Origin of the sequence: Dorea sp. OM07-5, assembly GCF_003481355.1 — a bacterium.
GTDB classification, from domain to species: Bacteria; Bacillota; Clostridia; order Lachnospirales; family Lachnospiraceae; genus Dorea_D; species Dorea_D hominis.
The window spans coordinates 1-57,671 of the sequence record NZ_QUKZ01000002.1 but is presented as its reverse complement, the minus strand read 5'-3'; the positions used below and the strand labels follow the sequence as shown (position 1 = coordinate 57,671).

General features: G+C 41.3%; 54 protein-coding genes (1 of these 54 running past the window's edge). 5 read left to right on the top strand and 49 right to left on the bottom strand.

The window, feature by feature from the left end; all coding sequences use genetic code 11:
* The 15 genes from DXC04_RS02070 to mgtE form a co-directional block, all read right to left on the bottom strand.
* On the bottom strand, window positions 1-1,224 hold the 5' portion of the coding sequence (locus DXC04_RS02070) for a 2-isopropylmalate synthase (RefSeq protein ID WP_117537219.1). 168 nt of this gene lie to the left of the window's left edge; the window shows 1,224 of its 1,392 coding nt (coding positions 1-1,224); it begins with the start codon at window positions 1,222-1,224; the stop codon falls past the left edge of the window.
* Window positions 1,225-1,487: 263 nt separating this feature from the next.
* Complete coding sequence (gene ilvA / locus DXC04_RS02065; protein WP_021861104.1) at window positions 1,488-2,708, bottom strand: threonine ammonia-lyase; 1,221 nt, start codon at window positions 2,706-2,708, stop codon at window positions 1,488-1,490.
* A gap of 13 nt (window positions 2,709-2,721) precedes the next feature.
* Entirely contained in the window at window positions 2,722-3,663 is a 942-nt protein-coding gene (ftsY, locus tag DXC04_RS02060; protein ID WP_021861105.1) for a signal recognition particle-docking protein FtsY, read from the bottom strand.
* A 23-nt stretch (window positions 3,664-3,686) separates the two neighbouring features.
* The gene (gene smc, locus DXC04_RS02055; protein WP_118659732.1) at window positions 3,687-7,244 is read right to left on the bottom strand and encodes a chromosome segregation protein SMC; all 3,558 of its coding nucleotides are present in this window, start codon (window positions 7,242-7,244) and stop codon (window positions 3,687-3,689) included.
* Between the two features lie 7 nt (window positions 7,245-7,251).
* Window positions 7,252-7,947: a ribonuclease III gene (gene rnc, locus DXC04_RS02050; RefSeq protein ID WP_118659730.1), complete on the bottom strand. Its 696-nt coding sequence runs from the start codon at window positions 7,945-7,947 to the stop codon at window positions 7,252-7,254.
* 59 nt (window positions 7,948-8,006) lie between these two features.
* The gene (gene acpP / locus DXC04_RS02045; protein ID WP_021861108.1) at window positions 8,007-8,240 is read right to left on the bottom strand and encodes an acyl carrier protein; all 234 of its coding nucleotides are present in this window, start codon (window positions 8,238-8,240) and stop codon (window positions 8,007-8,009) included.
* Between the two features lie 41 nt (window positions 8,241-8,281).
* Complete coding sequence (gene plsX / locus DXC04_RS02040) at window positions 8,282-9,289, bottom strand: phosphate acyltransferase PlsX (protein ID WP_021861109.1); 1,008 nt, start codon at window positions 9,287-9,289, stop codon at window positions 8,282-8,284.
* A 142-nt stretch (window positions 9,290-9,431) separates the two neighbouring features.
* On the bottom strand, window positions 9,432-9,611 hold the full coding sequence (gene rpmF, locus DXC04_RS02035; protein ID WP_005332600.1) for a 50S ribosomal protein L32: 180 nt from the start codon (window positions 9,609-9,611) through the stop codon (window positions 9,432-9,434).
* Between the two features lie 3 nt (window positions 9,612-9,614).
* Window positions 9,615-10,148: a YceD family protein gene (locus DXC04_RS02030; RefSeq protein ID WP_021861110.1), complete on the bottom strand. Its 534-nt coding sequence runs from the start codon at window positions 10,146-10,148 to the stop codon at window positions 9,615-9,617.
* Window positions 10,149-10,315: 167 nt separating this feature from the next.
* Window positions 10,316-10,525, bottom strand: coding sequence for an aldehyde dehydrogenase family protein (locus tag DXC04_RS02025; protein ID WP_118659728.1), 210 nt, complete (start codon window positions 10,523-10,525; stop codon window positions 10,316-10,318).
* A gap of 195 nt (window positions 10,526-10,720) precedes the next feature.
* Window positions 10,721-12,007, bottom strand: a complete 1,287-nt coding sequence (locus DXC04_RS02020) for a hypothetical protein (RefSeq protein ID WP_118659726.1) — start codon at window positions 12,005-12,007, stop codon at window positions 10,721-10,723.
* A gap of 125 nt (window positions 12,008-12,132) precedes the next feature.
* Entirely contained in the window at window positions 12,133-13,449 is a 1,317-nt protein-coding gene (locus tag DXC04_RS02015; RefSeq protein WP_118659724.1) for a hypothetical protein, read from the bottom strand.
* 262 nt (window positions 13,450-13,711) lie between these two features.
* Window positions 13,712-14,902, bottom strand: coding sequence for an acetate/propionate family kinase (locus DXC04_RS02010; RefSeq protein WP_021861113.1), 1,191 nt, complete (start codon window positions 14,900-14,902; stop codon window positions 13,712-13,714).
* Window positions 14,903-14,922: 20 nt separating this feature from the next.
* Window positions 14,923-15,924, bottom strand: a complete 1,002-nt coding sequence (gene pta, locus DXC04_RS02005) for a phosphate acetyltransferase (RefSeq protein ID WP_021861114.1) — start codon at window positions 15,922-15,924, stop codon at window positions 14,923-14,925.
* A gap of 144 nt (window positions 15,925-16,068) precedes the next feature.
* Window positions 16,069-17,430 carry a magnesium transporter gene (gene mgtE / locus DXC04_RS02000; RefSeq protein WP_021861115.1) on the bottom strand — a complete coding sequence of 454 codons (1,362 nt, stop codon included), beginning with the start codon at window positions 17,428-17,430 and terminating at the stop codon, window positions 16,069-16,071.
* A 125-nt stretch (window positions 17,431-17,555) separates the two neighbouring features.
* Here mgtE and DXC04_RS01995 point away from each other — a divergent pair, with 125 nt between their 5' ends.
* Window positions 17,556-18,848 carry a nucleotidyltransferase gene (locus DXC04_RS01995; RefSeq protein WP_118659722.1) on the top strand — a complete coding sequence of 431 codons (1,293 nt, stop codon included), beginning with the start codon at window positions 17,556-17,558 and terminating at the stop codon, window positions 18,846-18,848.
* Between the two features lie 96 nt (window positions 18,849-18,944).
* On the opposite strand, the gene DXC04_RS01990 is transcribed toward DXC04_RS01995, so the two are convergent.
* From DXC04_RS01990 to DXC04_RS01880, 23 genes are all read right to left on the bottom strand, one after another.
* Complete coding sequence (locus tag DXC04_RS01990; RefSeq protein WP_118659720.1) at window positions 18,945-19,421, bottom strand: DUF2752 domain-containing protein; 477 nt, start codon at window positions 19,419-19,421, stop codon at window positions 18,945-18,947.
* A gap of 49 nt (window positions 19,422-19,470) precedes the next feature.
* Complete coding sequence (locus DXC04_RS01985; protein WP_021861117.1) at window positions 19,471-20,262, bottom strand: RnfABCDGE type electron transport complex subunit B; 792 nt, start codon at window positions 20,260-20,262, stop codon at window positions 19,471-19,473.
* A 13-nt stretch (window positions 20,263-20,275) separates the two neighbouring features.
* On the bottom strand, window positions 20,276-20,851 hold the full coding sequence (gene rsxA, locus DXC04_RS01980; protein WP_021861118.1) for an electron transport complex subunit RsxA: 576 nt from the start codon (window positions 20,849-20,851) through the stop codon (window positions 20,276-20,278).
* A 13-nt stretch (window positions 20,852-20,864) separates the two neighbouring features.
* Window positions 20,865-21,584: an electron transport complex subunit RsxE gene (rsxE, locus tag DXC04_RS01975; protein WP_021861119.1), complete on the bottom strand. Its 720-nt coding sequence runs from the start codon at window positions 21,582-21,584 to the stop codon at window positions 20,865-20,867.
* A gap of 12 nt (window positions 21,585-21,596) precedes the next feature.
* Window positions 21,597-22,181, bottom strand: a complete 585-nt coding sequence (locus tag DXC04_RS01970) for an RnfABCDGE type electron transport complex subunit G (protein ID WP_021861120.1) — start codon at window positions 22,179-22,181, stop codon at window positions 21,597-21,599.
* Window positions 22,181-23,131: an RnfABCDGE type electron transport complex subunit D gene (locus tag DXC04_RS01965; RefSeq protein WP_021861121.1), complete on the bottom strand. Its 951-nt coding sequence runs from the start codon at window positions 23,129-23,131 to the stop codon at window positions 22,181-22,183. The genes DXC04_RS01970 and DXC04_RS01965 overlap by 1 nt, the downstream gene beginning before the upstream one ends.
* 26 nt (window positions 23,132-23,157) lie before the next feature.
* Window positions 23,158-24,480, bottom strand: coding sequence for an electron transport complex subunit RsxC (gene rsxC / locus DXC04_RS01960; RefSeq protein WP_118659718.1), 1,323 nt, complete (start codon window positions 24,478-24,480; stop codon window positions 23,158-23,160).
* A 208-nt stretch (window positions 24,481-24,688) separates the two neighbouring features.
* On the bottom strand, window positions 24,689-25,780 hold the full coding sequence (gene rpsA / locus DXC04_RS01955) for a 30S ribosomal protein S1 (RefSeq protein WP_021861123.1): 1,092 nt from the start codon (window positions 25,778-25,780) through the stop codon (window positions 24,689-24,691).
* Window positions 25,761-26,618: a 4-hydroxy-3-methylbut-2-enyl diphosphate reductase gene (gene ispH / locus DXC04_RS01950; RefSeq protein ID WP_118519323.1), complete on the bottom strand. Its 858-nt coding sequence runs from the start codon at window positions 26,616-26,618 to the stop codon at window positions 25,761-25,763. The genes rpsA and ispH overlap by 20 nt, the downstream gene beginning before the upstream one ends.
* A 9-nt stretch (window positions 26,619-26,627) precedes the next feature.
* On the bottom strand, window positions 26,628-27,284 hold the full coding sequence (gene cmk / locus DXC04_RS01945) for a (d)CMP kinase (protein WP_118659716.1): 657 nt from the start codon (window positions 27,282-27,284) through the stop codon (window positions 26,628-26,630).
* A gap of 132 nt (window positions 27,285-27,416) precedes the next feature.
* The gene (locus DXC04_RS01940; protein WP_118659714.1) at window positions 27,417-28,655 is read right to left on the bottom strand and encodes an NAD(P)/FAD-dependent oxidoreductase; all 1,239 of its coding nucleotides are present in this window, start codon (window positions 28,653-28,655) and stop codon (window positions 27,417-27,419) included.
* Window positions 28,648-29,586, bottom strand: a complete 939-nt coding sequence (locus DXC04_RS01935) for a MurR/RpiR family transcriptional regulator (RefSeq protein WP_118659712.1) — start codon at window positions 29,584-29,586, stop codon at window positions 28,648-28,650. The genes DXC04_RS01940 and DXC04_RS01935 overlap by 8 nt, the downstream gene beginning before the upstream one ends.
* 69 nt (window positions 29,587-29,655) lie before the next feature.
* A complete protein-coding gene (locus DXC04_RS01930; RefSeq protein ID WP_118659710.1) occupies window positions 29,656-30,411 on the bottom strand; it encodes an ABC transporter ATP-binding protein in 756 nt (251 codons plus the stop codon).
* A gap of 11 nt (window positions 30,412-30,422) precedes the next feature.
* The gene (locus tag DXC04_RS01925; protein ID WP_118287902.1) at window positions 30,423-31,187 is read right to left on the bottom strand and encodes an ABC transporter ATP-binding protein; all 765 of its coding nucleotides are present in this window, start codon (window positions 31,185-31,187) and stop codon (window positions 30,423-30,425) included.
* The gene (locus DXC04_RS01920) at window positions 31,180-33,828 is read right to left on the bottom strand and encodes an FtsX-like permease family protein (protein ID WP_118659708.1); all 2,649 of its coding nucleotides are present in this window, start codon (window positions 33,826-33,828) and stop codon (window positions 31,180-31,182) included. The genes DXC04_RS01925 and DXC04_RS01920 overlap by 8 nt, the downstream gene beginning before the upstream one ends.
* 30 nt (window positions 33,829-33,858) lie before the next feature.
* The gene (locus DXC04_RS01915) at window positions 33,859-35,025 is read right to left on the bottom strand and encodes a sensor histidine kinase (protein WP_117537235.1); all 1,167 of its coding nucleotides are present in this window, start codon (window positions 35,023-35,025) and stop codon (window positions 33,859-33,861) included.
* Window positions 35,025-35,747: a LytR/AlgR family response regulator transcription factor gene (locus DXC04_RS01910; protein ID WP_158549887.1), complete on the bottom strand. Its 723-nt coding sequence runs from the start codon at window positions 35,745-35,747 to the stop codon at window positions 35,025-35,027. Before DXC04_RS01910 ends, DXC04_RS01915 begins: the two co-directional genes overlap by 1 nt.
* Window positions 35,748-36,037: 290 nt before the next feature.
* The gene (locus DXC04_RS01905; RefSeq protein ID WP_021861133.1) at window positions 36,038-37,453 is read right to left on the bottom strand and encodes an oxaloacetate decarboxylase subunit alpha; all 1,416 of its coding nucleotides are present in this window, start codon (window positions 37,451-37,453) and stop codon (window positions 36,038-36,040) included.
* 56 nt (window positions 37,454-37,509) lie between these two features.
* Window positions 37,510-38,658, bottom strand: a complete 1,149-nt coding sequence (locus DXC04_RS01900; protein WP_117537237.1) for a sodium ion-translocating decarboxylase subunit beta — start codon at window positions 38,656-38,658, stop codon at window positions 37,510-37,512.
* A gap of 46 nt (window positions 38,659-38,704) precedes the next feature.
* Window positions 38,705-39,079, bottom strand: coding sequence for a biotin/lipoyl-containing protein (locus DXC04_RS01895; RefSeq protein ID WP_118659706.1), 375 nt, complete (start codon window positions 39,077-39,079; stop codon window positions 38,705-38,707).
* 21 nt (window positions 39,080-39,100) lie between these two features.
* On the bottom strand, window positions 39,101-39,886 hold the full coding sequence (locus tag DXC04_RS01890) for an OadG family transporter subunit (RefSeq protein ID WP_242992892.1): 786 nt from the start codon (window positions 39,884-39,886) through the stop codon (window positions 39,101-39,103).
* 14 nt (window positions 39,887-39,900) lie between these two features.
* Entirely contained in the window at window positions 39,901-41,340 is a 1,440-nt protein-coding gene (locus DXC04_RS01885) for an acyl-CoA carboxylase subunit beta (RefSeq protein WP_117537240.1), read from the bottom strand.
* Between the two features lie 300 nt (window positions 41,341-41,640).
* Window positions 41,641-42,282 (bottom strand): hypothetical protein, encoded by a 642-nt coding sequence (locus DXC04_RS01880; protein ID WP_199692515.1) that lies wholly within the window; start codon window positions 42,280-42,282, stop codon window positions 41,641-41,643.
* 304 nt (window positions 42,283-42,586) lie between these two features.
* Here DXC04_RS01880 and DXC04_RS01875 point away from each other — a divergent pair, with 304 nt between their 5' ends.
* On the top strand, window positions 42,587-43,942 hold the full coding sequence (locus DXC04_RS01875; RefSeq protein ID WP_117537242.1) for a peptide MFS transporter: 1,356 nt from the start codon (window positions 42,587-42,589) through the stop codon (window positions 43,940-43,942).
* Window positions 43,943-44,064: 122 nt separating this feature from the next.
* On the opposite strand, the gene DXC04_RS01870 is transcribed toward DXC04_RS01875, so the two are convergent.
* Complete coding sequence (locus DXC04_RS01870; RefSeq protein ID WP_117537243.1) at window positions 44,065-44,436, bottom strand: hypothetical protein; 372 nt, start codon at window positions 44,434-44,436, stop codon at window positions 44,065-44,067.
* Window positions 44,437-44,685: 249 nt separating this feature from the next.
* On the opposite strand from DXC04_RS01870, the gene DXC04_RS01865 reads away from it, so the two are divergent.
* Entirely contained in the window at window positions 44,686-46,473 is a 1,788-nt protein-coding gene (locus DXC04_RS01865) for an aminopeptidase P family N-terminal domain-containing protein (RefSeq protein ID WP_117537244.1), read from the top strand.
* A 134-nt stretch (window positions 46,474-46,607) separates the two neighbouring features.
* Here DXC04_RS01865 and DXC04_RS01860 read toward each other — a convergent pair whose 3' ends face one another.
* From DXC04_RS01860 to DXC04_RS01825, 7 genes are all read right to left on the bottom strand, one after another.
* On the bottom strand, window positions 46,608-46,820 hold the full coding sequence (locus DXC04_RS01860) for a hypothetical protein (protein WP_118659704.1): 213 nt from the start codon (window positions 46,818-46,820) through the stop codon (window positions 46,608-46,610).
* Window positions 46,817-47,338: an insulinase family protein gene (locus tag DXC04_RS01855; RefSeq protein WP_158580418.1), complete on the bottom strand. Its 522-nt coding sequence runs from the start codon at window positions 47,336-47,338 to the stop codon at window positions 46,817-46,819. The genes DXC04_RS01860 and DXC04_RS01855 overlap by 4 nt, the downstream gene beginning before the upstream one ends.
* A gap of 92 nt (window positions 47,339-47,430) precedes the next feature.
* Window positions 47,431-48,360, bottom strand: coding sequence for a hypothetical protein (locus DXC04_RS01850; RefSeq protein ID WP_118659700.1), 930 nt, complete (start codon window positions 48,358-48,360; stop codon window positions 47,431-47,433).
* Window positions 48,361-48,407: 47 nt separating this feature from the next.
* Window positions 48,408-48,716 carry a hypothetical protein gene (locus DXC04_RS01845; protein WP_158580416.1) on the bottom strand — a complete coding sequence of 103 codons (309 nt, stop codon included), beginning with the start codon at window positions 48,714-48,716 and terminating at the stop codon, window positions 48,408-48,410.
* A gap of 257 nt (window positions 48,717-48,973) precedes the next feature.
* The gene (locus DXC04_RS01835) at window positions 48,974-50,167 is read right to left on the bottom strand and encodes a site-specific integrase (protein ID WP_118036911.1); all 1,194 of its coding nucleotides are present in this window, start codon (window positions 50,165-50,167) and stop codon (window positions 48,974-48,976) included.
* 78 nt (window positions 50,168-50,245) lie between these two features.
* Window positions 50,246-50,452 carry an excisionase gene (locus DXC04_RS01830; protein WP_002341493.1) on the bottom strand — a complete coding sequence of 69 codons (207 nt, stop codon included), beginning with the start codon at window positions 50,450-50,452 and terminating at the stop codon, window positions 50,246-50,248.
* Window positions 50,445-51,587 carry an XRE family transcriptional regulator gene (locus tag DXC04_RS01825; protein WP_004610987.1) on the bottom strand — a complete coding sequence of 381 codons (1,143 nt, stop codon included), beginning with the start codon at window positions 51,585-51,587 and terminating at the stop codon, window positions 50,445-50,447. Before DXC04_RS01825 ends, DXC04_RS01830 begins: the two co-directional genes overlap by 8 nt.
* 526 nt (window positions 51,588-52,113) lie before the next feature.
* On the opposite strand from DXC04_RS01825, the gene DXC04_RS01820 reads away from it, so the two are divergent.
* Together DXC04_RS01820 and DXC04_RS01815 are read left to right on the top strand one after the other, a co-directional pair.
* Entirely contained in the window at window positions 52,114-52,734 is a 621-nt protein-coding gene (locus DXC04_RS01820; protein ID WP_009242236.1) for a helix-turn-helix domain-containing protein, read from the top strand.
* Between the two features lie 442 nt (window positions 52,735-53,176).
* On the top strand, window positions 53,177-55,288 hold the full coding sequence (locus DXC04_RS01815; RefSeq protein WP_117980959.1) for an immunoglobulin-like domain-containing protein: 2,112 nt from the start codon (window positions 53,177-53,179) through the stop codon (window positions 55,286-55,288).
* A gap of 706 nt (window positions 55,289-55,994) precedes the next feature.
* On the opposite strand, the gene DXC04_RS01810 is transcribed toward DXC04_RS01815, so the two are convergent.
* The 3 genes from DXC04_RS01810 to DXC04_RS01800 are packed head-to-tail and all read right to left on the bottom strand — an operon-like array spanning window position 55,995 to window position 57,543.
* Window positions 55,995-56,723, bottom strand: coding sequence for an ankyrin repeat domain-containing protein (locus tag DXC04_RS01810; RefSeq protein WP_279220481.1), 729 nt, complete (start codon window positions 56,721-56,723; stop codon window positions 55,995-55,997).
* 55 nt (window positions 56,724-56,778) lie between these two features.
* Window positions 56,779-57,003: a hypothetical protein gene (locus tag DXC04_RS01805; RefSeq protein ID WP_118659694.1), complete on the bottom strand. Its 225-nt coding sequence runs from the start codon at window positions 57,001-57,003 to the stop codon at window positions 56,779-56,781.
* A gap of 6 nt (window positions 57,004-57,009) precedes the next feature.
* Window positions 57,010-57,543, bottom strand: coding sequence for a hypothetical protein (locus tag DXC04_RS01800; protein WP_117537250.1), 534 nt, complete (start codon window positions 57,541-57,543; stop codon window positions 57,010-57,012).
* Window positions 57,544-57,671: the final 128 nt, after the last annotated feature.

The window sequence follows — 57,671 nt, the reverse complement described above, 5'->3', positions numbered from 1 at the left end:
GAAGTAAGTATTGATCCAGTGTGCGATTCCCGCAAGACCGGATGTATTTGAAATTGCAACAAGTGGCGGGCGATTCAGGAATTTATCTGTATCGAAAATATTATAAATCTCTTCATTTTTCAGCAGACCATCCGCATGGATTCCTGCACGGGTAACATTGAAATTCTTTCCGACAAACGGTGTCCTCGACGGGACTCTGTAGCCGATCTCTTTCTCGTAATACTCTGCAATCTCTGTGATCACTCTTGTGTCCATGCCATCCAGTGTTCCTCGAAGCTGTGCATATTCAAATACCATAGCTTCCAACGGTGTATTACCGGTACGTTCACCGATTCCAAACAGCGAACAGTTTACACTGCTTGCACCGTACAGCCATGCGGTTGTAGAATTGCTGACTGCTTTGTAGAAATCGTTATGTCCATGGAACTCGATCAGTTCGCTCGGAACTCCGGCATGTACACGAAGGCCATAGATAATACCCGGAATGGATCTTGGGATCACGGCACCCGGATAGTTGATACCATATCCCATCGTATCACAGACTCGGATCTTCACCGGAATCTTATATTCTTCCATCAGATGCATAAGTTCCAGACAGAACGGAATCACGAATCCGTAAATATCAGATCGTGTAATATCTTCCAGATGACATCTAGGTGAAATTCCTGTCTCCAGACATTCACGAACGACAGAAAGATAATGGTTCATTGCCTCTCTTCTTGTCATTTTCAGTTTATAAAAAATATGATAATCAGAACAGCTTACAAGAATACCGGTCTCTTTCATACCGATCTCTTTCACAAGTTCAAAGTCTTTCTTGCTTGCACGGATCCAACTTGTGATCTCCGGAAACTTATATCCTCGCTCCATACATTTATAAACGGCATCTCTGTCTTTTTTACTGTAGAGGAAAAATTCACACTGTCTGATCTTTCCATTCGGTCCGCCCAATCTGTGAAAATAATCATAAAGCGTTACGATCTGATCTGTCGTGTACGGAGTTCTGGACTGCTGTCCATCGCGGAAGGTTGTATCTGTGATCCAGATCTCATCCGGCATACTGTGCGGTACAATACGGTCATTGAATGCAATCTTCGGGATCTCATCATAGTGGAACAGATTCCGGAACACATTCGGTTTATCGACATCTACGAGCGGATACATATGCTCTTCCAGCTGCAACAGATTGCTGTGTTTATCAAGGTATACTTTTCTATCTTCCATTGCTGTCATCTCTCTTTCCGTAACAAATACTATTCTTTTTCAATCTTTATGTATGATTGTATACAATCATACATTGTATGTCAAGAAGAAATTAAAATTTTTATGAGGAAAATAGAAAAGCAATATGAATATCTTAGGTTCTCTCCTATTATACCCATACTGCTTTTATGTCTGTAGCATCTCTGTATTCAATTATTACTTCCACCAGATGACCTGGCAGAAAGTCATGTTTTGCTATATCATACTTTCAGCATTTCTTTTCATTAGTACAGTTTTGCACTGATCTCTCTCGGGCGAAGTCCTTCATCTTCCAGTGCCTGGAGAATCTCATTCTTATGCTCTGTTCCAAATGCTTCCATTGTGATACGAAGCTCCACAGCCGCATTACGGTTCGTGCTTACAAACTGGTTGTGTTCCAGTTTGATAACGTTACCTTTGGCATCCGCAATCGTCTTCGCAACACGCACTAGCTCACCGGCTTTATCCGGAAGGAGTACAGATACAGAGAAGATACGGTCTCTCTGGATCAGACCATGCTGTACAATAGATGACATCGTAATAACGTCCATATTACCACCGCTTAAGATTGCAACTGCTTTCTTACCTTTTAAGTTCATCTGTTTCAGCGCTGCAACTGTCAGAAGTCCGGAATTTTCGACAACCATCTTATGGTTCTCTACCATATCAAGGAAAGCGCCGATCAACTCATCGTCCTCTACGAGCAGAATCTCATCGATATTCTCTTTCGCATATGGGAAAATATTTTCTCCGACACGTTTTACAGCTGTACCATCAGCAATCGTATCTGCGCTGTCCAGTGTAACCGGCTCACCCGCATTAAATGCTGCAGTCATACTTGCTGCTGCTTTCGGCTCTACACCGATGACTTTGATCTTTGGGTTCAGCATCTTCGCAAGTGTTGATACACCTGTGATCAGTCCGCCACCACCGATCGGAGCAAGAATATAATCAACTGTAGGAAGTTCCTGTACAATCTCCATTGCGATACTTCCCTGTCCGGTTGCAACTTCCAGATCATCAAACGGATGTACAAATGTGTATCCTTTCTCTTCGGCAAGCTTCAGCGCATACGCACATGCATCGTCATAAACATCACCATGAAGGATAACTTCCGCTCCATAGCTCTTTGTACGGTTGACTTTGATAAGTGGTGTAACTGTCGGCATAACGATTGTTGCTTTACAGCCAAACTGCTGTGCTGCATAGGCAACACCCTGTGCATGGTTTCCGGCAGAAGCAGTGATGAGTCCACGTTCTCTCTCTTCTTCTGACATTCTGCTGATCTTATAATAAGATCCACGTACTTTGTAAGCGCCTGTATACTGCATATTTTCCGGTTTCAGATAAATCTTACCACCTGTCTCTTTGCTTAAATACTCGCTGTAAACCAGCTTGGTAGGCAGTGTGACTTTTTTCACGATCTCACTCGCCTGTTCAAAACTTTCCAGTGTTAAACTTTCCATCTTTGTTGCCCTCCTAATTCTCGTCTTCCTTCGCAAATAACGCATTTACAAATGCATCCGCATCAAATTTCTGCAAATCATCTATTGTTTCTCCGACACCGATGTACTTCACCGGTATACCAAGTTCTGCCTGGATTGCAACTGCAATACCACCCTTGGCTGTTCCATCCATCTTCGTCAGTACGATTCCGGTAATATCCGCAACATCATTAAAATCCTTTGCCTGCTGCAGTGCATTCTGTCCCGTTGTCGCATCCAGCACGACCAGCGTCTCTCTGTATGCTTCCGGAAATTCCCGGTCAATGATACGATTCATCTTTCTGAGCTCTTCCATCAGGTTCTTCTTGTTGTGCAGTCTTCCTGCCGTGTCGCATAAAAGTACGTCTGCATGTCTTGCCTTTGCGGCTGCAACTGCATCAAATACAACGGATGCCGGATCGGAACCTTCCTGACCGCCGATCAGCTCTGCCTGCGATCTGTTTGCCCATTCTTTTAACTGTTCACCGGCAGCAGCACGAAATGTGTCCGCAGCAGCCAGTACGACTTTCTTATTCTGGGCACGCAGTTTTCCTGCGAGCTTGCCGATTGTCGTTGTCTTTCCGACACCATTGACACCGATCATCATTACAACAGAAGTCTTGTCTTCAAATTCATAAGCAGTCTCACCAACATCCATCTGTTCTTTGATACTCTCAATAAGAATTTCTCTGCAGTCTGCCGGTTCTTTGATGTGACGCTCTTTTACCTTTTCTTTCAGGTCATCCAGAATATCATAGGTTGCCTGAACGCCCAGATCTCCCATGATCATAACTTCTTCCAGTTCTTCATAAAAATCATCATCAATATGTGTAAATCCGTGAAAAATGCTGTCCATTCCGGATACAATATTATCTCTTGTTTTCGTAAGCCCTGAAACGAGCCGACTGAAAAAGCCGCCCTTTTTCTCCTCTGCCATAACAGCCTCCTCTTATCATACTATTATTTTAATTCATTTTCCAGTAAATCTACCGAAACAAGGGTTGAAACACCTTTTTCCTGCATTGTGATTCCATATAATCTATCCGCAGCGATCATCGTTCCTCTACGATGTGTAATTACAATAAACTGTGTATTCTCTGTCAGCTTGTGTAAATATTTTGCAAAACGGTCTACGTTATTATCGTCCAGCGCCGCCTCGATCTCATCTAAGAGACAGAACGGTGAAGGCTTGAGATTCTGTATTGCAAACAACAGGGAAATCGCCGTCAATGCTTTCTCCCCTCCGGATAACTGCATCATATTTTGCAGTTTCTTTCCCGGTGGCTGTGCGATAATGCGGATTCCTGCTTCCAGAATATCTTCATCTTCCATAAGCTCAAGCGTTCCTTTACCACCACCGAACAGTTCTTTGAATACGGTGTCAAATTCCTTGCAGATCCGTTCAAACTGCTCCCTGAACTGCTTACGCATCGCTGTATCCAGCTCCGCAATGATCTGTTCCAGTGTCGCTTCCGCTTCCACAAGGTCATCGTGCTGGTTCTTTAAGAACGTATAGCGCTCGGAAACATTCTTGTAATCCTCGATTGCGTTTACGTTTACGGAACCTAACTGCCGGATTTCGCCTTTTAACTCCTGGATACACTTTTTCATTTTGGAGAGATCTGTAAGGTTCGCATTCCTTAATTCCTGTGCATGACCATATGTGATCTCATATTCATCCCACATATAATTAATCTGTTTTTCTGTGGATTCCTCGTAGCCTTCTTTCTGGCTTTCCAGGCGGAATACTTCCTTATCCAGATTAGACATATGTTTCGAAAGTTCTTCCCGTTTCTTTAAGAAACTTTTGTGTCTCTGGTTCAGTTCTTCACGCTCTTTCCTTGATTTCTCAATCTCCTGCCGGATCTCTGTAAATAAATCTCCGGAATTTGCAATCGTCTCTTTCAGCTCACGGATCTGTAATTCCTTATCTTCGATTTCTTTGGAATTACCGCCCTGGCTTGCTGTAAGTTCTTCCATTTCCTGTGTGAATTTATCAATTTCTTCCTGGATACGTGTAACATTTTCTGTAATAAATGTTATCTTCTGCTCCTGACTTGCATTAGCAAGATGCAGAGTCTCCACCTCTTTCTGACATAAAGTTTCTTCCTCTCGGATCTGATCTAATACAGTCTGATCCGCTTCAATTCTGGCATTTAACTCCTGCTCCATCTTCTCTGATGTATCCAGCTCTACCTGTATAGATTCCTGATTATCAGAAATATTTGACATCTCATGTTCCAGCTCTTCTGATTCTCTGTTAATATCTGAAATCATGTTCTCTGACGTATGGATCTTCGCCTCCGCCTGATCAAGGTTCATCTTCGCTGTATTCTGAACGACATATGCCTTCTGCAATTCTTCTTTTAACAGCTCTATCTTCTCATAATATCCGGTACGCTTCGTTCTCTTTTCATTCAGAGACTGCTCCAGATCATTCATCTGTGCTTTTAACTTCTGTACCGCTTTTTCCAATTCTTCAATCTCTCTCCTGCGGCTTAACAGATTACTCGTATTCTTAAATGCACCACCAGTCATAGAACCACCTGGATTGATCAGTTCTCCTTCTAACGTAACAATGCGGATTGACTGTTTGTATTTTCCCGCAATCTGGATACCATGATCAATGTGGTCAACAACAAGCGTACGTCCCAGAAGATTCGATGCAAGACCGTTGTATTTCGGATCGACTGTAACAAGTGCATTCGCAGGTCCGATCACTCCCGGCTCTTTCAGCGCTTCCGGTCTGCCGATTCCATTTCCCGGACGAATACTTGTAAGCGGAAGAAATGTTGCACGTCCAAACTTATTCTTCTTAAGGAACTGAATCATCCGCTTAGCAGTATCTTCATCACGGGTAACAATATTCTGGATACTTCCGCCAAGTGCAGTCTCAATCGCAATCTCATACTGCTTTTCTACTTTGATGAGATCTGCAACAACACCGAGAAGTCCCGGTTCCTGGTTCTTGTTGTCCATGACACGCCGAATGCTGTTTCCATATCCATCATAACGCTCTGTAATATTTTTCAGAGACTCCAGTCTGGACTGCTCCCGGTGATAAGAAGTCTGGCTGATACGGAACTGTTCCGACAGCCGGTTCATCTCTGCCTGAATACTTTTAATCTGTTCTTCATATGTATTCTGCTTCTCATTAAGTTCAATGATCTGTGCGGAAATATCTTCTAATTCCGCAGCATATTTTTCTTTCTCTTTCTGCTGTTTGTTTCCGGATGTCTGTTCCTCTAAAATCCGTTTTGTAAGCTCTGAACGACGCACCTGGATCTGTTCCCGCATCGTGTCATATTTCTGGATCTTTGCTTTCGTAGATGCACGGTTATTCAGCACATCCATGATATTGCTGTTACCGCGGTCAATCGCATCTGTCAGTTCTGCAATCTTACTCTGTACTTCAACAAGTGTCAGTTTCGCCTTATCTTCCTTGTCCCGGCTTTCCTTATGTTCCGCAAGAATTACCGTCTGTTCTTTCTTAAGTTCAGCAAGCTGGCTTTCACGTTCACTCAGTTCCATCTCAATGCTCTGTGCACGCTGGGCATAATGCTCATCGTTCATACGTGCACTGTGGATCTGTTCTTTTAAAAGTGCGATCTGGTTCTCCAGCTGCTGCTTAAGCATGGAAGTCTCATTCAACTGATTCTTGGAGTGTTCAATGGATTCATCAATCGTCTCCATCTGCTCTTCTACAGCTTCATATTCCTGCTTCATTCCATCATAATCTGCAGAAGCTTGCTCCAGCTCTTCTTTAGTAAGCTTAAGCTTGTCTTCCACCTGACCGGAAAGATCCTTAAGTCTCTCTGTCTCCAGAAGAAACATATTAATATCGTATGTCTTGAGCGCTTCTTTCTTCTTCAAATATTCTCTTGCCTTTTCCGATTGTCGTTCCAGTGGACCGATCTGTTTCTCCAACTCAGTAAGAATATCATTGACTCGCAGAAGGTTCTGACGCTCTTCTTCTAACTTCTTAACAGAAGTATTCTTCCGTCTCTTAAACTTAACGATACCTGCCGCTTCATCAAAAAGCTCTCTTCGCTCCTCCGGCTTTCCGCTTAAGATCTTATCAATCTGACCCTGTCCGATGATCGAATACCCTTCTTTACCTATTCCGGTATCATAAAAGAGTTCATTGACATCTTTCAGCCTGCATGTACTGCCGTTGATCAGATATTCACTTTCGCCGGAACGGTATAACTTTCTTGTTACCGTCACTTCCTCATAATCAATCGGAAGCTGATGATCAGAATTATCCAACGTAATCGCAACCGATGCATAACTTAAAGGCTTACGGTTCTCTGTCCCGGAGAAAATAACATCCTGCATCGTGCCTCCACGCAGTTGCTTGATTCGTTGTTCACCAAGTACCCACCGGACAGCATCTGCAACATTACTCTTACCGCTTCCGTTCGGTCCGACAATTCCGGTAATTCCGTTATGAAAGTCAAACTTTAATTTGTGCGCAAAAGATTTAAATCCATGCACTTCAATACTTTTTAAATACATACCTCACCTACTCAATGTTCTTTTTCCGAAGTGCCAGTATACTCTGGTAAGCAGCCTCCTGCTCCGCTGCTTTCTTTGTGCGCCCGGAGCCGACTCCATATCTGTCGTCACCGATCTGGACAGCCACTTCAAACACTTTATTATGATCCGGTCCTTTTTCTCCAAGCAGCTCATAGGACACAGGTTCCTTAAAGTTTGACTGTACAATCTCCTGCAGGATAGTCTTGCTATCATAAAAGAGCTTCTTATTTTCCAGATCTTTTAAAATAAATCTCTCAATAAACTCTTTTGCATTAGCAAAACCACCGTCCAAATAAATTGCACCGATCAGTGCCTCCATCGCATCTGATGTGACAGATTCTCTCTTTCTTCCGCCGGTTGCATCCTCACCTTTTCCGAGCAGCAGATATTTACCCAGCTCAATATCTCTTGCACAGAAAGCAAGCGCAGGTTCGCACACCATACTTGCGCGCGTCTTTGTAAGCTGCCCTTCCGGCATCGTCTTGTGCAGGGAAAATAAAAATTCACTGGAAATAAGCTCCAGCACCGCATCTCCTAAAAATTCCAGACGTTCATTGCACTCGTATTTTGGAAGATGCTTCTCATTTGCATAGGAACTGTGTACCATCGCTTTTTTCAGAAGTTTATCATCCTGAAAATGATAACCGATCCGATCCTGTAACTCTTTTAACATATTATCCATAAATTATCTACCTCATAAAACGAAAAAGCCCGCTGTGGGCTTTCTCGTCTTGTTCATGCCTAGTCATTTGTTGCGTTTTTTATCTGTTCTACAGCATCTCCGACTGTAACAATCTTCTCCGCATCTTCATTATCAATCTCGATATCAAAAGTTTCTTCGATTCCCATAATAATCTGGAAAATATCCAGTGAATCTGCTCCGAGATCATCTACAAATGTAGAATCCATGTGAATATCATTCTCATCAAGATTTAATACATCTGCGATAATTGCTTTCAATTTTTCAAATTCCATATCTGTTCATCCTTTCTGCTCTTCTATCTATCCAACGGAAATTACTCCGGCTGAATACTTTCTTTGATCTTCTCATTAATCTTCTGTTCTTTAAATGTAACACACTGTATAATCGTATTGCAGATTTCCTTCGCAGTAGAGCTGCCGTGTGTCTTGACAACGAGACCGTTGAGTCCCAGAAGTGGCGCTCCTCCGTACTCGGACGAGTCAAAACTCTTCAACGCCTTCTTCAGTGCCGGTTTTACAAGAAGCGCACCGATCTTGCTTCTTAAGCTTCCCATCATGCCTTTCTTAATCTCGGAAATAAGCACACTTCCGACACCTTCGAATAATTTAAGAATAATATTACCGGCAAATGCTTCACAGACAATGACATCAGCCTGTCCATGCGGAATCTCTCTTGCCTCCACACTTCCAATAAAATTGATATTCTTCTCTCCTTTTAATAATGGGAAAGTCTCTTTTACAAGCGCATTGCCTTTCTCTTCTTCTGCTCCGATATTCACGATGCCGACTTTCGGATTCTTAATACCGACAACATGCTCCATATAAATGGAACCCATCTTCGCAAACTGTACAAGATGAGACGGTCTTGCATCTACATTGGCTCCACAGTCAACCAGAAGGCTGACGCCCTTCTCCGTCGGGATCAGCGGTGCAAGAGGAGGTCTCTCCACGCCTTTGATCCTGCCAACGATTACCTGACCTCCAACTAGTACAGCCCCGGAACTTCCGGCAGAAACAAAGGCATCTGCCTGTCCTTCCTTCACGAGCTTCATACCGACCACAATAGAAGAATCCTTCTTACGACGGATCGCATTCACCGGCGGTTCTGCTGTCTCGATCACTTCCGTTGCATTTACAACCTCGATACGTGCTTTATCATACGTATACTGTGCAAGTTCTGCACGGATCACATCTTCTTTACCTACAAGGAGTACCTGCACGGCATCTGTTTTCTCAAGTGCCTGCACAGCTCCCTTGATCATTTCTTTTGGGGCATTGTCCCCGCCCATAGCATCCAGGGCTACTATTGTTCTATCTGTCATCTTAATTCCTCCCAGAACTACTAGAATAATTCTACTAGACATCATTATAAAAATCAATCATTTTATAATGATATAAAAAGATTGTGTCAAAAAAAATCAAGAGCGACAAACGCCGCTCTTGATTTTAACTTCATTCTCAAAATTAGTCCTGAGCAATGATTTCTTTTTTGTTGTACGAACCACAAGCTTTGCATACTCTGTGAGGCATCATTAATTCGCCGCATTTGCTGCATTTTACCAGGTTTGGTGCGCTCATTTTCCAGTTCGCTCTTCTTTTGTCTCTTCTTGCTTTTGAAGATTTATTCTTTGGACAAATTGACATAGGTTACACCTCCTTAAAATTCTTAAAAACATCGCGGATAACTGACATTCTCGGATCGAGGCCTGTATCTTCACAGCTGCAGGTACCCTCATTTAGGTTTTGACCACATACGCTGCAAATTCCTTTACAGTCTTCGCTACACAGAACTTTCATCGGCCATCCTACCAATATCTCATTATAGAGTAATTTTTCTACGTCAAGATGATATCCGTCAATATAATTATTTTCGTCTAATTGATCCGCTTCATCCGAAGCGACTTCTGCTTCTTTTGTCTCAACTTCTCTTGTAAAATCCAGTTTGAAATCAACCGGGACCTCTTCAAGACATCGATCACACGGAATTCCAATCGTCAGATTCGTCAGACCGGATACTCTCAGCTTCTGATCACCTGCATATTCAACCTGAATATGCAACTCATCTTTTGAAAGAACCGGATAAGTCTTTCCTCTGAGTCTGAATTCATCCATCGAAATCGAAACATTCTTATCCACAGATTTGTGCTGTTCAGACAAAACATTGGATAGGTCTAATAACATAATACTATCACCCCTATTCATACCTAAATTATTATATCATGGAAAATTGTTTTGTCAACTGGTATTTGAGATATTTTTCCTATGTTTGTCCACATTTTTTCAAAAACTGCTCTAAAACACTTAATCTGTCAAGTCTTCTGTTACAGATTTAAGGTTCAGGAAGTTTGTCAGATAATCTGCTGTTCCTGTCTTCGCATCTGTTCCGGACATATTAAATCCTCCAAACGGATGCTACAATACAACAGCTGCTGTAGATTTACGGCTGAACTTGCAACACCCTGGGCTGCCTTTTTAATATTTGCTGAAGAATCAACAATGATCGCATTCTTTCCACTCATCTCAGCAACAACACGTTTGATCCATTTTTCCGTCTCCATAAAAAAATATGTGCATACTGCCGAAGGATTTTTATTTATATGAAGGGAATGAAATTTCCTATCACGCAACAATAAAAAATAAGCGAACAGCCACAATATTCACGGTAGCTGTCCGCTTACTCTATGATTCTGTTTTGTTATCTCTGTATTTACAGCCTGCAATCTTATATTCTGTATGCGATGCACACTTACAATTTATTTCCATTTCAGAGAATACCATCCTGAAGATTTGGAATTACCACGGTATACTTTAATATAATAAGTTCCTTTTGACCATTTGCCTAATGACTGTAAAGTATAAGAAGAATTTGAATAAATCAATGATCGAGTTCCGATCGCTCTTCCTCCCTGATATACGGTAATCTTCATTGTATCATTGGTCTTTGCTTTCCATAAAATCTTCACACTCTTCTTGCTGGTCAGTTTGAATTTGTACCAGTCTGCCTGTGAGCTTCCCGCCTGCAGTGTTCCGCTTACAGTCTTGCCTTTCTTTATTGTTACAGCTTTTCCCTTGCTCTTGCCACTCTTTTCAGAAACTTTGTAATTCTTAACTTTAAAGAAATATCCACCATTGCTGTTATAGGATGACGCTACTTTAAAATAATATGTCTTTCCTTTTGTTACTCCATAAGAAGGATTGTATCCAACTGCTGTATAATCGGAATAAGCTTTTTTCTTGCTGTTACAAAGTGCAACCTTTACTGAATATTTGCTGTCTTTGCTGGCAAATGCAGAGACGTATCCCGTCTGTGTTGCTTTGAATTTAAAATAATTTGTCTGTGGCTCTTTTTGTCCAACCGCAATCTGCTTATTATGCAAAATCGTACGGTCTGCACCGTTATAGAAACCTGCTGCAGCCACAAATCCCCAAGCATCATAGACTCCATCTGAATAAGTGTTTGCATAAACATAGATTCCAAGATAATATTTTCCCGGTTTCGGGACTTTGAACATGCGGGAAGTTGTCTCTCCCAGCTCATCACAGAACTGATAAGAATCTACCGGCTTTGTTAAAGCGGAATCATAAAACAATCCGTAAGTAGCTGATTTCTGCTTTGCACTGTCTGATTTTGCCGAATAATTCATTGCGAAATCCAATGTACCTTTCGTTTTGAATGTTACAGCCTGACTGTACTGATAGTGATTGCCTACTGTTCCATTCCGGGCCGCAAGTATAATCTGACCTACTTTGTTGACACTCTCGTTTCCTGTATTCATCATGATAACCGGAATACTTCCATCTACAACTGTTGTTTTCGTTGCTTTCACAGTTGCGCTCTGTGCGCTTACCGGACTCACTTTTGCAGCCTTCACTGCCTTTACAATACTGCTCTGTGCTTCCAGACTCTGCGCCTCTGCCTTCACTGCATGTGTATTCTGTACTTTTGTCGATGTATCTGCCGCCTGTACTACACTTCCTGAAGAAACAGTAAGGATAGCCGCTAATACAAGTGACAATACTTTGCCTTTTCTCTTCATCATAGCCTCTTTCTCCTTTTCCTCTATTGTGATATAAAATCAGGGACAATCATCGTAATATCATCCTATTTAAAATGGTATTGACAAAAACTGCCCCTCTTTTTATTCATTATAATATAAATATCTGATTATTTCCATCTTAAAATATACCAACCGGAAGATTTTTCTGTATCAGTATATACTTTCAGATAATATGTATCTTTTGGCCATTTTCCAACGGACTTCAGCTTGTAGGAAGCATCTGCATAAGTCAACGTCTTTGTATCAATCTTTCTGCTTCCCTGATAAATAGCAAGTTTCATCTTTTCATTCGTTCTTGCTTTCCAGGAAAGTTCCACACTCCGTTTGGATGTAAGACGGATCTTATACCAGTCCGCTCTTTTCATTCCTGTTTCCATTGTTCCTTTGATTGTGGTATTTTTCTTAATCTCCACAGCATTGGATTTACTGCTTCCGCTTTTTTCTGAAATCTTACGGTTTTTTGCCACCAGCGTATAACCGCCATCTTCACTCGCCGGAGACCATACTTTAATATAGTAAGTTCTTCCCTTTGGTACACCATATGTGACACCATATTTTGCAATTGTACTCTCTGTAAGACGATTCTTCTTACTGTCATAAAGAACAATCTTATTCTTCGGATCACTTGCAATCACTGTGATATAACCGCTTTCTGTGGTTTTCATTTTAAAATAATTCGTCTGCGTTGTTTTGTGACCGACTGCAATCTTCTTATCACTGGTAATCGTACGATTATTGCCATTCCAGTAGATCGCTCCTGTCGTAAACTTCCAGGATTCGCTCTTATCTTTTGCATTGACCATTGTATAGATGCCGATATAATAGGTTCCTGCTTTCGGGATCTTTACAACGACTGTCTTGTGATCGCCTTTTTTCGTTACAACATCAACGCTTGACTTATCAATCGGATCTTCCAGGGATGCCTGCTTGAATACTCCGTAGACAACATTACGTCCCGCCGTCTTTGCTTCTGTACATTTAACAGAAAATGAAAAAGAACCCTTGCCCTGAAATTCAACTTTCTGTGAATAGAGGTATCTCTTTCCCATCGTGCCATCTGTAGTTCCGACAGAATTACCAAGCGCAACATTGCCCTGCTTGCCTTCTTCTGAACCTGTTACACCTTTGACTACCGGAATATAACTCATATTCTTCTTTGTTGTTGCTTTGGCTCTGACATTCTTGCCGGTAAGTGCTGCTTTTTGCTTTGCGGCGCCTGTCTGGATTGCAAGTTTCTTCTGGCTCTTCCCGGTATCCTTTGTCAACACGTCTGTTGTCAGCGCATTTCCTTTTTCTGCACGAACTGTCTGAAGTCTGACACCGGATGTATTTCCTGCCGCCTGTACATGACCTGCACTTGCCAGAGATGTAACACTGAGAATTGCTGTAAGTAAAACTGCTGCATACATGTTCCTTTTTTTCATTCTATATCTACCCCTTTTTATTTTATCTCCTATCTTAAGAACAAGCACATTATACTTGATATTTCTCTCAAATTCAATTCTCTTTTCGCTCATTCCCGGAATCTTAAGAAAAATATTAGAAATAATGTTCTGCCTCTTCGCGCGAGTGCACATCCTGCCGACGGCTTTATATCTGTCGAAAGCTTTATATATAAAGAAGGCTGCCGCTTCCGCGACAGCCTTCGATATACCTCTCAATTCTATGATCGTTCAACTATGCTGATTAAACTAATGCAACAGTCTCTCTTGCAATTGCAAGTTCCTCATTTGTAGGAATTACAAATACATCAACTTTAGAATCCGGAGTTGAGATTTTCACTTCTTCACCATGTGAATCATTTGCTTCTTTATCGATTGCAACTCCAAGGTATCCAAGGTATTCCATAACTTTCTCACGTACAAGACTTGCATTCTCACCAATTCCTGCTGTAAATGCAATTACATCCACACCATTCATGGCAGCTACATAACTTCCAACGTACTTAGCTACACGGTAGCAGAATACATCAACTGTTGTAGCAGCAATCTCATTTCCGCTCTCAGCAGCGCTTGTAAGATCACGGAAATCACTGGATAAGTTATTAGAAAGACCAAACACACCAGATTTTTTATTTAACATTGTCATAAGCCCTGCAATATCAAGGTCTTCTTTCTTAGCGATGAACTCTAAGATAGCCGGATCGATATCTCCGGAACGTGTTCCCATTACAAGACCCTCCAGTGGAGTCAGTCCCATAGATGTGTCTACGGATTCACCATTCTCTACAGCACAGATACTTGCACCGTTACCAAGATGACAAACGATTGTCTTCACTGCATCATATGGTTTTCCAACAAGTTCAGCAGCTCTCTTGGATACGAAACTGTGGCTTGTTCCGTGGAATCCATAACGTCTTACTTTGTATTTGTCATAATACTCATATGGCAGACCATACATATATGCCTTTGCTGGCATTGTCTGATGGAAAGCAGTATCAAATACAGCTACCATCGGCGTACCCGGCATTAATTCCTGGCATGCATTGATACCAATCAGGTTAGCTGGGTTGTGAAGAGGTGCAAGGTCATTACACTCTTCGATTGCTTTCATAACTTCATCTGTAATTACTACAGATTTGGCGAACTTCTCTCCGCCATGTACAACACGGTGTCCGACTGCCCCAATTTCCTTTAAGTCTTTTACGACACCTGTCTTGTCATCTGTCAGTGCGTCAATAACGAACTGAATAGCCTCTGTATGAGTCGGCATAGCTTTGTCAGATTTGACTTTCTCTCCGCCTGCCGGCTGATAAGTAAGGCTTCCATCAATTCCAATTCTCTCGCAAAGTCCTTTTGCAAGAACCTGCTCTGAATCAGAATTGATCAGCTGGAACTTCAATGAAGAACTTCCACAGTTGATTACTAATACGTTCATAATCTTTTTTCCTCTCTTTTTTATTCTTCAGCCATACACTGTACAGCTGTAATGGCAACAACACCTTCAATGTCTTTTGCGCTGCATCCTCTTGAAAGATCATTAACCGGCGCTGCAATTCCCTGTGTTAAAGGACCGTAAGCTTCTGCTTTACCAAGTCTCTGTGCAAGTTTGTATCCGATATTACCAGCATCCAGGTCTGGAAATACGAGTACATTTGCTTTACCTGCAACCGGGCTGCCCGGTGCTTTGGATGCTCCAACTTCCGGAACGATTGCTGCGTCAAGCTGGAACTCTCCATCTAATAATAAACCTTCTTTTGCATTTTCTTTTGCAATACGTGTAGCTTCTACAACTTTGTCTACGTCAGGATGTTTTGCACTTCCCTTAGTAGAGTGTGAAAGCATTGCAACGATTGGCTCTTTTCCTGTCAGCAGTTCGAAAGAATCTGCAGAAGAAAGTGCGATTGCTGCAAGTTTCTCTGGATCCGGATTCTGCTCCAGACCGGAATCTGCAAATACAAATGTTCCGTCAGCTCCCATATCGCAATCCGGTACTACGATTACGAAGAAAGCGGATACGAGTTTTGTACCTGGTTTTGTCTTCAGGATCTGAAGGCATGGTCTTAATGTATCTGCTGTAGAATGGCATGCTCCGGATACCATACCGTCAGCATCCTTCATCTTAACCATCATAACACCATAATATAAGTAATTTGTCAGAAGAAGCTCTCTTGCCTGTTCTTCTGTCATTCCTTTTTTCTGTCTTAATTCAACAAGTTTTGCAATGTATGCGTCTGTCTTTTCAGACGTTGCAGGATCTACAATAGTAGCTCCGCTGATATCAAAAGATCCTTTGTTCTTTGCGATCTCTTCTTCGCTTCCGATCAGGATCAGATTAGCTGTTCCTTCTTTTAATACAGCTTCTGCTGCTTCATAAGTTCTACTGTCTTCTGTTTCTGGAAGAACGATTGTCTTTTTGCTTGTTTTTGCTTTTGCTTTAATCTCATCTATGAATCCCATGATAAATAGACTCCTTTCCATATTTTCTCAGATAGGACTATTATAATACAAAGAGACCTTGCAAACAAGGTCTCTTATGTGTATTTTTTCATACATTCTGTCACTTTATCTCATTTTTTCTGTCTATATGCATATATCACGCACCTATAACTGAAATACTGCACTGACAATTGCAAAGTATACGCTGATCGTGCTGATATCTACCAGTGTTGAAATCAGAGGTGTTGCCATGATCGCCGGGTCCAGACCTACCCGCTTTGCGATAAGCGGAAGTGTACATCCAACAACTTTGGCGATCACAACGGTACAAGCCATTGTCAAACCGATCGTAAATGCCATCAGCGCATCGCCCTGCCCCATCAGCATAATTCGCAGTCCATTTACCACAGCAAGCACAATACTGATACATACTGCGATACGGATTTCTTTCCATATTACTTTCAGGAGATCCCGGAATTCAATCTCGCCGACTGCCAGTCCCCGGATCACCAGTGTTGAGCTCTGGGAACCGCAGTTTCCTCCGGTACCTGTCAACATCGGGACAAATCCTGCGAGCTGCGGCATAATGGCAAGCGCTGATTCATAACTGTTCATGATCATCTGTGTCACGGTTGCCGATAGCATCAGAAACAGAAGCCATGGGATTCGGCTCTTCACATGTTCCATAACCGTTGTCCCAAAATAAGATTCTTCATTCGGATTGACCCCCGCCATGATACTGATATCTTCCGTCGTCTCTTCCTGCAATACATCCATTGCGTCATCTACTGTTACGATACCGACCATACACATCTCATGGTCTACGATTGGAAGTGCGATCAGACCGTATTTGCGGATCGTCAGTGCAACTTCCTCCTGGTCATCTGTTGTATGTGCATAGAGCATGTTTGTCTCCATGATCTCTTCCACTGTCTTCGATTCACTGGTCGTCAGTAATTCTTTGACATCTACAAGACCGATAAGCTTACGCTTTTCCGTGACATAACAGGTATAAATTGTCTCCCGGTTCAAACCGACCTGACGAATCTTCAAAATAGATTCTGCAACCGTCATCTCTTTACGGAGTGCAATATACTCCACATTCATAATGCTGCCCGCACTGTCCTCCGGATATTGCAGGAGCTGATTGATCTGCACTCTTGTCTCTTCATCTGTCACCATCAGGAGACGGTCAACAACATTCGCCGGCATCTCCTCCAGCACATCGACCGTATCATCCAGATACATCTCTTCCATGACTTCTTCCAGCTCGGAATCAGTCAGTGCATTAATCAGAATCTCACGCATGTCACTGTTCATATAAGTAAACGTCTCAGCCGCTTCTTCTTTAGCAAGAAGCCGGAAGATCATAACAAGCTGCTTCTGGTCAAAATCCTCTAAAATCTCAGCGAGGTCAACAGGATACATATTACTTTCCAGTTGTTCTTTTAATTCTTTGTACTGCCGATTTTCCAACATCTCTTTAATCTCATCTTCTGTCAGTATATCTTCGATTTCCTGGCTCATATATATCCTCCTTTCTCTCCTGAAAACAATTGTAATAAACAAAATGTGAAAATAATGACTTTTTTGACCTAAAGTCCCTTTTTATAGTATAATCAATTTCAAATAGATATACAAGGAGATTTTTTATGAAAATTGTCGGACTGATTGCTGAATACAATCCCTTTCATAACGGGCATTTATACCATATAAGAAAAGCAAAAGAAATCACCGGAGCAGACGCTGTTCTTGTTATTATGAGTGGAAATTATGTACAGCGTGGAACACCCGCGATCATGCCAAAGCATCTGCGCGCCCAGGTAGCTCTGGAAAGTGGTGTTGCCGCCGTCTTTGAACTTCCGGTCTGCTACGCAACTGGAAGCGCCGAATATTTCGCCACAGGTGCTGTTTCTTTGCTTAACCATCTTGGCTGTGTAGATGCACTCTGTTTCGGAAGTGAATGTGGAGACTATGCACTACTGGAACGTATCGCCGGGATTCTTACAGAGGAACCGGAGGATTATACCTTCTATCTGAAAGAAGCACTGCGCAAGGGGCTTTCTTTTCCGCGCGCAAGGCAGCAGGCATTATCCTCCTATTTAAAAGATGAAAATGTGGATCAGGTACTGGATGAACCGAACAACATTCTCGGCATCGAATATATCAAAGCATTATATCAGACCGGAAGCCTGATCAAAGGCTATACAATCCAGCGTAAAGAGTCCGGTTATCATGATCGGGATCTGTCCGGAAATTACAGTTCTGCCTCTGCGATCCGCAGACTCCTTGCGCAGGCCGGAAGTTCGATTCATTTAAGAAGTGACAGCATCTACGACGAACCACCGCTCTCTGATGTACTGACAAGACTGGAAGACCAGGTACCTTCTGCTTGCATTGATCTTCTTCGGGATACACACCTGATTCGGTATCCGGTATATGCAAATGATTTTTCACTTCTTCTGAAATACCGGCTTATGAACGAAACTTCAGATTCTCTTATGAAATATCTTGATATCACAGAGGATCTTGCAAACCGGATCATGAATCACATTGATGACCTGATCTCTTACGAACAGTTTTGTGATCTTCTGAAATCAAGAGATCTTACCTATACAAGAATCAGCCGGTCACTGCTTCATATTCTTTTGCAGATTAAAACCGCAGATATGCTGGATTATCAGGCTCGTGGAAATTGTCAGTATGCGCGCCTTCTCGGTTTCCGAATGGATCAGTCTTCTGTCCTTACAATACTTAAGCAGACGTCTCGCATCCCATTGATTACGAAGCTAACACAGACAGACAGCTTATCAGAGACAGGGCTTTCCATGCTCCACACAGATATCCAGGCTGCTAATTTATATGAGAGTGTTTTAACTGATAAGTTTAAAATTCCATTCTTTAATGAATACAGACAGCAGATCATAAGAGTTGACACCGAATAATCCTGTTATTCAGAATGATTAACAGATTTGATACAGATCCATTCTGTTGACACAGGTTTCGGAATGATACCCAAATTAAAAATTTATTATATAAAATCATTGGACAAATAAATTTGCAAGGAAATTTTTGCAAGTATGCAGCAGATTCCCAGAGTAATAGCTCATCGGTGGTTCCCCCGGAAAATAACGCACCATGCGGTAAATATAAAAAATCACAAGTGCCACAAGTGCGATTCCTGCAAGTATCTTCATACTCTTTGGCTGCCTTAACTGAAGCCTGATATAACGGTTCCAGCAATAGTGAAATACAAGAATTGCAACCACATAGATAAATGGATGCATATGCCATGCTCCTTCAAAATCAAAATGCAATAGCCGGATACCGGCTCTTGTAAGTCCGCAGGACGGACATGGATATCCGGTAAGCATAATGAGCGGACAAATACTATAAATAAATTTTCTACCAAACACAAAATAGGCGATTATAACAATAATCGCCCATTTTGTTTGCTTTATATCTTTTATGAATTGTTCATATCCTTCGGATATTATCGTTTTGAAAGATCTTTTCATACGATTCTCCTGTATCCCAATTTCATAAATCTCTGAAAAAGACGTTCTTCTACAGAATGATCTTCTTCGGACATTTTGCTGCACATGCACCGCATCCGATACATTTTTCCGGATCAATGTGTGCAATGTTATTCTCAACCTTAACAGCGTCGAATTTACAGATCTTCTCACACATCTTACATCCGATACATCCAACGGAACATACAGACATAACATCTTTACCTTTGTCCTTAGAGCTGCACTGTACGAGGTGTTTCTGGTCATACGGTACAATCTCGATCAGGTGTTTCGGACAAGCTGCCACACATTTACCACATGCTTTACATGCTTCTTTGTCTACAACAGCAACTCCGTTTACAATATGGATGGCATCAAACGGACAGGCTTTCACACATGTTCCTTCTCCAAGACATCCATAATTACATCCTTTCGGTCCTCCCGCCTGCATCATGTTCATCATAACACAGTCGTTCAGTCCGTGATATTCATATTCCTGTTTTGCTTTGTCACAGGTTCCTGCACATTTTACAAATGCTACTTCGTGTACCTGTGCACCGGCTTCCTGTCCCATGATCGCACCAATCTTTGCTGCAACCGGAGCTCCACCGACCGGACATCCTCCAACTTCAGCTTCGCCTTTCACAATAGCAGCTGCAAGTCCGGAACATCCTGCATATCCACAACCACCACAGTTGTTTCCAGGCAATACTTCAAGGATTGCTTCTTCTCTCTCATCTACTTCTACTGCAAATTTCTTTCCTGCAATACCAAGGAACACACCAATGAATAATCCGGTGCCGCCTACGATTGCAGCAGCTAAAATAATACCTGTTATACTCATAGTCTGTTTCCTCCTATATTAATCCTGAGAATCCAAAGAACGCAATTGACATCAGTGCTGCTGTAAGCAGTACGATAGGAGTTCCCTGGAATGACTCAGATACATCATTGTATTCGATCTTTTCACGGATACCTGCCATGATCACAATTGCGATTGCAAATCCGACAGAAGTACCGATACCATTGATCACACCTTCCAGAATAGAATACTCATTCTGAACGTTTGTAAGTGCTACACCAAGTACTGCACAGTTTGTTGTGATCAGAGGAAGATACACACCAAGTGCATTATACAGAGACGGCATGCTCTTCTTCAGGAACATCTCTACAAACTGTACCAGTGCAGCGATTACGAGAATGAATACGATCGTCTGCAGGTAAGAAATATTCAATGGTAACAAAATAAACTTATAAATCAAACTTGTAAAGAATGATGCGATTGTAATAACGAAGATTACAGCTCCTCCCATACCGGAAGCAGTCTCAACCTTTTTGGATACTCCAAGGAATGGACAGATTCCCAGGAACTGGCTGAGTACAACGTTGTTGACAATCGCAGATCCAATTGCGATAAGTAATAATTCTTTCATCTATGTACTCCTCCTATTCTTCGTTTCCTGTAGGGAATACTTTTCCGCCGCATCCATTACATGATGCACAGCCTTCGCCGCATCCCTTAGCTTCTACAACTTCTTTACCCCTCTTGGCAGCATTGGCTTTGATCTTGTTCTGAAGAGCAACCAGTCCTGCAAGTACCAGGAATGCTCCCGGTGCAAGAATAAAGATTGTAACCGGTACATATCCGGCTTTTCCTGCTGCTTCGTCAGCGATCGGAATAATCTGTTTACCGAAGATCTGTCCTGCTCCGATCAGCTCACGTACAATACCAATACATGTAAGACCTACAGTAAATCCAAGTCCCATACCGATACCATCAAAGATTGACGGAAGAACCGGGTTCTTGGAAGCATAGCTTTCTGCACGTCCTAAGATAATACAGTTTACTACGATCAGTGGAATGTAAAGACCAAGTGCGTCATAAAGACTCGGTACAAAACCTTCCAGAAGAAACTGTACAATTGTTACGAATGATGCTACGACTACGATGAATGCCGGCATTCTGACTGAATCCGGGATGATCTTACGTAACATGGAAATCAGCATATTGGATAATACCAATACTACTGTTGTTGACAAACCCATACCAACACCATTGGTTGCGGATGTAGTTACGGCAAGTGTAGGACACATACCAAGCATCAGCACGAAGGTAGGATTCTCTTTAACTAAACCATTATATAGTCTTTCAGTACATCTGTTCATGTCTGCTACCTCCTAAAATGCATTCTGATAATAAGCCAGTGCTACGTTGACAGCTCCTGTAACTGCACGTGATGTAATTGTTGCACCACTGATTGCATCGATCTGTTCACCGTCTCCACCATCTTTTGATACAACGAATTTCTCAGCTTTCTTGCCCTTGTACTGATTGTAGAACTTCGGCTCTTTTGCTTTCATACCAAGACCGGCTGTCTCGCTGATCGATAAGATAGAAATTCCGTTTACTGTACCATCAGAAGTAATACCTACTGTAATCTGGATATCTCCACCATAACCTTCCTTGTCTGTGGTTGTGATTACATATCCTTTGTCGCCTGCTTTACAAACTTCATCGACAGTTGCTTTTGCACCGACTGATTTGATCGCTTTATCTGCAATCTTCGCATCTACGTCCTGTGCTTCAAAAGCATTCGCATCTACATCTGTAAATACCGCCTGCCATGCTTCTTTCTTAGCTTTTTCCTGCGCCTGTGCGATCGGGTTTTTGGTGATCTCATATACAAAGCCAAGACCTAATCCTGCGATTAATGTAATAATTGTAAGAATAAGTGCATTCTTAATAATTGGATTTTTCTTCATTATTTTTCTCCTCCTTTACCAAATGGTTTTGGAAGAGTAACTCTTTCAATCAGTGGGACTAAAAGGTTACTGATGATGATCGCATAAGATACCCCTTCTGCGGAACCACCGAACAGACGGAACAGTCCGGTCAGTACTCCAAGAAGGATACCATATACATACTGTCCTTTTTTCGTAATCGGAGATGTTACATAATCGGTTGCCATGAACCATGCTCCGAGCATCAGACCACCACCGCAAAGGTGTGCTGTGATGTACTGTGGATCAAAGAATCCTACATGTGCTTTTGTAAATGGTCCGAAAATTCCGACGAAAATAACAAAGGATACAATGTATGTTCCCGGAATACGCAAATCAATAATACCAAGCATAATAAGGAATACTGCTCCGATAATGATTGCGATCACAGATGTCTCACCGATTGTTCCCGGAATTGTTCCGATAAGCATCTTCATGGAATCAACAGAGCCACCGTCTTTTAAAGTAGCAAGCGGTGTCGGTCCGGATACTCCATCGTAAACAAACTTTGTCATCGGTCCTGCAAAAGAAATCAGCAGGAAACATCTTGCACCGAGCGCCGGGTTCATGAAGTTCTGTCCCAGTCCTCCGAATAACTGTTTTACAACGAGAATTGCAAATACACTACCAAGAGCGCCCATCCACCATGGTGCTGAAGCCGGCATGTTAAGGCCAAGCAACAGACCGGTAACAACTGCACTCCAGTCGTTGATGGTAATCTTCTTGTGCATCAGTTTCTCATATATGTACTCTGTAAGAACCGCTGATACGGTTGTGCTGATCAGTACGATCAGTGCTGGTATTCCAAAGTTATAAACTCCGAATGCCGAAGCCGGCAAAAGTGCAATAACAACCATAAGCATGATATTGCTGGAGGTAACTTTGTCACGAATATGTGGTGAAGATGACAGTTTATAATTGTTCTCACTCACGTTTGTTCACCTCTTCCTCTCTTCTCTTATTTTTTCTTCTTACGATTAGCAAGTGCAATTTTTCTCATAGAACCGATTGCCTGTTTCAACTGACGTTTTGCCGGACAGACGAAACTGCATGATCCACATTCCATACATTCCAGACCATTATGTTTTGTAAAGGTCTCTTCGTCATGATGCTCTGCATAATCTGCAAGTCGAGATGGAATCAGACGGCTTGGGCAGGCATCTACGCATCGTCCGCAGTTAATACATGCGGTTGGCTCGAATTTTGCTACTTCGTCTTTTGTAAATCCAAGAATGGATGATGATGTCTTTGTAACCGGAACATCTAGTGAAAACATTGCAAATCCCATCATCGGACCACCTGAAATCAATTTCTCCGGCTCTGTCTTGAATCCACCGGCAGCTTCTACCAGCTCAGCCTGGTTCATACCAAACGGAACACGGAAGTTACCTGGTTCATTCACTGCATCTCCGCTGACTGTTACGACACGTTCCATAGAAGGTTTTCCTTCTGCTACAGCCTGATAAATGCTTACAAGTGTTGCAACGTTGTCTACAACGCATCCTGCATCTGCCGGAAGCATAGCAGAGTTAATCGCACGACCTGTCGTCGCATAAATAAGCTGACGCTCACCACCCTGTGGGTATTTTGTCTTAAGCGCCAGAACTTCCAGACGTGGGTCACCTGCTGTGAGTTCTTTTAATTTTGCGATACAATCTGGTTTGTTATCCTCAACACCGAATATACCTTTCGCGTTATCGAAAAGTCTCAGAACGATCTTCATACCTTCTACCAGTTTCTCCGGTGTTTCGATCATTGTTCTGTAGTCTGCTGTGATATATGGTTCACATTCTGCACAGTTTGCAATAATGTAATCAATCTTGTCAGGTTCTTTTGGAGAAAGCTTAACTCTGGTCGGGAAACCTGCTCCTCCCATACCAACAACACCTGCGTTGCCAATTGCGTTAAGGATCTCTTCCTTTGTCATCTCATCAACTGGTTTTACCGCAGGATATTCTACTTCTTTATATTCACCATCATTTTCAATGACAATGCTGTTGACAGTACCTCCAGTCGGGTTCAAATGTGGAGCGATCGCCTTAACTGTTCCTGATACTGAAGCATAGATTGGTGCAGAAACAAATCCTCCGGCTTCTGCTATCATCTGTCCTTTTAAAACATGATCGCCAACTGCTACGATCGGATTGGCAGGCGCCCCGATGTGCTGGGAAACCGGATATACCAGATCTCCTGTGGGTTTAACATCAACGATTGCCTTGTCTTTTGCAAGACGCTTACCGTCATCCGGATGAATACCACCCTTAAAAGTTAACAATGCCATTCCCTTTTCCTTCCTTCCTTTTAATTTTCATATTAACTATACCCAAAAAGCACCAGACTTACCAGTGTGTCAAGTGATTTTTTTGTACATTTTAATGAACATCTTGTTCATTTTTTAACAGATGTTCAGACACACAAAAGATAGAGGTATGAAACCTCTATCTTTTCTCTTTCGCTTTTATATATACGCTTGAATTCTTACAGTACGATTACTCTTCAGAGCTTTCGTTCTGTGAAGCCTCTGACTCAGCCGGCTCTAAAGCTTTCATGCTCAGGCTGATCTTCTTGTCAGCTTCATTAAGATCAACAATCTTAGCTGTTACTGTCTGTCCTACAGACAGTACATCAGACGGTTTATCAACATGTGTTCTGGAAATCTGTGATACATGAAGAAGTGCATCTACTCCAGGAGCTAATTCAACAAATGCTCCGAAGTCTGTCATTCTTGCAACTTTTCCTTCGATTACAGTTCCTACTGCATACTTCTCAGCTGCATCTGCCCATGGATTAGTCTCCGGGAATTTTAAGCTGAGCGCGATCTTTGTATCGTGAATGTCTTTGATCAGGACTTTCAGTTCATCGCCAACTTTGAATACTTTCTTCGGATTCTCAACGCGTCCCCAAGACATCTCTGAGATGTGAAGGAGTCCGTCTACTCCGCCAAGGTCGATAAACGCTCCGAAGTCTGTAACATTCTTAACAGTTCCTTCTACAGTATCTCCAACCTGTAATTTAGCAAACAGTTCTTTCTGTTTTTCTGCTTTCTCTGCAACAAGAAGCTGTCTTCTGTCACCGATCACGCGGTTTCTTCTAGGATTAAACTCACTGATAACGAATTCAATCTCCTGATCCTGATATTTGCTCAGATCTTTCTCGTAGGTATCAGATACAAGACTTGCAGGGATAAAGACTCTTGCCTCATCAACAACTACGCTCAATCCACCGCCAAGGATCTGTGCAACCGGAGCTTTCAGAACTTCATGGTTCTCATAAGCTTCTTTCAGTCTCTCATTTCCTTTCTCGGCAGCCAGTCTCTTGTATGTCAACAGCACCTGACCTTCTCCGTCGTTTACTTTCAGTACTTTTACTGTCATTGGATCTCCAACAGATACGACTGTTGTCAGATCTACGTTAGGTTCGTTCGTATACTCATTTCTCATAATGATACCGTCTGCTTTGTAGCCGATATTCAAGATGATCTCATCCGGTTTTACATCAATGACTGTACCATCTACGACTTCTCCATTTCTGATTGTCTTAAATGATTCTTCCAACATTTGTTCAAAAGTTAATTCTGACATTATTTTGAACCTCCTCAATTATTTTCTTGGGCGTGGATGCCCCTGCTGTAATACCTACTGTTTCCACGGACCTTAATTGATTCATATCAAAATCGTCAAGTGTCTGTATATAGTACGTATCCGCACATGCATTACTGCATATCTCAAATAGTTTGCGGGTATTAGAGCTTCTCTTGTCTCCTATAACAATCATAGCGTCCACCCTCTTTGCAATGTCGCGAGCCTCTTCCTGGCGTTCTTTTGTTGCACTGCAAATCGTATTTAAAACAAGTATATCATACCTCTTTTTTTCAATAATTTCAACTATATCTTTGAATTTATTGTAATTAAATGTCGTCTGAGATACGACACACAGTTTTTGCTTTTTATTTTTTAATTGAAAACTTTTCGCTTCTTCTACAGTCTGGATGACTGTCACATCATTTCCACTCCATCCTTTAATGCCCTGCACTTCAGGATGTTCCGAATTTCCGATCACAACAATGTGTGCACCCTGTGCGCTCTGCTCTTGGACAATTTTATGGATTTTCTTGACAAATGGGCAGGTTGCATCCACACAGGTCAGTCCTTTTTCAGTCAACAAATCGTAGACTTCTTTTGCTACTCCGTGAGACCGGATGATTACGATTCCGCTGTCCAGATTCTCCAGCTCTTCTGCGCTTCCAATCACCTTCACGCCGTGTTTTTTCATATCTTTGATGACTTCTTCATTATGGATGATCGGTCCGTATGTGTAAATCGGACTGTCTGGGTGTGCTTCTATCTGTCTGTATACAGTATCCACTGCCCGCTTTACTCCGAAGCAAAATCCCGCTGTCTTCGCAAGTTCAACTTTCATATATGCCTCCTAATGGCAGAGCGCCGTAATTGCGGCAACTACTTCCGGGATTGTCATATCTGAGCTGTCTACGAGTGTCGCATCTTCTGCCTGTCTAAGCGGTGCGATCTCTCTCGTCATATCTCTTCTGTCGCGCTCTTCAATGTCTTTTTCAATCTCGGCGAGATCACAAGTTTCACCTTTTTCTGTCAGTTCATCAAAACGACGTTTTGCTCTTGTCTGTACACTTGCAGTTAAAAATACTTTCACATCTGCATCTGGTAATACACAGGTACCGATGTCACGTCCGTCCATGACAACATCTTTTGTTTTTGCAAGATCTCTCTGCAGTCCTAAAAGTGCTTCTCTGACTGCCGGGATTGCAGAGATCTTAGACGCCATATTTCCTACTGCTTCTTCTCTTAATTTCCCTGTGATATTCTCACCGTTTAAGTAGACCTGCTGTCCACCTTCTTCATAGCCGATCGTTACTTTTACATTCTTGCAGTCTGCTTCGATCGCTTCTGTATCTTCCGGCGAAATATTCTTTTCCAGAAAATAAATTGCCATTCCACGGTACATCGCTCCTGTATCTACATAAATGTATCCTTTTTCTTTTGCCACCAGTTTCGCAATGGTGCTTTTTCCGGCTCCTGCCGGTCCGTCAATTGCGATATTATATCCCATTCTTCTGCCCTCTTTCTCTATCTGTTTTATTTAATAATTAATAATATATAGCTTGCTTTTCAAACTCACGTGCCTTCCCGTTACAATCTTTGTCTGTTTTCCAAAACAGCACGTAAGCATACACATATCCATTTATTTCTGCCATGCACAGGCTCTTGCAGCCGCACATGCAGTAGACCATGCAATCTGTAAATTAAATCCTCCGGTCACTGCATCCAGATCCAGTACTTCTCCTGCAAAATACAAGCCAGATACTGTCTTTGCCTCCATCGTGCCCGGATCGATCTCTTTCACGCTGACACCACCTTTTGTGATGATTGCCTCATTATATCCGCGCAGTCCGGTTAATGTCACTGGAATTTTTTTGATCAGGGAAACAAAATGCTGTCTTTCCTCTCTGGAAATTACATTGACCTTTTTCTCCGGATCGATTCCGCTAAGTTTGATCATCACCGGAATGAGTTTCGCCGGAAACAGCTTGTGGATCGCATTCTTGAACTGTCGGTTATGGTTTTCTTCAAAATCACGCAGGACTCTCTGATCGAGCTGCTCTATAGACAATGCCGGTTTCAAGTCGATTTCCAATGTCAGTGGATGAGCTTTTAGTTTCTTGCCAATTACACTGCTGGCACTTAACATAAGCGGACCGCTGACGCCGTAGTGCGTGAAAAGCATCTCTCCAAAGTCTTCATACAGCTTCTTCTTACCGTCTTTGATAACCGCATTTACATTTCGAAGAGACAGTCCCTGAAGCTCCGGCACCCAGTCTTCCTGAGTCTCCATCGGTACAAGCGACGGCAGACAGTCTGTCACTTCAAGTCCCAGTTCTTTTGCAAACCGGTAGCCGTCCCCAGTAGAACCTGTAGACGGATAAGAGATGCCTCCGGTTGCAACGACACACGCATCTCCGGACACTTTCTTTCCATCAGATAATACGACGCCTGTAAAATGCCCGTCCTTCGCTTCAATCTTCTTCACAGATGTATTCAGGCAGATCTTCACACCAAGTCTCTTCATCTCTTCTTCCAAAGTACGGATCACATCGGAAGAATGATCAGATAACGGGAATACCCGTTCCCCTCGTTCAATCTTCGTCCGCATGCCAAGCTCTTCAAAGAAATCCATGACATCCTGGTTTGTAAATCCGTAAAAACTACTATACAGAAACTTCGCATTCGTTTTCACTGCCGGAAACAGATCTTCTACATCACAGGCATTTGTCAGATTGCAACGACCTTTTCCTGTGATAAATACCTTCTTGCCCAGTTTTTCATTTTTTTCAAACAGTGTAACCGTGCAACCTTCTCTTGCCGCCATAACTGCCGCCATCATGCCCGCAGCGCCACCACCTGCGATTAATACTTTATTCATAAGTCTCTTCTCCATCTATCTGTGCTTTGGACGAAGACAGTTCTACTTTATCATCTACCATGTTCAGTTCATCTTTGCTGTATACCTGATACTCATCCCAGATCCGTTCCAGCGTCTCCAGTGTTGTGATGACTTCATCCTGCTTCTTCATACAGAGTGCTACCACAAACGCATTTACCACGCTCAGAGGTGCTACAAGTGAATCTACGATAGACGCCATGTCACTTCGCGCGATCAGATTGCAGGAAGAATATAACGTCATCGGCGAATGGACGCTGTCTGTCAGCGTGATTACTTTTGCCTTGCGGTTACTTGCAAATTCCAGCGCTTTTAAAGTACGCATGGAATACCGCGGGAAGCTGATTCCGATAATCACATCGTCTTCATCGATCCGGATAAGCTGTTCAAAAATCTCACTTGAACTGTTTGTGTGCACAGCAACTACATTATCACAGATCAGGTTCAGATAAAACCCAAGAAAACTTGCAAGCGGTGCACAGCTTCTGATACCGATCACATAGATCTTCTTCGCATTCAGAATCGTCTCCACTGCAAGTTCAAATGATTCATGGTCAATGGACTGCATCGTCAGCTTGATCTTATCAATATCTGACTGTAATACAGATGTCAGTATCTCGCCCTGACTGATGCGTCCATATGTGACTTCCATTCTCTGGATGGAATTTAATTTGGTACGGATCATCTCGCCCAGCGCTTTCTGGAATCCCGGATAGCCGTCATATCCAAGCGCCATCGCAAATCTTACAACCGTAGACTCACTGACGCCGACTTCTTCCCCCATCTTCGCAGCAGTCAGAAATGCCGCTTTATCATAATCTTCTTTGATAAAATCCGCCAGTTTTTTCTGACCTTTGCTGAATTTTGAATAACCTTCATCTATCTTCTGAAGTAATTCATTTTTATTTCCCATATCGTTTTTGTCCTTTTCTTCTCAATTTACCGTATCCATTATATATAAATTCGAGAAAATATTCAAGGACTATAAACATTCCATTTGCCCGGTTATTTTCCTGTAAAATGCATCTTTGTCTTCCTCTGCCTTCAATTCTTTGAGAATAACTCCATCTTTCAGAAGCAGAATCCGCCCGCAACAGCTCGCCATCTTCGGATCATGCGTCACCATAAGAATCGTTTTTCCAAGTTCTTTCGAGATTTTTCCAAGCGCATCAATCACGATCTGCCCGGAACGGGAATCCAGATTTCCTGTCGGTTCATCTGCAAGAATCAGTTCCGGTTCATTCATGAGTGCACGGCAGATCGCCACTCTCTGACGCTCTCCGCCGGACAGCTCGTATGGATATTTCTTAAGCAGATGTGCAATCTCAAACTGCGTGGCATAGGCGGCAGCTCTTTTTCTCATTTCTTCCGGCTCGCTCTTTGCGATCATCATCGGAAGCATAATATTTTCTTCAACAGACAGACTGTTCATCAGGTAAAAATCCTGAAAAATAAATCCGATCTTCCGGTTGCGGATGTCTGCCCTCTTTTCTTCCGGCAGTTTTCCGGTATCTTCTCCTTCAAACCAGACACTTCCGGACGTAGGACGGTGGATCAGACCGAGCGTCTTTAAGAGCGTCGTCTTGCCGCAGCCGGATTTACCCATGACTCCGACGAATTCTCCTGCCTCCACGGAAAAATCCAGTCCCTTCAATACATGGATCTGCGTCCTTTCTTTTTTATCTTCACTGATAATGCTGTAATCACGCACCAGTTCTTTCACTTCCAGTATATGCATATCCACTCCTCCTACAGTTCCTGCATCTTGTCCACAATTCTGTGGTAAAACGCATCCTGGTCTTTTTCTCTTTTCAGTTCTTCCAGAATCTGGCCGTCTTTCAGCAAAATAATCCGGCTGCAATAGCTTGCCATTTTCGGATCATGCGTAACCATAAGGATTGTTTTCTTCATTTTCTCGTTAATCTCGGTCAGTGCATCAATAACAATCTGTCCTGACTGGGTATCGAGATTGCCTGTCGGTTCATCTGCAAGGATGAGTTCGGGATCATTAATGAGCGCGCGGCAGATTGCTACCCGCTGACGCTCCCCGCCGGACAGTTCATTCGGTTTCTTCTTTGTCAGATGCATCAGACCGAATTTCTCCATATAATAAGCTACTTTTTCCAGGCAGTCCTTCACCGGCGCTTTATCAAGCACCATCGGAACCATGATATTATCTTCTACCGAAAGACTGTCAAGCAGATAAAAATCCTGAAATACAAATCCCATTTTTCTTCTGCGGATATCAGCAAGCTCGTCGCTCCACAGTTTTCTCGAATCCACGCCATTGAAATACAATGTACCATCGGTTGGTTTATCGATCAGACCAAGCACTTTCAGAAGCGTTGTCTTTCCACAGCCGGATTTTCCCATGATCCCGACAAATTCTTCTGTCTTCACAGCGAAATTCAGTCCTTTTAACACCTTGATCTCCCGGTCTTCCGGATTCTCTGCGTAGATCATCCGGTAATTCCGTGTCAGATCTTCTACTTTTATGATTTCCTGATTATTCATCGTCTTTTTCCACCTTTCGAACCATAAACTTTCCAAGCAGCCACATAAACAGAAGTTCTACAAGAATATAGCCGCCCCAGAGCCATACTGCGTGAGTTATAAACTGTAGCTTAACTGCATTTGTATACATCCGCACATAGAATGTAATTCCGGTAAATACAGCTGTCACAAGCGCGGTAAACGCTCCAGGAAGCCAGAACATCAGATGTAATTCACCGAGAAGAATGCGGATTCTCTCTTTCTTTCTCATACCCATACAAGTGAAAAATTCGGCTCTTTTGTTCTTCTCATCCAGTTCAGAAAGCACTTTAATATAGACAAGGAACATGCTTATAAAAAGCATTGTTGCCGTGACAAACAGGTTCACGATCAGCTTCATCATACGTTCCGAACGCAGGTCTTTTACACTTTCATCCTTTGCATAATAATTTGCGATTTCCGCATCGTAAGCCTGATCTTCTTTATGTTTTTCCTGGAATTTTTCCAGTTCTCTCTTGATTGCTTTGTGATCTTTCGCTTTACTGTTTATCAACACCAGTTTTGTCGGTCCCTGCTTCACAGTCAGCCCTTCAATCGCATCCGTTTTCTTTTTAATAAACGAACCATTCAGCACATTCGTTGTCTTCCAGAGATTCTGTGCTTTTGTGAAGAATGCATCCGAAAACACAACGAGATTTTCCAGTTTTCCATCGCGGAAACATCCGGTCAGGCTTCCAATCTCCTCGCCTGCGATTGTACGTTGCTGATATGTCGTCTCCTCGGAAAAATGCTCATATGGGGTATATCCTTCACATACAATGCCAACATGGATATTGGGTTTCTTCTTACTAAACGTCCAGTCTATCGGCTGTGCTTTCACAGAGCGGTCCTGCTGGTGCACAAGATAGACTTTCTCTCCCTTTGCATCCAGATGGAGAAAGTGTGGTTTATAATCCGGATCAATTGCTTTTTTCAGTGCATGATAAGTAGATTCTGAAATACCGATCTGTTGTCCCTGTATTCGTTTTTCATAATAGCCCTCATTCTTCTCCGTTTTATCCGAATTCGAGATTCTTACCATCGGATAAGTCGTAACCTTTGCTCCGTACTGTTTCTCCAGATTTTCAAATGTCTTCTGGTCTTCATCGTAAGAAATGCACATGAAATCATATGGGAACAGGCTTTCCGGTTGTTCTGCAACCGTTACAGATACTGACTGGAATGCAAAATAAAACATTCCGCAGATATGCAAAGCTGTAAGCGCTGCCAGATACCACGCAGTTGTCTTTGAACGGTGATAGCGGTCATTGCGTTTCAGAAGCGTACCCAGATACCCTTTTGATGCCTTGTCTTTTCGCAGCAACAATGTCCCGCCAAAGCGGTAGAGAAGAAACAGTCCGACAAACAATGCCAGCATCAGTGTAATCTTCTCGTAATTGTAAATCTTGCTGTAAGAAATAGCACTGTATCCGCAGATAGCAGCTCCGATCACAGTAATGATCTTCAAAAACCTCCGCGGCATCTTCTCTTTTGCAACATTACGTGTTGCCGCTGAGATCAGGTTAAAATCCGACACAATGTCTCTTGTTGCCATCAGTGAAACAAGATAGACAAGGAACAGAACGGCAAGTGATACCAGATACGTTGTTTTACTTGCATATGACAGATTGATCTGATCGCCCACCATGTTTCCGACAATTTTACGGAAAAGCAGAAGGACTCCATTTCCGACAATTACTCCGCCTATATAGGAAAATACAAATCCCAGTCCGATTTCCAGTCCGGCGATCGTCCAGAGCGCCTTTCTTCTGATTCCGAGTGTTACAAAGATACTATAGTTCTGAATCCATTTTCTGAGATAAAAGATCAGCACAAATACCATCAGGAAAAGGCAGCATGCCGCAAGCGGGATCATCGCATTGATCAGGATTCGTCCAAGTCCTTCGCCACCATACATAGACAGATCAGCCCGGTGGGAAGAAGACAGCATCTCATAAGCTCCCAGTCCGGAAAATGCCAGTGTTCCGACCATGATTCCGCAGAATAGGAAAAGCCGGTAATCTTTCCAGTCAGAGCGGAAATTCTTCCAGATCATATGATAGAAAAGTTTCGTGTATTTGCCCGGAAAATCCAGTCTTCTGTGCGCTTCTTCTTTCTTTTCCTGTTCCTGCACTTCATAATTTCTAGATCTTGCCAGTGCTTCATCATAGACATCGATCATCTTCTGCAGAGCAAGCTCAAGAAGACTCATTACTACCATAGGCATAAAAAACATAAATGCCATCACATTATCTGCAACTGTACCGTAAGCTGCATAATCACTCAGAAACATCTCTGTGATCGCAATACCGATCACAACCGGCTGGATATACCGGTATTTGTTTAAAATCAGCAGTATCAGATACAATACTGCCACGATCTGCATAATTACAAACAGGCCAACCTGAATCTTTATGGCTCCCATATTGCCGTCCCACACATCCCGGCAACTGTCTGTCAGTGCGGCAGCTCCTTTCTGCGACAATAATCGGAAAACACCATAAAAGGAATGATACCCATCCCGGAGCCGGTAAACCGGCCACATGGAATAGATCAGAAATATCGCATATCCGATGACTCCGACACATATTTTTTCTTTTCTTCTGCTCTTTTTCTTCTGCATTTCTTTTTCCTCTCAATCCTAAGATTTTCTCTATTTCATGTCATATATGGATACACTGACAAGAAAACTGGTATCTGTAGTTATATATTGTAGATCACCTTCATGTTTTTCTACGATTTCCCGAACATTTTTCATACCGTATCCATGCAGTCCGTTTTCTTCTTTCTGCGACCGGAGCTGTCCATTTTCCACTTTCACTGCTTCCTCTGCACTGTTCTCAATCTCCACGTAAAAAAGCCGGTTCCGTCTTATAAATTTCACATGGATCCATGGATTTTCCGAAGTCACTTTCTGCGTTGCCTCCAGTGCATTATCCAGAAGATTCCCAAATAGCGTGATGATCTCCCAGTCCGTAAACGGCAATTTTGTAAATACTTCCGTCTGGATCGTCATCTGTACACCGGAGTCTTTCGCATCCTGCATCTTCTGGTTCAGAATCATATCCAGCATCTGGTTTCCTGTCCACACCTGATAATTATGCACCAGTATCGCATCACTTAATTTTTCCAGATATTCGTGAATCCCATCCCAGTCTCTTTCCTGTTCATAACGCCTTAGCGCCAACAGATGATTCTTCATGTCATGGACAACCTGCCGGCTCTTTAACATTCCTTTGAACCGCTCTTCCAACACATTTACCTTAAGTTCCAGTACTTCCTGTTCTTTCTGCTCCAGCTTTTTCTGGCTGGAAAGATTCATATACTCCAAACTTTCTGTCATCCTACATGCAAAATACTGGACACCTTTGACCACAAGCCACGTATTCAGGTAAATGAACATGGACATCGGAATATAAAACTGCTCATCTGCTCCCTGATAATCTGCATATTCAAGGAAGAACACCCACGTCATCGCGATAACCCAAAACAGTCCCTGATGATCTCGGTACGGAATCTGGTTCATATTCCGGTATAAAAGAAGCAGATCCACTACCTGCGCCACAAAAAAACTCATCAGATAAACAAGGACCAGGATTGCCATCTTCTGTTCATAAATCCCCAGATTTTTCCCCGGATAATATGTCTTGTTAAACGCTTCTATATAGTCGTTTCTTGTAAGCGCCCGAAAAATATACCGGTGCAGAGAACAATGCTGGTTGCCATACTTAAGCCACGGGAAGAAATAAAAAATCTGCATCAGTCCGCAGAATATAATATTTATCAGTTGGACACTTGTCCATTTTCTTTCTCTTCCCATTAGTTTTTTCTCCAGTACGCAGTTACTTTTTGTTTCACTTCCCAAATCAGTTCTCTTCCGGCTCCGATTACATCCCCATTATCTAATTGCACCGACTCTGCTGAAATACCCGCAATGTGTTCAATATTTACAAGACAACTTCGTCCGACCATGATAAATGCATCTGTCCCCAGTTGTTCCTGTATATGAAATAAAGGCATCCGCTCCCGGTACACTTCTTTCTTCGTTCTGTACTCCGAGTATTTCTGCCCTTTTACCTTACTCACACAGATGATGTCTTTATAAAACAACTTCTTCTCATGATCTCCAACCCACAGGAAATCCTGTTCGCTCGTTTGCTTTTCCTTCGCAATCCCCCGGAGCACATCTCCGAGTCGCTCTTTCATATCCCGCTTCAGAATATACTGATAAGCCTCCAGTATATAACTGTCTGCCGCAAATTCTGCAAAAGACGTCAGAAATACGAGATATGTTTCTATGCCGTTTCCTTTTAACTCCGCTCCCAGTTCAATTCCATTCATTCCCGGAAGGTCAATGTCAGAGATTACAACGTCCGGATACGCTGTTTCTTTCTTCACTTCAAGTGCTTTAAGGAACCTCTCTGCGTCCTCGTATTTTTCTATATAAACTTCCGTCTCACCGGACAGTTCCTGTATGACAAGCTCGCCGATTCGCTCACGCGCCGGCTGTTCGTCTTCTATAATTGCTATTGTTAAATGCATATATTCCCCCATCTCCCTCTGTACACATATCCGAAGACTTTCGTCTTACTTTTATGCTTGTAGCAGGGCAGGCACTGAATGATTATTCTCTTTGTATGTGAAACCTATGTAGATGTACCATATTCACCTGCCGATATCACACATTATAGCACATCACAAAATTTTCTTATACATTTGGACATGAATCCAGGTATTTCAGGACATGAAAAAGTCCTGCCGGACAACTTTCATTGTCTGACAGAACTTCTGCATCGCATATAAAATATACAATTTTTAATTAAAAGAAGTTATTATACCGGATAACTTCCGTTCTCTGTATCAGCAGCATTCGGATCGATCTTTGTCTGCTGTGCTTCTCTGTATTTGAAGAAGTCAACAGCTACCTGCGGGAATAATGCATAAGTTAATACATCTTCATCCTGCTGGATCCACTGTGCACACTCTTTGCGGAGTGTATCTAATTCTGCCGGAATCAGATCTGCCGGACGGCATGTGATGATCTCAGCATCGTCTCCTAATACTTTCTTCTTCACTTCTTCGTTAAATGGTTTTACAGTTGCACCGTATTTACCACTTAATACGTCTTTTGTCTCTTTTGTAGCCATCTTATAACGTTCGCCCATCAGTACATTAAATACAGCCTGTGTACCTACGATCTGTGAAGACGGTGTTACAAGCGGCGGTTCACCTAAGTCTTTTCTTACTCTCGGCACTTCTTCCAGTACTTCATAGTATCTGTCTTCTGCATTCTGCTCTTTTAACTGAGATGTCAGGTTTGAAAGCATACCACCCGGTACCTGATACAGAAGAGTCTTGATATTTACACCAAGGTTCTTCGGATTCAGCAGTCCGCTGTCTAATGCATCGTCACGGATCGGGCGGAAGTAATCAGCGATCTCCGCAAGTAATTTCTGATCCAGACCTGTATCATAAGGTGTTCCTTTGAACGTCTCAACCATAACTTCTGTTGCCGGCTGTGATGTTCCCATTGCAAATGGTGACATTGCAGTATCAATGACATCTACACCTGCCTCTACTGCTTTTAAGTAAGTCATAGAAGCAACACCGGATGTATAATGTGTATGAAGCTGGATCGGAAGATCTGTAGCTTCTTTTAATGCACCGATCAGCTCTGTTGCCTTGTACGGAAGGAGCAGACCCGCCATATCTTTGATACAGATAGAATTAGCACCCATATCTTCGATTCTCTTGGCGATATCTACCCAATAATCCAGTGTATAAGCATCTCCCAGTGTATAGGAAAGCGCTACCTGTGCTTCTGCTTTTTCTTTGTTTGCTGCTGTAACGGCCGTCTGCAAGTTTCTAAGGTCATTCAAACAGTCAAAAATACGGATCACATCAATACCATTTGCAACTGATTTCTGTACGAAATACTCTACTACATCATCTGCATACGGACGATATCCTAAGATATTCTGTCCACGGAACAGCATCTGTAATTTTGTATTCTTAAATCCGTCACGGAATTTACGAAGTCTCTCCCATGGATCTTCTTTCAGGAAACGTAAAGATGCGTCAAATGTTGCACCACCCCAGCACTCTACAGAATGATAGCCAACCTTGTCCATCTTATCGATGATCGGAAGCATCTGTTCTGTTGTCATACGAGTGGCAATCAGAGACTGGTGTGCGTCACGCAGAATTGTCTCTGTTATTTTAATTGGTTTTTTTTCAATTTCTGCCATTATTTCTTCCTCCATATAATCAGTATTCAATCGTTATCATACGAAATATCCGGTTCTTAAACTCCGAAGATCGCCATAAATGTTCCGGCTGCAACTGCTGTACCGATAACTCCGGCAACGTTCGGTCCCATTGCATGCATCAGAAGGAAGTTCGTAGGATCTGCCTCTGCTCCAACCTTCTGGGATACTCTGGCTGCCATTGGAACGGCGGATACTCCGGCTGATCCGATCAGCGGATTAACTTTTCCCCTGGTAACTTTGCACATGATCTTACCGAATAATACTCCGGCTGCTGTACCAAACATAAATGCAATCAGTCCAAGGATAACGATGAAAATAGTCTGTTTGTTCAAAAATGCTTCCGCACTTGTTGTTGCTCCGACAGATGTACCAAGTAAGATAACTACGATATACATCAGTGCATTGGAAGCGGTCTCTGTCAACTGTCTTACAACACCTGATTCACGGAAGAGGTTTCCGAGCATCAGCATACCTACCAGCGGTGCTGTTGTAGGAAGGATCACACAAACAACGATTGTAACGATGACCGGGAACAGGATTCTCTCCAGTTTGGATACCGGTCTTAACTGCTCCATCTTGATCTTACGTTCTTCTTCTGTTGTTAAAAGCTTCATGATCGGCGGCTGAATGATCGGGACAAGCGCCATGTACGAATACGCCGCCACTGCGATCGGTCCCATAATTGCTGTCTGCTGTAACTTTCCGGCAAGGAAGATGGAAGTCGGTCCATCCGCCCCACCGATGATGGATACAGCCGCGGCCGCTTTATCAGAGAATCCGAATGCCATCGCTCCAAGGTAAGCTGCGAAAATACCAAACTGTGCTGCAGCACCTAAGAGGAAACTCTTCGGATTCGCGATCAATGGTCCAAAGTCTGTCATTGCTCCAACTCCAAGGAAAATCAGAGACGGCAGGATTGCCCATTCATCTAATTTAAAGAAATAATACAGAAGTCCGCCCGTTCCATTTGCCGAATCTTCTGCATGCAGCATAATATCCGGATAGATATTAACAAGCAGCATACCGAATGCGATCGGCACAAGGAGCAAAGGTTCAAACCCCCGCGCGATTGCCAGATACAGGAAAAAACATGCTACAGCAATCATGATCAAATTGCCCCATGTGAGACTGAAAAAAGCTGTCTGATGCACGAGGTTTCCCAATGTTGATGTTATATATTCCATTTCTTAACCTCCAGTCGTATTCATTCCATAAGGAATCAGTTTCACATTAGTTTAATGTAGCTAAAACTGCACCGGATTCGATTGCGTCTCCAACTGCTACGTTAATGCTTGCAACTGTTCCGTCTTCCGGAGCTACTACTGGAATCTCCATCTTCATTGCTTCAATGATGATAACTGCATCACCTTTCTTCACGCTCTGTCCGACACTTGCTTCCAGCTTAAATACTTTTCCGGCTGCTCCTGCTTTTACTTCAATGCTTCCGGCGTTTCTAGCCGCAGGTGCTGCTGCTTTCGGCGCTGTCTTAGGAGCTGCCTTAGGCGCTGCTGCTCTTGGTGCTGCTGCAGGTGCTGTGCCTGCGCCGTTCTCTTCAACAGTTACATCATATACATTTCCGTTTACTGTAATTGTATAATTTTTCATGATTCAATCCTCCTAAATTCTCTATGCGTTCCATTTATTAGACGGACGGCGTCTGATGCTTCTTACTACAAATCCATCTGTGCCTGTTCCTTCATATTCTGCAATAGCCGCTGCAATAACCGCTACCAGCTCTGTATCATCCGTAACATCTTCTGCCTCAGCAGATGCGCTCTGTGTTGCCTCTTCTACTACAACAGCCTCAGCTTCTTTTGCCGATTTCTTTCCTCTGTTCTTCCATGCTTCTTCCAGCGCAGGGATGAATCTGAAAAGAGAAATGATCAGGGAGATAAAGATCAGCACAACGAATACCGTTCCCATTCCAAGTACGGTATTCAGGCCGGCTTTTTCCAGGACTTCACCCATGGAATATTTTCCGTCAACTGTCATACTCTCCAGTTTTAATTTCTGGTTATATACAAATGTCAATGTGGCATCTCTGTCTTTGAATTTTGCCGCTGTTGTAACCTTAAGTTCGTCTTTGGAAGCTTCATATTTGAAATCTCCATGACTTACATATGCTCCACACTCTTTGATTCCAGACTGCCAGCTTTCCAGTGCACTGGTAAATCCGTCTGCTGTATACGGAAGTCCTGACTGCATCAGCTGATATTCCAGATTAAAGTCGTCCATATCTTCCCACTGCTGAATCGTCGCATCATCTGCACTCTGGCAATAGTTGATCAGAAACTCTGTTGATTCTTTAATAGAAGATTTGTCATACTTCAATTCATTGCCTGAATTGGAACAACCGGTAAAGCATAATACAGCTACAAGCATACAAATTATTAAGCTAATTTTTTTCTTCACTTTGCCTCACCTCTCTAAATTGTTCCGTGTTTTTTCATCGGACGATCCTCTCTCTTGGTAAATAACATCTCAAATGCGCCAATGATGTATTTTCTTGTATCTTCCGGATTGATGATCGTATCCACATATCCTCTTCTTGCTGCTGCATCCGGGCTTGTCTGAAGCTTTGCATAAGCAGCTGCTTTCTCATTAATTGTCTCAGCATCTGTATCTGCATACATGATTTTGGCAGCCAGCTTCGCATCCATCATACCGATCTCTGCCTGTGGCCACGCATATACCATATCTGCTCCGACAGATTTGCTGTTCATTGCTACATAAGCACTTCCAAAAGCTTTGCCGATCACGACATTTACTTTTGCTACAGTTGCCTCTGTAAATGCATAAGTCAGTCGTGCTGCCGCTTTTGCAAGATGTGTCTCATCGTATGCACTTGCTGCAAATCCGGATACATTCGTAAGAGTCAGCACCGGAATTCCAAATGCATCACAGAAACGCACAAAATCTGCTGCTTTATCTGCTCCGTCAGCAGTTAAAGATCCGTCAAATTCTGCTACAACTTCTGCTTCTTCATTATATACTTTTGAACGATTGGCAACGGCGCCAACAGTCAGTCCGTTTAATTTGATGAATCCTGTTACCATATCTTTCGCAAAATCACGTTTTGTCTCAAAGAAAATATGGTCATCAGAAATCTCTGCAAGTGCGATTGCAGTATCTTCTGCTGCATTCGCCAGATCTGCACATACACGGTTCAGATCATCCTCGCATGCCTCATAGGAAGCATCATCTTCGTTGTTAGAAGGTAACATGCATACGAGAGAACGGATATCTGCAAGAATCTCTTCTTCTGTTTCTGCAACATCTACCAGACCGGCTTTCTCGCTCTGGAATTTTGCAGATGATGTATCACATCTGGAAATCTCATTTCCTGCAACTGCGTTCGGAGAGTTTACGAAAAGCTTTCCTTTCTCTGCTTCCATAAATGTAAAATCAGAAAGAGCCGGAACTACGGAAAGTCCTCCTCCGCATGTTCCAAAGATTGCTGTAATCTGCGGAATCACGCCGGATGCAAGTGCCTGTTTTGTATATAACTTACCAAAAGCATCCAGTGCATCGGTTGCCTCTTGAAGTCTCAGTCCCGCACAGTCGATCATTCCGATCACCGGCGCTCCCATCTTCATTGCCATATCATAGATGTTTGCAATTTTCTTCGCATGCATCTCGCCGATCGCACCGTTTAATACGGATGCATCCTGGCTGTACACATACACTAAATTACCGTCTACTACTCCATATCCGGTCACCACACCGTCTGCCGGAGTTTCTTTGTCCTGCATGTTGAAATCTGTTGTTCTTGCTGTTACAGCGCCACCGATCTCAACAAAGCTTCCTGCATCAAGAATCGATAAAATACGATTACCTGCTGCATTTTCTGTTGCCATGTTGCCCATAGTCCAGCCCTCCATTTTCCTTATTTTAAGGTTTATACTTCTTGGAAAAGTAAAACCAAATTTTAGCCAATTATATTATATCTTTTCCGACATCAATCTGCAAGTATTTTCCTTTATTTTTGTTAAAATCTTATCAACTTTTTATAGTTATAGGTTTTTATGCACAAACATGTTGTTTCCTATTAATAATATGCATAATTATAAACTTTTATATTGCATTTTTCCTCGTCGCCATAATAAATAAACAGGACACGGAAAGCAATTGCATTGCTTCTCCATGTCCTGTTCTTTAATAATATCTTAAAATTTCTTTACTTTCTTGCGCCTCATATTCGTACAGCGTTCCAATAAAAATGCTCTCAGCTCATCAATACTTCCTTGTTCCAGCGCATCCTTCGGGAAGCCGCACATTGCTCTCGGTGATCCTTTGCTGTCCGGTTCTGTCTTCACAACAACCGCAAATGCATCTTCCGATTCCAGTAATTTAACGACATTCGCATACTGAAAGGATCTTGTCTTCATTTCCATTACACTGTCAAAATGATCGTCGTAAAAATCCAGCTCAGTCGATACAGTTCCACCGTTCAGTTTATTTCTTCTAAGGAACTGGTCTTCCGCATCTCCGATTGCTGTAGCATCCAGAGCCTTTCTCCAGATTGTACGGTTAAATGTAATACCAACTACAAAAGCTGCAATCCACCAGATTATATACCGTACAACAAACTTTGTCATATCATTGCCAGGATTTCCAAATTTCATAACAAAATAAAAAATCAGGATTCCAAGGAAAAATACTACAAATTTAAGCGTAATATCACTCTCATCCATTCGGAACAGCTTACAGATCTTCTGCAATGTATTCTGAGATTCCTTATACTTCACACAATAACGTCCTGCCATAAATCTTCCCCATCTTTCTTCTATTATCATTTTGTAAAACATATCCGTTTCATTATATATGTTCAGATACTAACATTCAAGCATTTTACGTTTTTTTTATATTCCCCGTTAATTTTCTGACAATTATGCATTTTGCATTACCAAATGGGTGTTTTTTTATCCTTTTTATGGCATATTTATGTCAAAAAAACGACAAAAAATGAAAAACTTAACATTTTCTTAAATTAATTGGTTGTACTTTAGTCTAAGTTATGCTATCATATAGGACATTGAGAGCGCAAAATTTAGAACTTATGTCTCTACATTTTGTACATCATGAAAAATTTCATATTGGAGGGTGAAACTCATGGAAAACACTAAGAAAAAATTTCCATTTGGCTTCTATGTATGCTGCCTCTCTTTCACATTCGAAAGACTTGCATACTATGCTGCTAAGTGGGGACTGTCGATCTTTATCGTAGTCGCTGCAGCAAAGGGTGGTCTTGGATTAGACAAATCCGTAGGTGCTGCAATGAGTTCTAACCTGGTAGCGTTTACTTATATCACACCAGTTATTGGTGGATATATCGCTGACCGCTGGATTAGTCCTCGTCTTCTTGTACCAGTTGGAGAGATTCTTATGGGACTCGGATACCTGTGTGCATGGAAAGCTAACGGAGTTGGAATGCTTTGGGTAATGATCGTCCTGATTGCTATCGGAACTGGATTCTTCAAAGGAAACGTTTCTGGTATCAACGGACGTCTGTTCCCATCATCTGATGAGGATGAACTGGATACTGCATTCAGTCTTCAGTACTCATTCGTTAACATCGGATCATTCATCGGAACAACTTTCCTGTCACTGGTCGGTACTAACGTTGGATATCGTGAGATGTTCCTCGTTTGCGGAATCTTCATGTTCATCGACTGTGCATGGTGGTTATTCGGAATGAGATTCTTCGGCGATGCTGGTAAGAAACCATTCCTGGTTGACAACCGTACAGAAAATGTTGAGAAAGCTGACAAAGAGAAAGACAACGCTCCACTTACCAAACTTGAGAGAAACCGTGTTATCGCTATTCTGATCGTAACATTATTCTCTGGAGTCTTCTGGCTGATCTGGTACATGGCATACATGCCAGTTTACTATGAATTCGGTCCAGCTTCTCAGGGAGGACAAGGATGGGCTAACTGGAACATCGGTTCCTTCGAGATGCCTACTGCATGGTTCGACTCTATGAACGGTCTGCTTTGTATCATCCTTTGCCCTGTATTTGCAGGAATCTGGGCTAAGATGAGACAGCGTCCACAGGGAGACTGGGGAATGTTCACAAAGACAGCTTTAGGAATCATCGTACTTGGTCTTTGTACAGCATCCATGGTACTTGCAGCAGTTCTTTCAGGACAGAGCTCTGAGCATCCGGTTGGTATCTGGGTAATCATTCTGACAGCCGTTTGTATGACTGTTGGTGAAGTTATTTTCTCACCACTTGGAAACGCTTTCATCAGCAAGTATTCTCCGAAGAAACTTCTCGGAACAATGCTTGGTGTATGGCCACTGATCATCTTCTTCTCTGGTAAAGCTTACGGACCACTTTATAACTGGCTCGGAAACTTCGACTTCGTTAAAGCTTATGGTACAGTAACAGCTATCATCATCGCTTGCGGAGTTATCATGTTAGCATTTACTAAGAAGTTCGACAGAATGGTTGAAGGCGAATAATTCAAACTGAATATCGTACATAAAAAGAGTTGTCTACTAACTTCGGTTAGTACGACAACTCTTTTTGTTATAGCAATACACAATAAATGGGAACCAGCACTTGTCTGATTCCCATTTATAACTTACTTCTTCTTATGATTCTTTTTTGACTGCGTATAAGTCATCTTCGTCTGGCTGACACTTCCTCTGGATGTGATCTTCTTGGAAGTCCGTTTCTCTTTCTGGTCTTCAAAAGCAGGTTTTAATAAAACTTCTGCTCCGATTACAAAACATGCTGCCTGCACTGCAAGCTGTATGTTATCGGCCCAGCTTCCCATCTGTGCAAATACTGGATCCAATACCCTCGCACCTGCCAGAATGATAAGACTTAATCCCGCATATGCAAACAATGCATAGATACGCATTGTCTTACCGGAGCCTTCATTCTTCTTCATAAAAGAATATCCAGCAAGGAAAATCAGGCCACCGGCAACTACTAATAAATACTTTACCATGTTCTCTCCTCCGTCTTGTACCCTTTCTTCTATTGATTCCTGCGTATACCGCTCTGACATCTTACAAATTTATAAGTCTATATTTCTTCGTATACCGCTCTGTCTATTATACGCTAAAACATCCCGGCTTTCAATCAATGATAATAAAAGATCTATAAAATGATCTATAAAATTTCAGAAACAGGTTTGTACTTTAGTCTAATAAGTGTTAAAATATAGACAGATTTAAATACTAAGGAGGATTTTCAAATGAAAGTATCAGAAAGAATCGCAAAACTGCGTGCTCTGATGGCTGAAAAAGGAATTGATGCCTATGTCGTTCCAACAGCCGATTTCCACCAGAGTGAATATGTAGGAGAACATTTCAAAGCCAGAAAATACATCACCGGCTTTAGTGGTTCTTACGGAACTGCTGTTATATGCCAGGATGATGCAGGTCTTTGGACAGACGGACGTTATTTCTTCCAGGCTACAAACGAACTGGAAGGCAGTGGAGTCCGCCTTATGAAAATGTTCGTTGGGGATACTCCATCTGTTACAGAATATCTGGCAGACAAGATTCCGGAAGGCGGAAAGGTTGGATTTGACGGACGTGTTCTTTCCATGGATGAAGGAAAAGAATATGAAGATGCTCTTTCACCGAAGAATATTTCTATTGATTACGAAGAAGATCTGATCGACCAGATCTGGGAAGACAGACCGCCGCTTTCTGACAAACCAGCATTCTTCCTTGAGGAGAAATATTCCGGCGAAAGCTCAGCACACAAACTGGAGCGTGTCCGCAAAGTCATGAAAGACAATGGTGCAACAGTACATATTATCGCATCTCTGGATGATACGGGCTGGCTGTTAAATGTCCGTGGTGATGATATTGATTTCTTCCCATTACTGCTCTCTTACTCTATCGTAAGAATGGACGGTGTAGATCTCTATGTTGACGAGACGAAGTTAAATGACCGTATTCTGGAAGAGTTCAAGAAAGTAAATGTTACACTTCATCCGTACAATGACATTTACGAAGACATTAAAAAACTGGATGCTTCCGAGACTGCCCTCATCGATCCGATGAAGATGAACTACGCACTTTACAAGAACATTCCTTGCAAGATCGTAGAAGCTGCCAACCCGACAATTCTTATGAAAGCTATGAAGAATGATGTTGAGCTGGAGAACATCAAAGAAGCGCATATCAAAGATGGTATTGCGATTACAAAATTCATGTACTGGATCAAGACTCGTTACGACAAAGAAGATATTACAGAGTTAAGCTCTGCTGACAAGCTGACAAGCTTAAGAGCGGCTCAGGAAGGATATATCCGCGACAGTTTTGAACCTCTGTGCGCATTTGCAGATCATGCAGCTATGATGCATTATTCTCCGAGTAAAGAGACAGACGTTGTATTAAAAGAAGGCGCAATGTTCCTGAATGATACAGGCGGCGGATACTATGAAGGATCTACAGATATTACACGTACTTTCATCCTTGGTTCTATCGATCAGGATATGAAGAAATATTTTACAGCCGTTGTACGTGCTATGATGAACCTGTCCCGTGCGAACTTCCTCTATGGATGCCACGGTTACAACCTGGATGTCCTCGTAAGACAGCCGATCTGGGATCTGAACATTGACTTCCAGTGCGGTTCCGGACATGGCGTCGGATACCTTGGAAATGTTCACGAGCCACCGACAGGCTTCCGCTGGTATGTTGTTCCAAGCAAGAACGAGCATCATCAGTTAGAAGAAGGTATGGTTATCACAGACGAGCCTGGTATTTACGAAGATGGTAAATTCGGTATCCGTATCGAAAATGAATTTATCGTAAGAAAAGGTGAACTGAACAAATATGGTCAGTTCATGCACTTCGAGACGATCACTTTCGCTCCGATCGACCTTGACGGAATTGATCCGGAAGAGATGACCAAATCTGAGAGAGAATGGCTCAACAACTACCACAAAGACGTATATGAGAAGATCGGACCGCACCTTACAGATGAGGAAAGAGAATGGCTCAAAGAATACACAAGAGCAATCTAGGCTTTGACTGCGAGGCTTCTCTGGCTACACGATTTTCTGGCTGCCAGCTAAGCTATTTGCATAGTAAAATTGCATATATTGATTGCAGGCTCCGGCGGGAATCCGCCGGAGCCTGTTTTTTGAAAATTTTCGGCTTAATTTCGAAATTTTTTAATAAGAATGTCAAATACGCGCAAAATCTTATGTTCTCTTGCAAGCAGTGCGCTCACAATCCCAAGCAGTGCTGCGAAGCCCGCAAAAAACGGATACATAAGGAAACCACTTACCGGCGCGAGAAACACCGCGACTGATATGAGTCCGGTAATGATCATTCCTATAAATGTAATAATTGATATTTTATTCATCATAAGTATTGTCCTCCCAGTATTTTTCGCATCTTCCGGCATTTCTTTTCCAAAGTTGATTTCTTCGTGTACCAACTGTCATAGCCAACGCTGATGCTCATATTTTCCGGCGTAAATATCTCATTTGCCAGTTGTTTTAATTCTTCAACTGTAACATTTTCATATTGGCGGATAATCTCTTTCACTTCATATGCAGAACTACCCTGTGTAAACACATTTTCCGCAATATACTGATTATATTCGCAAGAGTCATCCCATAGTCCCGGCTGGAATGTATGAAATCCAATCACTTCTTCTCTGTCTTTTTCGGATAAATTTTCTTTTGCTTTCTGAAGTGTCTTAGCAAAACAGATCATGGAATCTGGCAGATCTTCTTCTTCGACTGCATAATCAATTTTAAATCTGGCAAAATTTGCAAAATTTTCTATGCTGCCAAAGACATCTCCTGTCCAGCCCTTTTTATCCTTTAATTTCCATTGTAACTTTGCTCCATCTCCATTTACGAATATGTTCATCAGCATATCCACAGCAAACGGATTACATTCCCGTAAAATATCAAAGGATTCCTATAATTTTATTATAGCTGGAATATACAGGTTGTACAACCGGAGAATCATATCTCATACCAGAACATATAATCACAGCCTCTGACTGCTATATACCGATTCCCAACAAATTGAATTTCACACCAGCTAAGCTCTGAATCTTTCAAAGTAATTTCCCGCTCACATGTTTCTTTTTCGAGAGAATAAATGTATACTTTTGAGGTCTTCCCCGGTATCACATAAGCGCATCGCTTCCCATCCTCGGAAAATGCAAGCAAATCATTTATTTCGGTCAGTTTTCTAAAGCTATCCATTTTTCTGCTATCTTCTAATTTTATCAGATACGATTTCCAAGCCGGCGCAAAACATCCACGAAACCAATTTTTTTCTTTTCTGTCAAATGCATAATCCCAAAAATCCTGATCTTGCTCCATTTCATAGCGCATGAACATTTTCCCGCTTCTAAGCCATGCCAGCTCCTCCCAGAATACTTCTCTCCTGTTTTCTTCGTATATCTTTCTATAACACAGCAAGTAATCTTTTTTTCTCTTGTTATAAAGAATCTGCAATAAATATGTATGCTCTGATTGCCAGACAACCTCTTCCCTGTAATCTTCATTTATATGAATTATCGTTAAAACAGCAGTGTCTTTTTTATCAGAATACAAGCCTGAATATACAAGTTGTTCCTGCTTATTGTATATCATATTTGTCGATTCACTTCGTACAAAATATCGTTCCTCATTCCATTTGATCCTTTTCACTAATTCTAAGGATGGTATTTTCAGCACATCAATAAATGTTGTATCTTTCCCCATCGCGAACAATGTATCTTCTACAACTAAAATCTGCGCATAATAATACTGCGGATTATCTCTTTTCAATATCTGATCAAATGATTGGTTATAAACACGGATTGAACGCGTATACAGTTCAATATAATACAAATTCTTATATTCAACAATCTGCCATGCTTTATCATTATATACAAAACTCATTGGCTTTCTCCTCTGCTTTCAGTCGGAAACTGTCTCTCTAACCTCTACTATCTTCTAAACGTTGTATCTTCTTCCCTCATGATAAATTTTACACCCACAAAGTCTTCTGCTCTGATTCCCTGATGTTTTCTGCCATCTGCAACAACATATGGCGGGCAAAATTTTCGGTCGGCATAGAGCCTTTTCCCGTTTTTCAGATAAACAAGCACTTCATACAATATATAAATCATTTCTTTTATATCATCTTTTGATACAACAATTACTTCTTCCGGCAATTCAAAACAAATATCATTTCCATTTATGATTACTTCGGCAATGAAATTGTAATCTTTGAACTTTATTATTATTACAATCATCAAATTTGCGACTATAAACCAGCCGCACAGTGCAAAAGTCGCATCTCCTCCGTACTTTACAGCCAAAACAAAAAACACAATATTTACAATAAATTATATATGTCTTTTTGACTATCTTTTTATATCTCCTTAAATGTCCGCAAAGCCTTATTTTATAGGCTCTACGGGCATTTTGCTTTTGTGGTAAACCTCACATATCTAGGTCTATCTTCTTATATTTTCGCTATCAAGCGTGGTTAAAATCGTGGTAAATACTTCTATGCGATTAGACGCTGAACCTCTGATTTTGCGGTATCTATGGACGCATGAGCGTACCAGTTCATTGTGATACTAATGTTTGAATGTCCCATGATATACTGTAAATCTTTTGGGTTCATGTTCTTGCTTGCCAGTCTTGTGCAGAATGTATGGCGTAGAGTATGCGGTGTGATATGTGGCAAGGGATTGTCCTTGTGGTGCTTGTTATATTTCTTTACCATACGGACAAATAAGGCGTTGTAATCAATCGCAACTTTGGGCTTGCCTTTATGATTGACAAATAAGAAATTGCTCTGTCCGTCTATCACAAATGGTTCTGCCTTTGGGCGTTTCTTCATAACCCGTTGAAATGCCTGTATTGTTTCTCTACTTAATGGCACTTGTCTTATTCCGCTTTTCGTCTTAGGCGTTTCAATATAATAGCCCTGTTCCTTGCTCTTTAGTAACTGGTGGTCGATAATTACAACTTCATTCTTGAAATCAATATCAGCTACTGTCAGTCCGCACAGTTCCGAGATACGAAGTCCAGTCTTTAACAGTATCAGCACATCATCATAATGCTTGTGATACACATTGTCTGTCTTGATAAATGAGAGTAAGGCTTGTTCCTGTTCCTCTGTCAATGCGACTTTCTCTTTGGTATCATTTTCTAGGACTTCACTTAACTTAAAATCAAAAGGGTTCTTCCTTACACAATCGTCTTGTATGGCGATATAGAATGACGCTTTTAACGAGCGTTTATGGTTGTTAATGGTGTTATAGGAAAAGCCTTTATCTTTCATGCGTAACGCCCATTCCTTAGCGTCAGAGGGTTTGATTGTATCAATGCTCCTAGCACCTAACTTGTCCTCTTTCAATAACCGCATGAGTTGTTCCCGTTGTTTCTGTGTGCTTTTCTTCACATTTGCCCTCTGTGCGTTCTGTTTGGCATAAAGTTGGCAAAGCGTCATTTTCTTGCCTGTGCTGTCGATACCGTCCTCAATATCCCGTCTTATCTGCTGTTCCAGTTCACGAAGTGAGGGTTTTTCCCGTTTTTCCTTTGGTGTCGGGTCTGTGGGTGTCAATCTCCAAGCATACACATATTTTGTGTTTCCAAATGCGTCTACATATTTATATAAGTATTTTCCGTCTGTTCGTTGGCTCTCTCCAGTATGCAGGATACGACCTTTGTTATCCCGTCTTTTTTCTTTCATGGTGTCTGCTCCTTTCCTTGTTGGAAAGAGCCTTGATATGACTTGTGTTCATCATAACACATACAAGGCTCATTTGCATTAGATTGCGTCCAATTTGTCGATAACCTGTTCAAACTGTCGGCGTTTAATCTGTATGCGGTTGCCATTCATAATGAGCCAGCCAGCGTCCTTGTTTTCCTCTGCCAATCGTCTTAACTTGTTTTCTCCGATACGGAAATACTTTGACGCTTCTTCAATGGTAAGGGTATATTTTTCCCATACGGGAATATCCTGTGCATTACTCATAAAACACCCCCTCACTTTCGATTACATCTGCTATATCCGTACACATCTGTTCTACAAGCATTTCCTGTTTTTCGGAAAGGTGGGTACATTCATCAATCATTTTCATGTAGTTTGAGCCTGTCAGCCTGTCGATTTCCTCTATCATCACGATTGACGGCATGACCTGTCTTTCCAGCCATTGCAGAGTGCGTTCCATATTGACAGGTACGGGGTTCATTTCAAAAGGTAAACTGTCATGGGAAATGAATATCTCCCACAGCGGATAATCGGGAAATTGCACAAAATCAGTAATAAGGTAAAACACCAACCCATGAGGGTTATATGTCAATAACAATTCCTCAACTGCCTGTACTGCCTTTTTATCACGCAGACGAATTTCAAAACGGTTGATAATATCCGTATGTTTCTTTTTGGTTGCCTGTTCCTTTTGTTTTTCATACAGGCAGAAATATTTTGTGCTTGCCTTTGAGCCGATATAAAGGGTACTTGCTAAATTACGGTTTTTTCCGCTTAGTTTTCCACCTTGTACATTTTCATAGTTTTTACAGCGACAATCCGCACCGCCATTTTTGTATTTTTCAGACAAAACGGGAATATCCAGCAGACCGCACATATCATTGATTGCCAAGTCAAAACGTCGGATAACACCGCCACAGTCAAGACAGCGGTTTAAAAATGAATACCAATCCCTGTTCTGTGCCTGTAAGACATATTCCATGTTGCGTGAGCCTGCCCCTTTTAATTCTAAAAATACACCCATGTGTTCATCATCAGAAGCCATGACCTTGATTTCCCCGTAGGCATAATGCTCCTTATAGCCATAATACCCATAGTCATAATGGATAAAATAGTCCGCTTTCATGCCAAGCACCTTTCGGATAACTTCTAATGCGTCAGTCGTTGGAAAACGGACAGACAGATAATCAACGAGCAGATAAAAAGGCTTATCACAGACATAGTAATTCAGACAACGCAGGATAATGTTCTGTGTTTCTTTACTTGCGTTGGCTTTTCCGTTCTCAAAGCGGTTGATACTATATCTTGATACATGGGTAAGACTTGCAAGTTCTCCTTGTGAAAGACCGCTTGCAAGACGTTTGTTCTTCATTTCAAGTGCAAATTCTAAATTGTTCATTGTATTCCTCCAATCCCACAACAGCCTTGAAATACCTGTAAACCACTATTCAAAAGAATGTGAAATTACTATCTTCTTAAAACTTCTCATTACTACTCACAGGTTTGGGGTTGTATGGTTTTTGACTTGTCTTTTGTGAAATAGTGCCCCCCTGTTAGATAACGGGGGCACAGTCAAGGCTCGCAGGCTCGCCAGCCGACAAAGCATTTCTTCCCCTTGACACAAGGTGTCATGGCGGTAAGCCTGAGAGGCTTCCGCCACCGTGTCAGAAATACTTTGTCAGCAAGTCCTGTTTTGCCTTTTCTAACAAGTTCCATTTCAACCAATATTCATATCTACGGGTTTAATCAGATGTGGATTTCTTTTTGAATGTTTTTGTATTTCATTCTATTGTGCTTATTCACTCACAATAGCATAGTAATTCTTATATGCTTATTTGTCAATATCTTTTTTTGTCTTTACAAATCATATTAAGCATGATAGACTTATAACAGTGAAGATATAACGAGATATGGAGGGTTGTGCAATGAAAATAAGCCATTTAGGAAATAATATACAGACCATAAGAAAATTTAGGGGAATGAAACAACAGGAACTTGCGGACAAAATCGGTATCAATATGCAGAGCCTTTCCAAGATTGAAAGAGGGTTGAACTATCCTGCTTATGAAACGCTGGAAAAGATAATGGAAGTGCTGGACGTAACGCCGAATGAATTATTATCGGGAGAATGGAAGTATGTCAATCAGTCTGAAAAAGAAGTCTGTCAGTTTTTAAGAACAGAAGAACGTCTAAATGCAGAACTGAAACACGGACACTATGATAACTTCTTTGACAGCGAGGAAGAATGGCTGGAATATGAATTGGAAAAGTTACGGGAATACATTACAGACTATATCAACGGGAAAAGCATTGAAGCGTCCGACCTTTACCCAATCAAAGAATTTATCCAGCATTTGAAGTTTCAAAAATTACTAGACCGCTATGATGATTTATACAGTATGGATATGTTTGGGGAAAGCATAGAGGGACATAAATATAGGACACCTTATCAAGTCGTGAAAATGATAAATCCGAACTCAAAAGAGGATATGGAACTGTTACGGGAAGTATTAAGGAATAACCATTTTGATGATGAGGACGAGTAATCTTTTTCCTCTTGCGAGAAGATACAGCAAACAAAAAGCCCGATCAAGAGTGCAAAGCACCACCAATGGTGGCAAGCTCTTGACAGGGTTTTTTCTTTTCTGTTGTGGGTACTCAAGAGGAAAAAAGGAAAAGTGTGATGTCTCAATTTTTTTATCTTGCACGCATAAAAAGATTGAAAGAAGTGTTTGTTTCCAGTATAATGTTTTTTGTATAGAAGCAAGGATTGAATTTTTTTGAAAGAAAGGGTTGACAGTCATGTTCACACATTGTTACGCTTGCGACAGACAGACAGACAGACAGACAGACAGACAGACAAGTAAATTCTGCCCTTTTTTCAATTCTATCAATAATAAACAGAACGCACAGATTATCCAGTTATAAGGGGGAGTTTGTGCGTTTTTCTATGCAAAGAATTTATGAAAAATAAGGAGTGAACAAACTATGAAGAAAAAACAAGTCCTTGCAGTAAGTTCCGCATTGATGATTGGAACAACAACTGCACTTACAGGGCTTCCTACTCCTGTCATGGCACAGGAAAACACAGAAGTTGTGCAGGAAGCCGTTGTAGAAGAAAACAAGACAGAGCAAGTTCCTGTGGAACAGAAAACAGAAAACGCAGAAGTACAAGAGAATATAACAGACAAGGAACAGGAAGAAACTGCTGAAAATGCAGAAACTTTAAAAGAAGAAAGTACAAAACAGGAAACACCTGCAACACCAGAAAAAGAAGTGGTTACCGAAGATAAGACCGTTGAAGCAAGCAAAAATACAGAAGTAAAAGCTGGAAGCATTGCTATTGATGAAACACATTTTCCAGACAAAGTATTTAGAGAACAAATCATTGCAGAATTTGATAAAGACGGCGATAGTGTGTTATCTGTTGATGAAATATCAAAAGCCCAATTCTTAAACTTACATGGTATGAAAACGATATCTTCATTAGAGGGTATTCAATATCTAACAAATTTGCAGTCTTTAGATGTTTCTACGACTTCTGTTTCAGACTTAAGTCCGGTTAAAAACTCATCTTTAAAAAGATTAGATTGTCGTTCTTCAAAAGTAGGAAGCGTTGATTTAACACGTTATCCGAATTTGGAAGCTTTCGTTTGCGATAATACATCAATTAACAGTCTTGATGTATCTAAGAATGAAAAATTGAATACGTTATTTGCAGATAGTACCTCTATTTCCAATTTAGATGTAACAAACAATCCTAACTTAGAACAACTATCTTGTAGCAATACAGGATTAATGGAACTTGATGTCACACATAATCCGCAATTAGTCACTTTAGATATAGGAGATACAAAAGTAAAAACACTTGATATAAGTAAGAACCCTAATTTGAAACAACTATCATGTTATAGGACAAATATAGCTGAATTAGATGTAACAAAAAACACAAAACTGACACGCCTTTTTTGTCATGATACAACTATTAAAAAATTAGATTTAAGCAATAATTTAGAACTTGAAATGCTACGTTGCGGTGAAATTTTTGAACAAGGGATAAGAGGTCTTGATATAAGTAAAAACACAAAAATTAAAAAATTAATTTGCGATGATTTATACTGGTTAAATGTCGGAGAGAATAAAGTTCTTGAAAATAATCATGCTTTTGTAGGCAACGGTTATATTGATATTAAAGGGAATAAAATCGACTTAAAAAAAGATGTTGAACAAGGAATAGATATTTCAAAAGTAAAAGTTACTGCAAATGGAACTTTAGATAAAGATACAGGAATTATAACGGTAGATGATGTAAAAAAACCAGTTACTTATGAGTATGATTGCGGTACTTATAAAGATGGAAACGTTGTTTTAAAAGTAGAATTATCGTTAAACTCACAAGGAGAAGATAATACAGCACCAACTATTTCTGCAAATGATGTTACATTGAATGTAGGCGATACTTTCGACCCATTGGCAAATGTAACAGCAACAGATAAAGAGGACGGAACTATCACTTTGACAAAAGATAATATTGTTGCAAATGATGTAGATACTTCTAAGGCTGGTACTTACCATGTGACTTATAAAGTAACAGATAAAAACGGAGCTTCTGCTAAAAAAACGATTACTGTAACTGTGAAACAAAATACAGGCGACCTTAACTCTGCTCCAATCATTTCAGCAAATGATGTTACATTGAATGTAGGCGATACGTTCGACCCATTGGCAAATGTGACAGCAACAGATAAAGAGGACGGAACGATTATTTTAACAAAAGATAACATTATTGCAAATGATGTAGATACTTCTAAGGCTGGCACTTATCATGTAACTTTCCGTGTAGTAGATAAAAATGGTGCAATTACTGAAAAAACAATTACAGTTACCGTAAAAGAAAAAGTAACAAATAAACCTGTAAGTCCACAACAGCCACAGAAACCGAGCAAGCCAACTACTCCAACAAAGCCTAGCGGACAAAAGAACCCTGTAAAAACAGGTGATATGACAAACGTAGGATTGTTTACTTCTATGTTTGCTGGTTCAACCGGTGTATTAGCTGTTTTATTCGGTAAAAAACGTAAAAGAAATAAGAACAATTAACAAAATGTATAATAACAATCAATAGCGACTAATGATTTTCATGTAAAAGGACACCAAACTATACGGTGTCCTTTTCAAATTCTTACGTCATATCAAGGCTCATTCAATCGTGGTAAATTCGTGGTAAAATGAGTGCTTTCCTATATTTCAAAATGCTTGAAAGTATAGTGTTTATGCGGATAATCAAAAATCAGATATAAAATTTAATATAAATATTCCTTTTAAAATTTTCTTACCTATCCGAAGTGCTCTCGCATGTGTCCATGGATCTGACTTCGGTCCAAAAATATTTATAAGTAGCTTTTTCAGTGGTTCCAACTATTATCTCCTTATCAAAAACTTATTCTATTACCTACTTTTTGACTCAATGTCTGTTTTTCTTGTTTAAAGCTTATTTTCTTGTTCAGTTTCTTAGCTCTATTTCTATCTTTTTTAATTTGAGCTTATTTGCCATCCTGGTTTGTTGACCTAATCTAGAATTTCTTCAATTTGAGCTTAGAATACTTCCTAATTTCTTTGGCTTTATTTTGAATATTCTGGATTAAAGCTTAACTCTTAACCAGTTTCTTTGGCTTTATTTCGAATTATCTCAACTCAGACTTACTCTTGCAATTGCTCCTATCAGGTTCATTCAATATTTCGTCATTTTAGGCTTATTTCCCCACTTATTTTTATTGACCGAAAAATGAATTTTTCTAATAATAGCTTATTCATCTTCCCCGACTAATTCATTCCATATCATCTTCCGAATCTTAGAATCCTCCATATCTTTTGCACTTATTCCTCGATAATCCTTGACGGAATCGTCTGCACCATAGCTGTACAAAAGTTCTTCAATTTTTAAATATGTTTTCGGATCACTGTCTTTTCTTGCTCTCGCATGAAATAATGCATTTCTTCCCTCTTTATCATAAAAATTTACATTCGCACCATTTTCCAGCAAGATTTTCACTGTATTATAACATCCGAAACAACTTGCAATCATTAAAACCGATGTTCTTTTTTCCAAATTTACATCTGCGTGATATTTCAAAAGTAAACGAACAATTTTATTATTTCCATCAGCACAGGCACAATACAATGGCGTCATCCCCTCATCATCTAACAAATTAACTTTAGCACCTGCTTTTAAAAGCACTTTTACACTCTCAAAACTATTTTCCTGAACTGCCCAATATAGTGCCGTTGATCCCCTATATGTATCTACATTAATGTCTAAACCTCTTTGAATAAGTGCCCAAAGCAATTTGTATTCATTTCTAGCTGCCAGGTATAAGCACAAACTATTATGATCTTTCCAGTTAATTTTGCATCCTGCATTCACCAATATCTTTAACAAATCGTAGTTTTCATATATACAGGCATATTCTACAGGCGCCAGCCCATTTTTGTCTAGCCAATCAATGTCTGCACCCATATGTATTGTTTGCAGCATAAGCTTTTTGCAATTCATTTTAATGCTTCTTATTAGAAATCTGTTCAGTGTATTTTTACAAAGTTTTCTCATTTACACTCTTCCCCTTAGAATATCCATAATAAAAATCATCCTGATTGACTCGCAGTTTCTTAATCCGAAAACACCTTGGAAACCCTTTAAATCCTTGTACCTGCGAACGATATTTCTTCATCACCTGGCGAGCTTTTTTCCAGCTCCCGAAATAACCTATCACTTTAATACTTATACCATTCACATGTGTCAACTGATATACATACATAAATCATCACTCCATCTCATTAAGTCTTATCGCTTTTAATTTCATATCAGAAATACCATAAGTTTCCTGTAAATGTTTCTTCATTTCTGCTTCTAACTTTGTTTCAAAGATAATCTTCTTCTGCTTTTTATCAAAACAATAGAACTGGTTCTTCTTCCGATTTTGATACACAAAACATTGTGCATGATCTTCATAATCATGTACTTCATCCATAAATAATGGATCTCCCCAGACATTTGTATCATACATAGCAAAATCATACTTTATATCTATCTGTTGCAACACAAACCCCTTTTCTACAGTTATTTCATAAGGTTCATAATACTCAATTATAAAACCTTCTTCCCAGAAATCATTTTCTTCATTGATCTTTCTTTCGCTAACCCCAAAGCTGTCTTCTTTCCCTGCAAATCTTGGTTGCTTTTTGAATTTCTCCAGCCCTTTCTTTAACTGCTCTTCGGATGAGTACACTGCCAGGATTATCTCGTCATCATTCGCCGGATCATCGTCCCAGTAGTTAAATGATAATTCATATAACATAGATTCACCTCTTTCTCAGATAATTTTCTTACATATATAGTAACAATCCACAACTCCATTTCGTGACATATAATATTAAAGTTTTTCGAAACAGCAGGGAAATTCTGTTTCATATATTCAGAAATTGC

Bases quoted from the DNA above. Each gene is read 5' to 3' on its own strand.
- ilvA (WP_021861104.1), bottom strand. From the start codon at position 2,708: ATGGAAAGTTTAACACTGGAAAGTTTTGAACAGGCGAGTGAGATCGTG.
- ftsY (WP_021861105.1), bottom strand. From the start codon at position 3,663: ATGGCAGAGGAGAAAAAGGGCGGCTTTTTCAGTCGGCTCGTTTCAGGG.
- smc (WP_118659732.1), bottom strand. From the start codon at position 7,244: ATGTATTTAAAAAGTATTGAAGTGCATGGATTTAAATCTTTTGCGCAC.
- rnc (WP_118659730.1), bottom strand. From the start codon at position 7,947: ATGGATAATATGTTAAAAGAGTTACAGGATCGGATCGGTTATCATTTT.
- acpP (WP_021861108.1), bottom strand. From the start codon at position 8,240: ATGGAATTTGAAAAATTGAAAGCAATTATCGCAGATGTATTAAATCTT.
- plsX (WP_021861109.1), bottom strand. From the start codon at position 9,289: ATGACAGATAGAACAATAGTAGCCCTGGATGCTATGGGCGGGGACAAT.
- rpmF (WP_005332600.1), bottom strand. From the start codon at position 9,611: ATGTCAATTTGTCCAAAGAATAAATCTTCAAAAGCAAGAAGAGACAAA.
- DXC04_RS02030 (WP_021861110.1), bottom strand. From the start codon at position 10,148: ATGTTATTAGACCTATCCAATGTTTTGTCTGAACAGCACAAATCTGTG.
- DXC04_RS02025 (WP_118659728.1), bottom strand. From the start codon at position 10,525: ATGGAGACGGAAAAATGGATCAAACGTGTTGTTGCTGAGATGAGTGGA.
- DXC04_RS02020 (WP_118659726.1), bottom strand. From the start codon at position 12,007: ATGATGAAGAGAAAAGGCAAAGTATTGTCACTTGTATTAGCGGCTATC.
- DXC04_RS02015 (WP_118659724.1), bottom strand. From the start codon at position 13,449: ATGAAAAAAAGGAACATGTATGCAGCAGTTTTACTTACAGCAATTCTC.
- DXC04_RS02010 (WP_021861113.1), bottom strand. From the start codon at position 14,902: ATGAACGTATTAGTAATCAACTGTGGAAGTTCTTCATTGAAGTTCCAG.
- pta (WP_021861114.1), bottom strand. From the start codon at position 15,924: ATGGGATTCATAGATGAGATTAAAGCAAAAGCAAAAACAAGCAAAAAG.
- mgtE (WP_021861115.1), bottom strand. From the start codon at position 17,430: ATGAGCCAGGAAATCGAAGATATACTGACAGAAGATGAGATTAAAGAG.
- DXC04_RS01995 (WP_118659722.1), top strand. From the start codon at position 17,556: ATGAAAATTGTCGGACTGATTGCTGAATACAATCCCTTTCATAACGGG.
- DXC04_RS01990 (WP_118659720.1), bottom strand. From the start codon at position 19,421: ATGAAAAGATCTTTCAAAACGATAATATCCGAAGGATATGAACAATTC.
- DXC04_RS01985 (WP_021861117.1), bottom strand. From the start codon at position 20,262: ATGAGTATAACAGGTATTATTTTAGCTGCTGCAATCGTAGGCGGCACC.
- rsxA (WP_021861118.1), bottom strand. From the start codon at position 20,851: ATGAAAGAATTATTACTTATCGCAATTGGATCTGCGATTGTCAACAAC.
- rsxE (WP_021861119.1), bottom strand. From the start codon at position 21,584: ATGAACAGATGTACTGAAAGACTATATAATGGTTTAGTTAAAGAGAAT.
- DXC04_RS01970 (WP_021861120.1), bottom strand. From the start codon at position 22,181: ATGAAGAAAAATCCAATTATTAAGAATGCACTTATTCTTACAATTATT.
- rsxC (WP_118659718.1), bottom strand. From the start codon at position 24,480: ATGGCATTGTTAACTTTTAAGGGTGGTATTCATCCGGATGACGGTAAG.
- rpsA (WP_021861123.1), bottom strand. From the start codon at position 25,780: ATGTCAGAATTAACTTTTGAACAAATGTTGGAAGAATCATTTAAGACA.
- ispH (WP_118519323.1), bottom strand. From the start codon at position 26,618: ATGAAAGTTGAACTTGCGAAGACAGCGGGATTTTGCTTCGGAGTAAAG.
- cmk (WP_118659716.1), bottom strand. From the start codon at position 27,284: ATGGGATATAATATCGCAATTGACGGACCGGCAGGAGCCGGAAAAAGC.
- DXC04_RS01940 (WP_118659714.1), bottom strand. From the start codon at position 28,655: ATGAATAAAGTATTAATCGCAGGTGGTGGCGCTGCGGGCATGATGGCG.
- DXC04_RS01935 (WP_118659712.1), bottom strand. From the start codon at position 29,586: ATGGGAAATAAAAATGAATTACTTCAGAAGATAGATGAAGGTTATTCA.
- DXC04_RS01930 (WP_118659710.1), bottom strand. From the start codon at position 30,411: ATGCATATACTGGAAGTGAAAGAACTGGTGCGTGATTACAGCATTATC.
- DXC04_RS01925 (WP_118287902.1), bottom strand. From the start codon at position 31,187: ATGAATAATCAGGAAATCATAAAAGTAGAAGATCTGACACGGAATTAC.
- DXC04_RS01920 (WP_118659708.1), bottom strand. From the start codon at position 33,828: ATGCAGAAGAAAAAGAGCAGAAGAAAAGAAAAAATATGTGTCGGAGTC.
- DXC04_RS01915 (WP_117537235.1), bottom strand. From the start codon at position 35,025: ATGGGAAGAGAAAGAAAATGGACAAGTGTCCAACTGATAAATATTATA.
- DXC04_RS01910 (WP_158549887.1), bottom strand. From the start codon at position 35,747: ATGCATTTAACAATAGCAATTATAGAAGACGAACAGCCGGCGCGTGAG.
- DXC04_RS01905 (WP_021861133.1), bottom strand. From the start codon at position 37,453: ATGGCAGAAATTGAAAAAAAACCAATTAAAATAACAGAGACAATTCTG.
- DXC04_RS01900 (WP_117537237.1), bottom strand. From the start codon at position 38,658: ATGGAATATATAACATCAACATTGGGAAACCTCGTGCATCAGACAGCT.
- DXC04_RS01895 (WP_118659706.1), bottom strand. From the start codon at position 39,079: ATGAAAAATTATACAATTACAGTAAACGGAAATGTATATGATGTAACT.
- DXC04_RS01885 (WP_117537240.1), bottom strand. From the start codon at position 41,340: ATGGGCAACATGGCAACAGAAAATGCAGCAGGTAATCGTATTTTATCG.
- DXC04_RS01880 (WP_199692515.1), bottom strand. From the start codon at position 42,282: ATGTTTTACAAAATGATAATAGAAGAAAGATGGGGAAGATTTATGGCA.
- DXC04_RS01875 (WP_117537242.1), top strand. From the start codon at position 42,587: ATGGAAAACACTAAGAAAAAATTTCCATTTGGCTTCTATGTATGCTGC.
- DXC04_RS01870 (WP_117537243.1), bottom strand. From the start codon at position 44,436: ATGGTAAAGTATTTATTAGTAGTTGCCGGTGGCCTGATTTTCCTTGCT.
- DXC04_RS01865 (WP_117537244.1), top strand. From the start codon at position 44,686: ATGAAAGTATCAGAAAGAATCGCAAAACTGCGTGCTCTGATGGCTGAA.
- DXC04_RS01860 (WP_118659704.1), bottom strand. From the start codon at position 46,820: ATGATGAATAAAATATCAATTATTACATTTATAGGAATGATCATTACC.
- DXC04_RS01855 (WP_158580418.1), bottom strand. From the start codon at position 47,338: ATGCTGATGAACATATTCGTAAATGGAGATGGAGCAAAGTTACAATGG.
- DXC04_RS01850 (WP_118659700.1), bottom strand. From the start codon at position 48,360: ATGAGTTTTGTATATAATGATAAAGCATGGCAGATTGTTGAATATAAG.
- DXC04_RS01845 (WP_158580416.1), bottom strand. From the start codon at position 48,716: ATGATTGTAATAATAATAAAGTTCAAAGATTACAATTTCATTGCCGAA.
- DXC04_RS01835 (WP_118036911.1), bottom strand. From the start codon at position 50,167: ATGAAAGAAAAAAGACGGGATAACAAAGGTCGTATCCTGCATACTGGA.
- DXC04_RS01830 (WP_002341493.1), bottom strand. From the start codon at position 50,452: ATGAGTAATGCACAGGATATTCCCGTATGGGAAAAATATACCCTTACC.
- DXC04_RS01825 (WP_004610987.1), bottom strand. From the start codon at position 51,587: ATGAACAATTTAGAATTTGCACTTGAAATGAAGAACAAACGTCTTGCA.
- DXC04_RS01820 (WP_009242236.1), top strand. From the start codon at position 52,114: ATGAAAATAAGCCATTTAGGAAATAATATACAGACCATAAGAAAATTT.
- DXC04_RS01815 (WP_117980959.1), top strand. From the start codon at position 53,177: ATGAAGAAAAAACAAGTCCTTGCAGTAAGTTCCGCATTGATGATTGGA.
- DXC04_RS01810 (WP_279220481.1), bottom strand. From the start codon at position 56,723: ATGCTGCAAACAATACATATGGGTGCAGACATTGATTGGCTAGACAAA.
- DXC04_RS01805 (WP_118659694.1), bottom strand. From the start codon at position 57,003: ATGTATGTATATCAGTTGACACATGTGAATGGTATAAGTATTAAAGTG.
- DXC04_RS01800 (WP_117537250.1), bottom strand. From the start codon at position 57,543: ATGTTATATGAATTATCATTTAACTACTGGGACGATGATCCGGCGAAT.